Origin of the sequence: Serratia sp. 3ACOL1 (genome assembly GCF_003668775.1) — a bacterium.
In the GTDB taxonomy this organism is placed as follows: domain Bacteria; phylum Pseudomonadota; class Gammaproteobacteria; order Enterobacterales; family Enterobacteriaceae; genus Chania; species Chania fonticola.
The window spans coordinates 4,609,553-4,667,223 of record NZ_CP033055.1 but is presented as its reverse complement, the minus strand read 5'-3'; the positions used below and the strand labels follow the sequence as shown (position 1 = coordinate 4,667,223).

Genomic DNA, 57,671 nt, shown 5'->3' with positions numbered 1-57,671 from the left:
ACGCGCTCTAACATCTCAGGGCGGAAGCGGGCCTGGATCGAGAGTTGATGCTGCATCATGATACTTTCTCCAACATGGTTTCGTTGCCTGCGCCCGGCGGCACCAGCGGCCAGACGTTCTCGAGTTCATCAATGGAAACCTGCAGCAGATAAGGCCCTTCGCTGTTCAGCAAGGTATCGAGCGCGTCTGCGACCTGGTCTTTGCGGGTAATACGTTGGCCGGGGATACCGAAGGCGCTGGCCAATATCAGGAAATCGGGGTTATCGGAGAGGTTGGTTTCGCTGTAACGGCCATCAAAGAACAGTTGCTGCCACTGGCGAACCATCCCTAAACGCTGGTTATCCAGTAACACGATCTTCAGCGGTAACTGTTTGCGTTTGATGGTGCCCAGCTCCTGCACGTTCATCATGAAGGAGCCATCCCCGGACACGCAGATCACCATGTCCTCCGGGCGTGCCATCTGCGCACCTACCGCTGCGGGGATACCGAAGCCCATCGTCCCCAACCCGCTAGAGGTGATGAAGTTCTCTGGGCGTTCAAAGCTCATGTGCTGCGCGGTCCACATCTGGTGCTGGCCCACGTCGGTGGTCACCACGGTATTGGCCGGTTTGCGTTCAGACAGTTGCTTGAGCAGCAACGGAGCATAGATCGGTTGGCCCGGATGGTCGTAACGCCAAGGGTGGGTTTCTTTCAGTTCGGCCACTCGTTGCAGCCAGGGGGCGATCTGCATTGGCTGTTGCAGAGCTGGCAGCAGCGTCTTCAGATCCCCTTGCAGGGCCACATGCGCCTGACGCAGCTTGCTCATTTCCGCCGGGTCGATATCCATGTGGATCACCTTGGCGTGCGGCGCAAAGGCGTTCAGCTTGCCGGTCACCCGATCGTCAAAACGCGCGCCCACGGCTATCAATAAATCACACTCCTGCACGGCGAAGTTGGCAGCTTTGGTGCCATGCATTCCCAACATGCCGAGATAATACGGATGGTTGGCATCCGGCGCGCCCAGGCCTTTCAAGGTCGCCACGGTTGGGATCTGCGTCAGCTCGACAAATTTCCGTAATGCCGGGACTGCCTGCGCCATCCCCACGCCACCGCCCACATACAGCATCGGCTTCTGCGCCTGTGCCAGCAGCTGCGTGGCCATAGCCAGCTCCGCCGTAGGATGTTCAAACTGGTCTTCTACCGGCATCAGATGAGGAGGCAAATCGCCCTGCGCCAGTTGGATGTCTTTCGGGATGTCGATCAGTACCGGGCCTGGGCGGCCGCTGGTGGCGATGGCAAAAGCCTCTGCCATGATCCCTGGCAGCGCTTCCAGCGACTCCACCAGGAAACTGTGTTTGGTACAGGCCAGAGACAGGCCCAGAACATCGATCTCCTGAAAAGCATCGGTACCGATAAGCGCAGAGCCTACCTGACCGGTGATCGCAACCACTGGCACCGAGTCCAGCAGCGCATCCGCCAACCCGGTGATCAGGTTGGTCGCGCCAGGGCCAGAGGTGGCGATACAGACGCCAACTTTGCCGCTGGAACGGGCATAACCAATAGCCGCAATCGCCGCACCCTGCTCATGACGACACAGCAGATGTTCAACCCTGCCGTCATACAACGCATCGTAGACCGGCATGATCGCACCACCGGGATAGCCGAATACCTTGTCTACCCCCTGTGCACGCAACGCTTGAACTACCCACTGAGCACCATTCATGGTTATTTCCCCGCCTTGTTGCGGGAAGCGCAGGATTTTATTCTGTTGGTCATTCTCTGCTCCTTGTTCACATTTTCTTGGCATAAAAAAACCCCCGGACCTTTTGGGTGCGGGGGTTATCTTGCGATTCCGGCTTGTTTTCTAAGCCTTTCTTCGTCCAAGTGCAGCCCCGCACGGTGGGATAATAATCACCACCACGCTAATCACGACTAGGCTAATCACTTGGGCTAGGGCTTTCATAATCGGTTTGTTCACTGTGCTCGTTTCGAACTAATGCCTACAGAGTTACCATAGCAGCCGGTAACCTGACAACACTTTTTTTGCGTTATTATTCGGCTCTGTCGGGTCAAAGCGGCAACAAAGCGCATGAAATTCAAACGCTAACACCCGCACCGGGCGCTTTACTTTCTACCGCAATCGCTTTGCCGCGCGTATCCTTGCCAAAATACACCAGCACCGCGATCACGATCGCCACCGTCCCGGCGATCATCGCCATCGCCAGGCCGTAGTTTTGCCCATGATGTTCCGCAATCGTGGCCTGCAAGGTCGCATTCACCGAAGCAATCAGGTTACCCAACTGGTAAACAAACCCCGGCAACACCGCGCGGGTATTCGCTGGTACCAGTTCGTTGAGGTAGGTTGGGATCACCCCCCACGCGCCCTGCACCATGAATTGCATCATGAACGCCCCCAGCCCCAGCATGAACGAACCGCTGGCGAAGGCCCACAGCGGGATCACCGGTAACGCCAATAGGGCAGCAATAATAATGGCTTTCTTACGGCCAATTCTTTCCGACAGGGCACCAAAGAAAATACCGCCGATAATGGACGCGATATTGTAGCTAATGGCGATGATACTGACGGTTTTAGGATCGAAACCGTGCTGAATTTTCAGGAAGGCCGGATACATATCCTGCGTGCCGTGAGAGAAGAAATTGAACGCCGCCATCAGCAGCACCAGATAGACACACAGCTTCCAATGGCTCTTCAGAACGGGCAGCAGAGCGGTGCTTTCTTTACGTACCCGTGCCGCCAGCCACACCGGCGACTCTTCAACGCAGAAGTAGATAAACGGCAGCAACAGGATTGGCGCGGCCCCGATCACGAACATGCCACGCCAACCGACCACTTCAAACAGCAGGCCGTAGGCCACCGCTGCCAACAGATAGCCAAACGGATACCCCGCCTGGAAGATACCGGACATCAGGCCGCGCGAACGGTCTGGGATGCTTTCCATCGCCAGCGAAGAGGCCACACCCCAGATACCGCCCATCGCCACGCCGTAAAGCACACGCAGCAACAGGAAGACGGTCAAAGAAGGCGCGGCCGCCGACAGCAACTCAAATACCGAGAAAAACACGATATTCAACATCAGGATCGGTTTACGGCCATACTTTTCCGCCGCACGGCCAAAAATAAGCGCACCAATCGGGCGCACCGCCAACGTCAGCAGGATCGCCAGGGTGACTTCTTCCATCCCCACCTGAAAAGCCTGAGCAATATCGCTGAGCAAAAAGACCAGCACAAAGAAATCGAAAGCGTCGAGCGTCCAGCTTGAAAAGCTGGCAATTGCCGCATTGCGCTGCAGCGGAGTCCAACCAAACATAGTGTTATCCCTACCGTAGAGTACGAGGTCATCAGGTTTAGCGGCGGCCGCAGCGGGTGCGGTAGCGGTCGGGGCTTTGTTAAGGAAGTGATTTTTATATTAACCAATTGTTAAATACACCCATTAGCCCTGCTGTTGCAACTTGGTTAGCTTGCTAATTTGTTGCAACCTTGTGGTAATTGTTAAGGGGTATTACAACGAAATGCGTACCGACTCGAAAAACATCACTAACATGATGAAATAAATTACTTTTAATTTTGTAGCACTACGCAAGTTGACGATGAGCAGCGCGCGGCTATCGGGCTGTTCACGCATCATGTTGCCTTCAGCGAGGAGAGCAATATGTCACTGGCGGTAATCTATACCCGTGCCACGATCGGCGTGCAGGCGCCTTCGGTCATGGTTGAAGTCCATATCAGCAACGGATTACCCGGCCTTACACTGGTCGGCCTGCCGGAAACCACGGTGAAAGAAGCCCGTGACCGGGTGCGCAGCGCACTGATCAACAACGGCTTCACCTTTCCGGCCAAACGCATCACCGTCAATCTGGCACCCGCCGATCTGCCTAAGGAAGGGGGGCGTTATGATTTACCCATTGCGCTGGCCATTCTGGCAGCCTCAGAGCAGTTGCCAGCAGATAAGTTGGCGCACTATGAGTTCCTGGGTGAATTGGCGCTTTCTGGCGCATTGAGGGCGGTACACGGTGCAATTCCGGCGGCAATAGCGGCAGCCGAGGCCAAGCGTGAGCTGATCCTCGCAACGGCCAACGGCAAAGAGGCGGGGTTGCTTCCCAACAGCACGACCCGAGTTGCGGAACATTTGCTGGAGGTTTGCGCTTTTTTGCAGGGAAAGGGGGATCTGCCAATCGCCGTAGCGCCTCCTGCGGCTGCCACGTCAACGGAAACTGCCGACCTGCAGGAAGTCATTGGCCAAGAGCAGGCAAAGCGAGCGTTGGAAATTGCCGCGGCCGGGGGCCACAACCTATTGCTGCTTGGCCCCCCGGGCACCGGAAAAACCATGCTGGCCAGCCGCCTCAACGGTTTGCTGCCACCGTTAAGCGATCGGGAGGCGCTGGAAAGCGTCGCCGTTGCCAGCTTATTACATCACCCTGATGAAACCCTGCCATGGCGACAGCGGCCGTTTCGTGCCCCGCATCACAGCGCTTCAATGGCTGCCCTGGTTGGGGGCGGTTCCTTGCCGCGTCCAGGGGAAATCTCCATGGCGCACAACGGCGTGCTTTTTCTGGATGAGTTACCCGAATTTGAACGGAGAGTGTTAGATGCGTTGCGTGAGCCACTGGAATCCGGTGAAATCGTCATCTCACGCGCCAGCGCCAAGGTACGCTTCCCTGCCAGGGTGCAGCTGATTGCGGCGATGAACCCCAGCCCAACCGGGCACTATCAGGGCATACACAACCGTACGCCACCGCAGCAGATTTTGCGCTACCTCGGCAGACTTTCCGGCCCCTTCCTCGATCGATTTGATTTATCGATTGAGGTGCCACTGCTGCCACCGGGCGTACTGGCCAAGCAGCACCATGCGGGGGAAAGCAGCCAACAGGTTCGTCAGCGGGTGCTGGTGGCACGCGAGCGGCAGCTGGCACGGGCTGGTAAGGTGAATGCGCTGTTGAGTAACCGCGAGGTGGATCGGGATTGCCATTTGCCTACGGCGGAAGCGGAGTTTTTGGAGAAAACGCTGAGCCAACTGGGATTATCAGTTCGAGCCTGGCATCGCATCCTGAAAGTGGCACGCACGCTGGCCGATTTGACGGGGGAACAACAGATTGATAAACGCCATCTCAGCGAAGCGCTCAGCTATCGCAGTATGGATCGCCTGCTGCTGCAGCTACACCGCAGCCTGGAATAAAAAATGGGGCCGAATGGCCCCATGATGATCAATCGTCGCTTTCAGTGTAGTCTTCTACCGCATCAGCCTGCGGCTTGCCACCTGATAGCGTATGGAATTTTTTCGGGCGGCGGGTGCGCGCCAGATATTTAGACCATACTTTTTCTTGCTCGGTTACCGGTTCACGCTCACCGCGACACACTGCAACGAACAACTGCTCTTCTTCAGTGGCTGGCTGGCGTTTGCCGGCATCCAACTCGTTGAACGCATACCCGAAACGCTCTAGCAATTGCGCTTCTTTAATGGTGAAATCGCCGTGACGGGAGAACCCGCGAGGATAGTTTTTATTATCAAAAAAACGACTGTTGGTGGTGAAGCTATCCGCCATCTGACACGCTCCTAATTCTCTCATGGCCGTGCTGTTTATGGCGCGGAGTATTAGATAGGCTTGACATCGTGTAAAACAAAACATTTAAATCTTAACGATAAAAAACTTTGGAGATTGGTGTGGACACCGAATTACTGAAAACCTTTTTGGAGGTCAGTAGAACGCGACACTTTGGCCGCGCAGCGGAATCCCTGTACTTAACGCAGTCTGCGGTGAGTTTCCGTATCCGTCAGCTTGAAACACAATTAGGGGCGAATTTATTCACCCGCCACCGTAACAATATCCGCCTGACACCAGCAGGAGAGCGGCTGTTGCCCTATGCTGAGAGCCTGATGAACACTTGGCAGTTAGCAAAGAAAGAGGTGGTGCGATCGCTACAGCACAGCGAACTTTCAATCGGTGCCACCGCGTCGCTATGGGAAGCTTATCTCACGCCCTGGCTGCAATCGCTCTACCAGCAGCGGGAGGCCTTGCAGCTCGAGGCCAGGGTGGCTCTGCGCCATTCTTTGGTGAAGCAGCTACATGAAAGACAGCTCGATTTGCTAATCACCACCGAACCGCCAAAGATGGATGAGCTGGCCAGCCAACTGTTGGGTAACTTCTCGCTACGCCTGTTTTCCTCGTCGCTACGCGATAAATCTGCCCCCATGCCTTACATCAAACTGGAATGGGGTGCCGATTTTCACCAACAGGAAGCCCGCATGCTTGAGGGCGACAGCATGCCTGTGTTGACCACCACTTCCGCACATCTGACGCGTCAATTGCTGGAAACGACCGGCGGCTGTGCATTTCTCCCCAGCCAGTGGGAAAAAGACTACCCTCAGTTGATCGCCGTTGCTGACGCCCAGCCGATCATCCGCCCGCTTTATGCCGTCTGGCTGCAAAACAGCGACCAGCAGCCGTTAATCCGCCAACTGCTGAAAATACCTTTAAATACCGCAACCTGAGCCGCTATGACGGCTTCAGGCGTGGATGGCGTGGTTTTGCCCGTCTGGTCTGCCAAAAGGCGCTCATCGCCTTCTGGAGGCCGATAAAGCAGAACAGCAGGATGCCGATGACGATTTTGGTCCACCAGGAGCTGAGCGAGCCATCAAAAGTGATGTAACTCTGGATTAAGCCCTGGATCAGCACGCCAAACAGGGTACCCAAGATGGTGCCGACACCACCGGTCAGCAACGTTCCCCCAATGACGACCGCCGCAATGGCATCCAGTTCGACACCGCTGGCAGCCAGAGCGTAACCAGCGGAAGTGTATAGCGAGAAAATAATGCCGGAGAGGGCCGCCAGCGTGCTGGAAAGCATGTAAATCTGGATGGTGGTACGCCGTACCGGCACCCCCATCAGCCCAGCGGAGACCGGATTCCCCCCGATGGCATAGACGTTATGGCCAAAACGGGTACGATGCGCCAGGATCATGCCAATCGCCACGACCAGCAGCATCACCAGCGCCAATAAGGTAAATCGGCCACCACCGGGGACTTTCCAGGCGTAGTTTGCCAGCGTGGCATACAGCGGGTGATCAATCGGCAAAGACTCTTCTGACACGATAAAACTCATGCCGCGCACGAAGAACATCCCCGCGAGCGTGATGATAAATGCAGGTAATTTCAGTACGTCGATGATCCACCCCATCAGCGCACCAAACGAGGCCCCCATCAGCAAGGCAATGACAAATGCATAACCTGGAGCAATACCATAAGTGCCAATCAGCTTGGCCAACAGTACGCCAGTAAAGGCGATCACCGAACCCACCGAAAGATCGATACCCCCTGAAAGGATCACAAATGTCATACCCACGGCCACAATGCCGAGAAAAGCGTTGTCGGTCAGCAGATCGCACCAGACGCGGGTAGAAGCGAAACTGGGGAATTGGCTAAGGCAAAAGGCGTAGCCCAGCAGGAAAACCGCGATAGTGATCAATAGGGGAAGGTTACGTTTCATCATGATTTACGTCTCCGCCACAGCCGCTGTAATGACACACTGGGCGATTGCACCAGCAACACGGCTAATACCACCACCGCTTTCAACACCAGGTTAAACTCCGGTTTATAGCCCGAAAGCAGAATTCCCGTATTCATACCCTGAATGATTAGCGCCCCCACCACCGAGAGCAGCAGATTAAAACGCCCGCCCAGCAGTGACCCACCGCCAATCACCACGGCCAGGATCGCATCCAGTTCGAGCCACAAGCCCGCATTGTTGGCATCCGCACCGCGGATATCCGCCGTGACGATAACCCCTGCCACCGCCGCGCACAGGCCGCAAATGATATACACCGCAATGATCACCCAGCGAGTACTGACGCCAGCATTACGTGCCGAGCGTAAATTGATACCGACCGCCTCAATAAACAGCCCTAACGCGGTTTTGCGTGTCAGTAACCAAATCAGTAGCAGCATGATGGCCGCAATGATCACCGGCATCGGCAGATACATCAGCGAACCACTGCCGAGCTTGGCTAATCCTTCACTCTCAAAGGTGACGATTTGCCCTTCGGTAATCAACTGCGCGATACCGCGCCCAGCCACCATCAGCATCAAGGTGGCGACGATCGGCTGGATTTGCAGCACCGCAACCAAGAAGCCGTTCCACAGGCCACACAGTGCCCCAACCGCTAATGCGGCCCCCAGGATGTAAGCTAATGGGTAGCCAGCGCTGGTCATGGTGGCAGCGGTCGCCCCGGCAATCGCCATCACCGCACCGACGGAGAGATCGATCCCACCGGTGGCGATCACTAGCGTCATACCCAAGGCAAGCAGTGCAACAGGGGCACCGCGATTAAAAATATCAATCACGCTGCCGAACAGGCGACCATCCTGAATATGGATTGAAAAGAAATGGGGGGCGACCAGGCTATCGATAAGCAAAATCACCGCCAGCGCCCCCAGCTGCGTCGCTCCGGCGGGCATTACCCACCTTACTTTGCGCGGTCCACCGGTCATGGGAAAACTCCTGTGGTTCATGCTGCCCCCTGTTGCACGGCAATGGCCTGCATAATGGCGGGAACCGTAATGGCATCATGTTCAAGCTGCGCCACATGTTTTCTATCGCGTAATACCACAATGCGATCGGCATAACCTGCCAGCTCCTCCAGTTCGGAGGAGATCACCAGCAGCGCCAACCCTTCATCACAAAGCCGTTCAATCAGGCGGATAATTTCCGCATGAGCCCCTACGTCAATGCCACGCGTTGGCTCATCCAGGATCAGGAAACGGGGTTTAGTCGCCAGCCAGCGGGAAAGCAGCACCTTCTGCTGGTTACCGCCGGAAAGGTACTGGATTTGCTGCTCCGGCCCCGGTGTGCGGATCCCCAGCAGTTTGATGAAATCCTCCGCAATTCGGGTTTGCTCACGCAACGGGATAGGCCGTAACCAGCCACGTTGCGCCTGCAATGCCAGAATAATGTTTTCCCTCACAGTGGCTGCGCCGACAATGCCGTCGGTCTTACGATCTTCTGGGCAATAACCAAATCCCAGGCTGGCCGCCTTACGGGGCGTAGGGATCGCCACCGTTTTGCCTTCAACCTTCGCTGTACCTTTATCCCGAGCCTTAATGCCGAAGATCAGTTGTGCCGTCTCGGTACGTCCCGATCCCAATAAACCAGCCAGGCCGACTATTTCCCCAGGCCGGATCGCCAGATCAAAGGGTTCAACCATGCCGCGTCGGCCATAGCCGCTAAACTCTACTAACGGCGGGGCCTGCACGGCCTGATGTTCACTGCGTTTGAGCAGCGTCTCATCAAAACTGTGGCCAAGCATCATCTGCACCAATTCGAGCCGTGGTAGCTCGGCGGTGACACGGGTCCCGACCAGCTTGCCGTTACGCAACACCGTAATACGATCGCTGATGCGGTAAACCTGCTCGAGAAAATGGGTGACAAAGATCATCCCCATTCCCTGAGATCGCAGTTGGCTGAGAATATCCAGCAGCATGGTGACTTCCTTGGCATCCAGGCTGGCGGTGGGTTCATCCAGGATCAGCACCTTGGCGGAGAGATCGACGGCGCGAGCAATCGCGACAATTTGCTGAATAGCGATAGAGTAGTTGCCCAGCGGCTGGCTGACATCCAGCGGTAAGCCATAGCCTTCCAGCAGCTTACGGGCATTACGCAACATGGTTTTTTGATCGATCAGGCCAAAGCGGGTAGGTTCGCGGCCGATAAACAGATTGGCGGCCACCGAGATATTAGGCAGCAGGTTAACTTCCTGATAGACGGTGCCAATCCCCAACGATTGCGCCTGGGCCGTATTCTGTGGCGCAATCGCGGTGCCTTCTAGCCAGATCTCACCAGCGGAGCGTTGGTAAACACCGGTCAATGCCTTAATCAGCGTGGACTTGCCCGCGCCGTTTTCCCCAAGAAGCGCCACCACCTCACCGCGTTGTAGTGTGAAATCAACCTGCTCCAGCGCTTTTACACCTGGAAACTCCACGGATAACCCGTTTATCGCCAATAATGCTGCCTGAGGTGTGGCCATTATCTGCTCCGCCTGTTAACGATCAATATCCCATGCTTTTCTTCATATCGTATTCCTGTCTGGCAGTTTCAGGCTGCAGCAGTTTCGACTCGGTCTGGATAAATTTCTGTGGCTGTGTACCGTCTTTCTTCAATGCAATCAAGGCATCAAACGCAGGTCCTGCCATATTTGGCGTCAGTTCAACCGTGGCGTTGGCTTCCCCTTCCATCATCGCTTTAAAGATATCCGGCACGCCGTCGATGGAAACAACCTTGATCTGTGAGCCCGGTTTGAGGCCGGCTTCTTTAATCGCCTGGATAGCACCAATGGCCATATCGTCGTTATGTGCATAGACGGCGCAGATGTTCTTGCCGTTCTGTTCAGCCTTGATAAAGCTTTCCATCACCTCTTTACCCTTGCTGCGAGTAAAGTCGCCAGACTGCGAGCGGATGATTTTGACGTTGTCGGCAGAGGCAATACCGTCCGCAAAGCCTTTCTTACGGTTAATGGCTACGCTGGACCCGACGGTACCTTGCAGTTCCACCACGTTACAGGGCTTGCCCGCAACGGCTTTCACTAGCCATTCGCCTGCGACTTTCCCTTCATGGACGCTGTCAGAGGCGACTGCAGCGGTATACAGCGAGGGATCGTTCACTTCGATCATGCGATCCAGCAGGAAGACCGGAATTTTGGCCTCTTTCGCTTCCTGCAATACCGGAGTCCAACCGGTGGCCACCACCGGCGCAATAAAGATGGCGTCAACACCCTGAGCAATAAAGGATCTCACCGCCTTGATCTGGTTTTCCTGCTTTTGCTGTGCATCGGCGATTTTCAGCGTAATACCCCGTTTTTCCGCCTCCTGTTTCGCCACTTTGGTTTCTGCCGAACGCCATCCTGATTCAGAACCAATCTGAGAAAAGCCGACAACCAAGGGGGCAGCCTGCGCCGCTCCCATCAACACACCGCTTACGGCGGCCGCTAACAGTAAACGCTTAACCATGTTTTTCTCCTCGCTCTGCCTGAATCGGTCAGACAGAGATGGCTGTGGGTGTATTCGCTTTCATCGAGTGTGCCCAAAAAACTCGTGGGGCTTATAAGGTGTAGTTGAAATACAGGGAGGAATGATGAGCGATATCACAGCGCGGGATTACAACCATTTTGTGCATAGATACAGCTAGAAATGTCTAAATTAGGAACGATTTCGGCAGGAATTTTGTACGTGTTAGCGGGAGGACTGGCAATTCTAGGCGAGTAGAAAGCAAAAAAACCCTTCGCTTTCGCAAAGGGTTTCTAATATGGCAGGGGCGGAGAGACTCGAACTCGCGACACCCGGTTTTGGAGACCGGTGCTCTACCAACTGAGCTACGCCCCTAAATTACGCTTAACATTATGCCTGCTAACAGTAGCAGGCATAATTTAAATAAGTGGCGGAACGGACGGGGCTCGAACCCGCGACCCCCTGCGTGACAGGCAGGTATTCTAACCAACTGAACTACCGCTCCACCGATTCTTCTACGTCGCATCTTTCGATGCTGGCAAAACCACCTGGGTGATTTCGCGCATTACCAGGTGTCATACTGATAACGTTTATTTGATGCCTGGCAGTGTCCTACTCTCGCATGGGGAGACCCCACACTACCATCGGCGCTACGGCGTTTCACTTCTGAGTTCGGCATGGGGTCAGGTGGGACCACCGCGCTATTGCCGCCAGGCAAATTCTGTTTCATTCTTGGCCGTTACTTTCGTAACCACCAGAACCAATCTCGGAACTTCGCTGAAAATTGTCGTCTACTCTAAAACACCTTCGGTGTTGTAAGGTTAAGCCTCACGGATCATTAGTACTGGTTAGCTCAATGCATCGCTGCACTTACACACCCAGCCTATCAACGTCTTAGTCTTAAACGTTCCTTCAGGGACCTTAAAGGCCCAGGGAAGACTCATCTCGAGGCAAGTTTCGCGCTTAGATGCTTTCAGCGCTTATCTTTTCCGCACTTAGCTACCGGGCAGTGCCATTGGCATGACAACCCGAACACCAGTGGTGCGTTCACTCCGGTCCTCTCGTACTAGGAGCAACCCCTCTCAATCTTCCAACGCCCACGGCAGATAGGGACCGAACTGTCTCACGACGTTCTAAACCCAGCTCGCGTACCACTTTAAATGGCGAACAGCCATACCCTTGGGACCTACTTCAGCCCCAGGATGTGATGAGCCGACATCGAGGTGCCAAACACCGCCGTCGATATGAACTCTTGGGCGGTATCAGCCTGTTATCCCCGGAGTACCTTTTATCCGTTGAGCGATGGCCCTTCCATTCAGAACCACCGGATCACTAAGACCTACTTTCGTACCTGCTCGAGCCGTCACTCTCGCAGTCAAGCTAGCTTATGCCTTTGCACTAACCTCACGATGTCCGACCGTGATTAGCTAACCTTCGTGCTCCTCCGTTACTCTTTGGGAGGAGACCGCCCCAGTCAAACTACCCACCAGACACTGTCCTCACCCCAGATTATGGGGCCGAGTTAGAACATCAAACATTAAAGGGTGGTATTTCAAGGTTGGCTCCATGCAGACTGGCGTCCACACTTCAAAGCCTCCCACCTATCCTACACATCAAGGCTCAATGTTCAGTGTCAAGCTATAGTAAAGGTTCACGGGGTCTTTCCGTCTTGCCGCGGGTACACTGCATCTTCACAGCGAGTTCAATTTCACTGAGTCTCGGGTGGAGACAGCCTGGCCATCATTACGCCATTCGTGCAGGTCGGAACTTACCCGACAAGGAATTTCGCTACCTTAGGACCGTTATAGTTACGGCCGCCGTTTACTGGGGCTTCGATCAAGAGCTTCGCCTTGCGGCTGACCCCATCAATTAACCTTCCAGCACCGGGCAGGCGTCACACCGTATACGTCCACTTTCGTGTTTGCACAGTGCTGTGTTTTTATTAAACAGTTGCAGCCAGCTGGTATCTGCGACTGGCTTCAGCTCCGAGAGCAAGTCTCTTCACCTACGCGCCAGCGTGCCTTCTCCCGAAGTTACGGCACCATTTTGCCTAGTTCCTTCACCCGAGTTCTCTCAAGCGCCTTGGTATTCTCTACCTGACCACCTGTGTCGGTTTGGGGTACGATTTGATGTTACCTGATGCTTAGAGGCTTTTCCTGGAAGCAGGGCATCAACTACTTCTGCACCGTAGTGCATCGTCATCACGCCTCAGGGTTGATAAGTAACCGGATTTACCAGGTCACTCCCCCTACACGCTTAAACCGGGACAACCGTCGCCCGGCTAGCCTAGCCTTCTCCGTCCCCCCTTCGCAGTAACACCGAGTACAGGAATATTAACCTGTTTCCCATCGACTACGCCTTTCGGCCTCGCCTTAGGGGTCGACTCACCCTGCCCCGATTAACGTTGGACAGGAACCCTTGGTCTTCCGGCGAGCGGGTTTTTCACCCGCTTTATCGTTACTTATGTCAGCATTCGCACTTCTGATACCTCCAGCAAACCTCACAGTTCACCTTCAACGGCTTACAGAACGCTCCCCTACCCAACAACGCCTAAGCGTCGCTGCCGCAGCTTCGGTGCATGGTTTAGCCCCGTTACATCTTCCGCGCAGGCCGACTCGACCAGTGAGCTATTACGCTTTCTTTAAATGATGGCTGCTTCTAAGCCAACATCCTGGCTGTCTATGCCTTCCCACATCGTTTCCCACTTAACCATGACTTTGGGACCTTAGCTGGCGGTCTGGGTTGTTTCCCTCTTCACGACGGACGTTAGCACCCGCCGTGTGTCTCCCGTGATAACATTCTTCGGTATTCGGAGTTTGCATCGGTTTGGTAAGCCGGGATGGCCCCCTAGCCGAAACAGTGCTCTACCCCCGAAGATGAGTTCACGAGGCGCTACCTAAATAGCTTTCGGGGAGAACCAGCTATCTCCCGGTTTGATTGGCCTTTCACCCCCAGCCACAAGTCATCCGCTAATTTTTCAACATTAGTCGGTTCGGTCCTCCAGTTAGTGTTACCCAACCTTCAACCTGCCCATGGCTAGATCACCGGGTTTCGGGTCTATACCTTGCAACTATTCGCCCAGTTAAGACTCGGTTTCCCTACGGCTCCCCTATACGGTTAACCTTGCTACAAAATATAAGTCGCTGACCCATTATACAAAAGGTACGCAGTCACACCACGAAGGTGCTCCCACTGCTTGTACGTACACGGTTTCAGGTTCTATTTCACTCCCCTCGCCGGGGTTCTTTTCGCCTTTCCCTCACGGTACTGGTTCACTATCGGTCAGTCAGGAGTATTTAGCCTTGGAGGATGGTCCCCCCATATTCAGACAGGATGTCACGTGTCCCGCCCTACTCATCGAACTCACAGTTAATGCATTTTAGTGTACGGGGCTATCACCCTTTGCTGCGCGACTTTCCAGACGCTTCCACTAACACAAGAACTGATTCAGGTTCTGGGCTGTTCCCCGTTCGCTCGCCGCTACTAGGGGAATCTCGGTTGATTTCTTTTCCTCGGGGTACTTAGATGTTTCAGTTCCCCCGGTTCGCCTCGTATGGCTATGTATTCACCATACGATAGTGTGTCGAAACACACTGGGTTTCCCCATTCGGGTATTGCCGGTTATAACGGTTCATATCACCTTACCGACACTTTTCGCAGATTAGCACGCCCTTCATCGCCTCTGACTGCCTAGGCATCCACCGTGTACGCTTAGTCACTTAACCTCACAACCCGAAGGTGTTTCTGTAAACAGAGACACTGTCGTGCTGTTTATTTGAGAGACTCTATGACAGGTTAATTCTTACCCCAATACTTCTACGGAGGGATAAGTTTCAGCTGTCATGTTTCAATTTTCAGCTTGTTCCAGATTGTTAAAGAGCAAAATACTTCGCAGCATACTGTTGCCAGTACACTCTGAAGTATTATCAAGGACTATATGGATATGGTGGAGCTAAGCGGGATCGAACCGCTGACCTCCTGCGTGCAAGGCAGGCGCTCTCCCAGCTGAGCTATAGCCCCATACAGTCACTTGCAGAAACCTTCATTTACCACTCGCGTGAATAACAGTCTTTCCTGTTGAAAATCCTGTTAATTCGTGCTTAGGCAAGGCATGCGGAAGGGAAGTTTACTTTTGGGTAAACGACCGCGCGCATAACGCAGCATAAGTGCGAATCTGGTAGGCCTGAGTGGACTTGAACCACCGACCTCACCCTTATCAGGGGTGCGCTCTAACCACCTGAGCTACAAGCCTATAAAGGTATTTCTGCTCGTTACTTTTTCATCAGACAATCTGTGTGGACACTGCACTCAACTGCATATCTTTAGGTAAGGAGGTGATCCAACCGCAGGTTCCCCTACGGTTACCTTGTTACGACTTCACCCCAGTCATGAATCACAAAGTGGTAAGCGCCCTCCCGAAGGTTAAGCTACCTACTTCTTTTGCAACCCACTCCCATGGTGTGACGGGCGGTGTGTACAAGGCCCGGGAACGTATTCACCGTAGCATTCTGATCTACGATTACTAGCGATTCCGACTTCACGGAGTCGAGTTGCAGACTCCGATCCGGACTACGACATACTTTATGAGGTCCGCTTGCTCTCGCGAGTTCGCTTCTCTTTGTATATGCCATTGTAGCACGTGTGTAGCCCTACTCGTAAGGGCCATGATGACTTGACGTCATCCCCACCTTCCTCCGGTTTATCACCGGCAGTCTCCTTTGAGTTCCCACCATGACGTGCTGGCAACAAAGGATAAGGGTTGCGCTCGTTGCGGGACTTAACCCAACATTTCACAACACGAGCTGACGACAGCCATGCAGCACCTGTCTCACAGTTCCCGAAGGCACCAATCCATCTCTGGAAAGTTCTGTGGATGTCAAGAGTAGGTAAGGTTCTTCGCGTTGCATCGAATTAAACCACATGCTCCACCGCTTGTGCGGGCCCCCGTCAATTCATTTGAGTTTTAACCTTGCGGCCGTACTCCCCAGGCGGTCGACTTAACGCGTTAGCTCCGGAAGCCACGCCTCAAGGGCACAACCTCCAAGTCGACATCGTTTACAGCGTGGACTACCAGGGTATCTAATCCTGTTTGCTCCCCACGCTTTCGCACCTGAGCGTCAGTCTTTGTCCAGGGGGCCGCCTTCGCCACCGGTATTCCTCCAGATCTCTACGCATTTCACCGCTACACCTGGAATTCTACCCCCCTCTACAAGACTCTAGCTTGCCAGTTTCAAATGCAGTTCCCAAGTTAAGCTCGGGGATTTCACATCTGACTTAACAAACCGCCTGCGTGCGCTTTACGCCCAGTAATTCCGATTAACGCTTGCACCCTCCGTATTACCGCGGCTGCTGGCACGGAGTTAGCCGGTGCTTCTTCTGCGAGTAACGTCAATGAACAATGCTATTAACACTGAACCCTTCCTCCTCGCTGAAAGTGCTTTACAACCCGAAGGCCTTCTTCACACACGCGGCATGGCTGCATCAGGCTTGCGCCCATTGTGCAATATTCCCCACTGCTGCCTCCCGTAGGAGTCTGGACCGTGTCTCAGTTCCAGTGTGGCTGGTCATCCTCTCAGACCAGCTAGGGATCGTCGCCTAGGTGAGCCATTACCTCACCTACTAGCTAATCCCATCTGGGCACATCCGATGGTGTGAGGCCCGAAGGTCCCCCACTTTGGTCCGAAGACGTTATGCGGTATTAGCTACCGTTTCCAGTAGTTATCCCCCTCCATCGGGCAGTTTCCCAGACATTACTCACCCGTCCGCCGCTCGTCACCCAGGAGCAAGCTCCTTGTGCTACCGCTCGACTTGCATGTGTTAGGCCTGCCGCCAGCGTTCAATCTGAGCCATGATCAAACTCTTCAATTAAAAGCTTGATTTGCTGCAACTCGTGCAGCGATGCTCGAAAATTAACTTTCGTAATAATTCATTCGCATGAATTACTGCTTGGTCACTCTTCAAGACTTGATATTTTTTTGCTACCGAAGTAGCTGGATATCGTCTTGTGAGTGCCCACACAGATTGTCTGATAAATTGTTAAAGAGCGTTCGTTACCGGGAAGTTTCTCGGTAACGCGGGAGGTGCATATTACGCTTTCCCGCTGAAGAGTCAACCTTTTTCTCTTACGAGACGCGGTGTTTTCACCGGGTTGCTTCTTCCTGACTGGGCGACTTGTTCGTCGTTGTTCCCGGTCAGTGGAGGCGCATTATAGGGAGTTCTCAGAACGCCGCAACCCCTAAATTCACTTTTTTTACTGACCGTCGAATGTTTAAGCAAAAACCCATTAAAGCGGCAGTTTTTTCAACGATTTAAAGCCATAACCCTGCAAAACGGGCAATAAAGCATCGGTGTCTTCATTCAGCGCCATGCAATACGCCAGATTCTCTTCCTGAGTTGACACCAGATTCTCCTGATTAGAGATAAGCCAGGCGGCTCTGCGGGCAATTGCCGCACCAGAATCCACCAGACGCGTTCCTTCAGGCAGGACTTGCATCAACTCTTCAGATAATAGAGGGAAGTGAGTACAACCCAACACTACCGTGTCCGGAGGCTCGCGCATGCTCAACCACGGCTGCAATATTTTCTTCAGCGTTGCCAGCGGCACAGGTTCACCATGCAGCTTGGCCTCTGCCAGTTCCACCAGCTCAGAAGAGCCTAACAGCTCAATTTTGCAATCTGTCGCGAAACGCTCGATCAGTTCATGAGTATAAGTACGCTGAACCGTACCACGCGTGGCCAGCAAACCGACGATACCGTTGGCGGTCAGTTTGGCAGCAGGCTTGATCGCAGGCACCACCCCCACTACCGGGAAAGCAAAACGTTCACGCAGTGCGGGTAAGGAAACGGTACTGGCGGTATTACAGGCGATGATGACGATCGCCAGAGGATGGCGCTGCTGAACCGCACTGACAATTTCCAGCACGCGCTCAACGATAAACTCTTCGGATTTCTCGCCGTAGGGGAATGCTACGTTATCGAAGGCATAGATATAGTGGAGATCCGGCAGCAGTTGCCGAACATCCTGAAACACTGACAACCCGCCGACGCCGGAATCAAAAACCAGCGCCGTCGGGCGAGGAGCCGCAGTGGCGTTAGAAGGTATAGCTGCCAGTGAGGTAGTACTCTCTTCCTGGGGTAGCATAGCCATAAGCCGTCTCATAATCTTTATCAAACAGGTTGGCAATTCTACCACGAACTGTCAGCTGAGAGGTTATTGGATATGAGGCGCTCACGTCGACCGTGCTGTAACTCGGCAATACGCGCTGCTCAGGGTTATAAGTAGAAGAGATATTGTCGTAACGCTTGCCGTAGTATTGATACGAGATATCCATGTCCAGGTTGAACATCGTCCAATCCAACTGATATTTGGCCTGACGTTTCGAACGGCGCGCCAACACCTCATCGGTCTGGTCATTACGCGGATCGATATATTGCAGCGTCAACCGGTGGGTGAACATCCAGGTATCAAAGCTACCCGTCCATTCCACACCTTTAATCGTTGCCTTATCCACATTGTAATACTGCCCCTGATAGGTCACTGGGTCAGAATCATAGTTGATTAGGTTCTGGATTTTGTAATGGTAAGCAGACAGACGCCAATCCAACGGCCCGGTCAAACCTTCCAGACCCATTTCCCACTGTTTGGACTCTTCCGGCTTGAGGTTGCTGTTGGAATCAATGCCAAAGCGTTTTGAGCCATATTGCTGACCCAATGACGGCGTCAGGAAACCCGTACCATAAGACAAGGTGGCTCGATAGCCATCAACAAACTCCCAACCTGCCGCGGTCTGCCAAGTGCCGTGCCAACCAAAGTCACCTGCCTTGTCTTCACGCCCAGAGGCTTCCAACGTCACGCTGCCAAACTGCTGCTGGCCACTCAGGTACAGGCCCGTGTTGTCTCTTTTATAGGTATCGGCAAAGGAATTGTCGGAAGAAGTCAGGCGCTGTTGCTGGAAATCGGCACCGGCGGTAACGCTGCCGTGCTCGAAAGCATAGGTGTTACCCCATTGCAGGTTACGCTGATCCATATCATCCAGCGTAGTGCTGATGCCATAACGGCCATTCTGGCTGCTGTAGTTGTAATCCTTCTGTTTCTGATAGCTGCCCGTCAGTTGAGAGGAGAAAGCCCCAGACAGGAAACGCAGCCCCATATCATAGGTGTGGCTATACAGGCGGTCTTCATCATTACTGTACTTCGGGCTGTAAGGTACATTGCCGACATCGTAGTCCGAGTTATTGGTATAACCATAACCCCGCACGAAACCTGAGAAATTCTGATTGAACTGTTGCTCCAACCCGCCCCAGAAGCTTTTATTACGGAAACCATCACGATCGCTGTCGACCGAATAAGGCGAGCCCGGCTGCACATTGAAGCCATTGGTCATCTGGTAGCTGCCCGCAACGGTAGCAACAGTGTTATCAAAACGCTGGCGCAAGGCACCATCGTACTGCTGGTATCCTTTAGAACCGATACCCGCCTGGACTTTACCGCCCTCTTTATCCGTCTGGGTAATGATGTTGATGACCCCGCCGATGGCACCAGAACCGTAAATGGCAGAGCGCGGCCCACGGATAAACTCCACACGCTGAACCAGCGCCAACGGAACCTGGTTAAAATCGACGCCGTTGCTGATCCCCAGCCGGGCCATTGGCACGCCGTCGATCAGAACCAATACATGACGAGCTTCGGTGCCGCGTACCGAGAGAGATGACCCCTGCCCCATACCGCCGTACTGTGAAATATCGACACCGGGCAAACGGCGCATCACATCATTGAGGCTTTTGGCCTGCCAGCGATCGATATCTTCGCGGGTCACCACATCGGCAGGCGCCAATACGGAAGAGACCGGTTGAGGGAAGCGGTTGGCGGTAACCACCAGGTCATCGCTACTTTTAGCCGTGGTGTTATCTTGCGCCCATCCAGAAAATGCCGTCACGGAGGAGACCACCGCCAGCAGTGTATTTTTTATCATTGTCATTATAAAAAGCATCCAAACTTCATTGGGGATGCCGCAGGGCCACGGCCGGTAGTTCGCGACGGCTATGGATATTGCGACGTACACCGGTAGGTTTTCGGGCTTGGGATTTGCCGGTTGCCTGTGGCAACCCGCACCGGGCGATGACTTCCCATCCTGCAGTGGACAGTGTCTGCGTCATTTAACGCTATCGCCGTGACTTCCCCATACCGCTGCGCGTCAGCTCCAGATTTGCACTGGATTCCCTTTTCACTCGCTGCTTGAGACCGGACGGCAATGCTACAATCAATGAAAATGGATGTCTAGATTGCCAACAGTGTTGCAAAATAGCACCACAACAAAACTGGACTTCACGGGCTGATTCCCTACAATCCCCGCTGATCCAATTTGCCTGACGAGAGAAACCATGACGCCCGAGAATTTGCCCATTGAACGCTATGACGACCAACTGGCGGAGAAAACAGCCCGCCTGAAGACCATGATGTCACCGTTCACGGCGCCCGAGCCGGAAGTGTTTCGCTCGCCAGTCAGCCACTACCGAATGCGTGCGGAATTCCGCATCTGGCATGATGAGGACGATATGTACCACATCATGTTCGATCAGCAGACCAAGCAGCGTATCCGTGTCGATAGCTTCCCGGCGGCCAGCGAGCTGATTAACCGCCTGATGAGCGCCCTGATGGCGGCCCTCAAGCCCAATCCAGTGCTGCGCCACAAGCTGTTCCAGATCGATTATCTTTCTACGCAGAGCGGTAAAATCATTGCCTCGCTGCTGTATCACCGCAAGCTGGACGAACAATGGCAGCAAGATGCCACTGCGCTGCGTGACACATTACGCGCAGACGGCTTCGATGTGCAGCTGATTGGCCGCGCCTCGAAGATGAAAATCATGCTGGATCAGGACTACGTCGACGAAGTGCTGCCGGTCGCTGGCCGCGAAATGATTTATCGCCAGGTCGAAAACAGCTTCACCCAGCCCAACGCAGCCATGAACGTGCAAATGCTGGAATGGGCGCTGAATGTGACCCAAGGTGCAAAAGGGGACCTGCTGGAGCTGTATTGCGGTAACGGCAACTTCTCGCTGGCCCTGGCCCGCAACTTCGAGCGAGTGTTAGCCACTGAAATAGCCAAGCCTTCGGTGGCGGCGGCGCAGTACAACATCGCGGCCAATAATATCGACAACGTGCAGATTATCCGCATGGCGGCGGAAGATTTCACTCAGGCAATGAACGGCGCTCGCGAGTTCAACCGGTTAAAAGGGATCGATCTGAGCAGCTATAACTGTGAGACCATTTTCGTCGATCCGCCGCGCAGCGGGCTGGATGAGGAAACGGTGAAAATGGTGCAGACCTATCCACGCATCCTTTACATCTCCTGCAACCCGGAGACTCTGTGCGCCAATCTGGATACGCTGCAGGCCACGCACAAAATCACTCGCCTGGCTCTATTCGATCAGTTCCCATATACCCATCATATGGAATGTGGCGTATTACTCGAACGCCGCTGATCTAGACAGACGCAAAAACCAAAAAAGGCACTCCGCAGAGTGCCTTGAGACTGCTGACAAACCCTCACCGGGCTTACAATGTAGGGGCGCTGCATGCTGCGCCCGTCTTGATAATCAATGGGTTAGAAAATACTGGTATAGGTAGATCCCGACCAATTCAGCAATATTGCCACTTTGTCAGCAATCTGAAGGCACTCCGCAGAGTGCCTTTTCTCGATATAACCATTTTTAATGCTGAACAGTGACGGTATTGCGTTTCTTTAAATGGAAACCAATCCAGAGCACCAGCACCACGCAAACAATCGAGGGCAGGAAGTTCGAGCCGATCTGCGGATATTCCGCACGCACGATCGCGCTATATCCCAGGACGCCCAACAGGAAACAGCCGGCCGCCAGTTTTGGCATACCATCCGGCATTGGCTGGTTCAGGTAACGCTGATGCAGGCAATATACCGCCAACACCAAAGCAATCAACGGGAAGGCAGAAAACGACACCACCGAGCTGAACAGCGCGGCAAAGGAACCGTTTACGGACAGGCCAGCAATCAACGCCAGCAGTAAAGTACCATTCTCACGGCTTAGTTTTTCCATGACTTTCACCTTGTTATACGTGGGATACAGATGCTTTTTCTTGTTCGCGGCGATACCAGTAATAGGCTCCTTTGGAGATCATCCGCAGTTGCAACACTAACCTTTCTTCGAGCTGCCGCCGTTGTTCAATATCAATATCCAGCGCTTCCGCCCCGGCACTGAACACGATCGTCACCATAGCTTCCGCCTGCGCCTCGGTAAAGCTGCGCGGCATATGGTTTTCCAGCTCAAGGTAATCTGCCAGTTCGGCGATAAAATGTTGGATTTCCCGTGCTACCGCCGCACGAAACGCGGCCGAGGTGCCGGAACGTTCTCGCAGCAACAGCCGAAAGGCGTTGGGATTATTGCCGATAAACTCCATAAAGGTCGATACCGACGTGCGGATCACGCTGCCGCCTTTGGCAATACGCTGGCGTGCCTGGCGCATCAATTGGCGCAGCATCAGGCCGCTTTCGTCAACCATGGTGAGCCCAAGCTCATCCACATCGCGGAAATGGCGATAGAAAGACGTGGGCGCGATGCCCGCCTCTCGTGAGACTTCACGCAGGCTCAGGCTGGCAAAACTGCGCTCGGCACTCAGCTGGCTGAAAGCCGCCTCAATGAGGGAACGACGCGTGCGTTCTTTTTGTTGTGCTCTGACGCCCATTTGCATATCCGGATGACTTCCCTTCTTCAGTCTAACGCCGCAGAACTGGCAATATAGCAAATTTATCCTAGCGCGCGTAAAACTTCGCCCTTCGCGCACGGGGGATAAAAACACGTTAACTGCGTAATTTCATTTGACCTTACTTCATCAAGGTGCATAAAATTTAAGCAATATGAAACGTGCTTATAAATACCGATTCTATCCAACAACCGAACAGGTTGAGCTACTGTCTCAAACCTTCGGCTGTGTGCGTTTCGTCTACAACTTCATTCTACGCTGGCGTACCGACGCCTACTTTCAGCGAAAAGAAAAAATCGGCTATACGCAGGCAAGTGCCAGATTGACTGCACTCAAAAAAGACCCGGACCTTGTCTGGCTAAATGACGTTTCAAGTGTTCCCTTGCAGCAAGCACTGCGCCACCAACAAGTGGCCTTCAAAAACTTCTTTGAAGGCCGTGCTGCATACCCAGTGTTTAAAGGCAAACGCCACAGGCAGAAAATTACGCTCACCAATGCGGCGTTTAAATACCTTGATGGTAAATTGTCGATGGCAAAAAGCAAGACTCCATTAGACGTGCAGTGGTCACGCCCTTTGCCGTCCACTCCATCAACCGTTACTATCTCCAAAGATACCGCTGGGCGGTACTTCGTCTCCTGTCTGTGTGAATGTGAACCAGCATCACTGCCGGTCAGTCCCAAAATAGTCGGGATTGATGTGGGCTTAAAAGATTTATTCGTCACCGATACCGGGTTCAAAACCGGTAATCCCGGCTATACCGCTAAATATGCGACACGTCTGGCACTGCTCCAGCGCCGGTTAAGCAAAAAGACCAGAGGCTCGAAAAACCGTGCTAAAGCCCGATTAAAAGTCGCTCGTTTACACGGGAAAATAGCGGATTGCCGTCTGGACAATCTCCACAAATTGTCCCGCAAACTGATTAACGAGAACCAAGTAGTTTGCGTCGAATCTCTGAAAGTGAAGAACATGATCCGCAATCCGACACTATCAAAAGCGATAGCTGATGCTGGCTGGTCCGAATTAGTCCGCCAGCTTCAGTACAAAGGCGGATGGGCGGGACGTAACGTGGTTGCTATTGACCAATATTTCCCATCCTCAAAACGCTGCAGTTGTTGTGGTTTCACCGTACAAAAAATGCCTCTTGGTATTCGGCAATGGGTCTGCCCAGAATGCGGTGCAGCCCATGATCGAGATATTAACGCGGCACGCAATATAAAAGCTGCCGGGCTGGCAGTGTTAGCCCACGGAGAGCCGGTAAAACCTGAACTGCTAAATGCAGCTTAGGTTCAACTCTGTGAAGTGGGAATCCCCGTCCTTCAAGGCGAAGGCGAGGAGCAGTCAAACAAACGCGCTTTGTCACAGTTCTGGGCCACACCGATTGTGCTTTGCCACAAAAAGGCTAATGGTAATTGGGCACGCAGCGCTATGATGTTAAGATACCGTTGTAAATTTGTATAAGAACAGGTCTCTCCTACATGCAACAACACTATCAATTTGATGCCATTATCATCGGCTCCGGCCCTGGTGGTGAAGGCGCAGCCATGGGTCTGGTGAAACAAGGTGCCCGCGTGGCCGTGATCGAACGGTACAATAACGTGGGCGGCGGTTGTACTCACTGGGGAACCATCCCCTCAAAAGCCCTCCGCCACGCCGTCAGCCGCATTATCGAATTCAACCAGAACCCGCTTTACAATAACTCCCGCACCCTTAGCGCCACCTTCCCTGACATTTTACGCCACGCCGACAGCGTGATTAACCAGCAAACGCGCATGCGCCAAGGGTTCTACGAACGTAACCAGTGCAAGTTGTTCGCCGGTAACGCCAAGTTTATCGACGCCAACACCGTCAGCGTAAGCTATATGGATGGCACGCAGGATACCATCCGCGCCGACCATATTGTGATCGCCTGTGGTTCACGCCCTTATCATCCGAACGGCGTTGATTTTAACCACTCGCGCATTTATGACAGCGACTCCATCCTGGAGCTGAACCACGAGCCACGCCACGTGATTATCTACGGTGCCGGGGTAATTGGCTGCGAATATGCTTCTATCTTCCGTGGTTTGAACGTGAAGGTGGACTTGATCAACACCCGCGATCGGTTGCTGGCGTTCCTCGATCAGGAGATGTCAGATTCCCTGTCTTATCACTTCTGGAATAACGGCGTGGTGATCCGCCACAATGAAGAGTTCGAGAAGATCGAGGGTACCGATGACGGCGTGATTGTGCACCTGAAATCCGGCAAGAAAGTGAAGGCCGATTGCCTGCTGTATGCCAATGGCCGTACCGGTAACACTGATGCGCTTGGCCTGGAGAACGTGGGTCTGGAATCAGACAGCCGTGGCCTGCTGAAGGTCAACAGCATGTATCAGACCGCCGTATCCCACATTTATGCAGTGGGTGACGTGATCGGCTATCCGAGTCTGGCATCTGCCGCTTATGACCAGGGCCGCATCGCCGCTCAGGCCATCTCCTCTGGGGAAGCCAGCGGGCATCTGATCGAAGACATTCCAACGGGCATTTATACCATTCCGGAAATCAGCTCCGTCGGTAAAACCGAGCAGGAACTGACGGCGATGAAGGTGCCCTATGAAGTGGGCCGTGCCCAGTTCAAACACCTGGCCCGGGCGCAGATTGCCGGTATGAACGTGGGTAGCCTGAAGATCCTGTTCCACCGCGATACCTTGCAGATCCTGGGGATCCACTGCTTTGGTGAGCGTGCGGCAGAGATCATTCACATCGGTCAGGCGATCATGGAACAAAAAGGTGAAGGTAATACCATCGAGTATTTCGTCAATACCACCTTCAACTATCCGACCATGGCCGAAGCCTACCGCGTGGCCGCGCTAAACGGTTTAAACCGCCTTTTTTAGGCCCGCGTCCAGGTAGTTCTGCATGTGTTCGCGAATAGCCTCGGCCAGCTGCTCATAGCGGCTACGCAGCGGGGAGCCGGGGCGATACACCAGAGCAATGGTGCGCTTCGGTTCCGGTTTGTAGCACTCCAGATAGCAGACGCCGTCACGCTCGCGCTCACGCGGTACTGCCAAGGCGGGTAACAGCGTTATCCCACTGCCTGCGGCAACCATATTACGCAGCGTTTCCAGACTGGTCGCGCGGAAGTGGGTATCCTCATCCGCACCGGCCTGGAAGCAAAAGCCCAGCGCCTGATCGCGTAAACAGTGGCCATCTTCCAGCATCAGCAGTTTTTCACCCGCCAAATCGGCCATCGCCACGCGTTCGCGCTGCGCCCACGGATGGTCGGAATAGACTGCTAATTGCATCGGCTCATCGAACAAAGGCACTTCGATAAAGGCTTCGGTCTCTTTCACCAAGGCAAGAATAGCGCAGTCCAACTTGCCGCTGTCCAGCTGTGCCAGCAGTTGATGGGTTTGTGCTTCGTGCAGGTACATTTCCAACTTGGGAAAGGATTTATGCAGCGTAGGGATAATCTGCGGCAGCAGATAAGGCCCCACGGTAGGGATCAGGCCGATATGCAACGGCCCGGACATCGCTTCCCCTTGCTGGCTGGCCATTTCCTTCAAGACTTTGACTTCGCGTAGCACGGTGCGCGCCTGTTCCACCAGCAGTAAGCCTGCCTGTGTGAAAAGCACCTTACGGCTGGTCCGCTCAAGCAGCATCACGCCCAACTCGTCTTCCAGCTTGCGGATCTGGCCACTCAATGTTGGTTGGCTGACATGGCATGAGTCGGCAGCGCGCCGGAAGTGGCGGTGCTCGGCCAAGGCGACCAGATACTCTAAATCACGAATATTCATTGTTGTTTCCCTCCTGGCCATGATAGCTCATGGCGATAGATAAGATAGCAACGAGTGATTAGAACTATCAAGCCCCGCAGTGAATAATGTCCCCCAACGAAGCGCAACGGCGCCAACATAAAAAATTCATTTTTCTAATTAAGGGGTTAATTCATGTTTACCAGTCAAGAAGGCAAAAAAGTCCCTCAGGTTACCTTCCATACTCGCCAGGGCGACCAATGGATCGATGTCACCACGGATGACCTGTTCAAAGACAAAACCGTGATCGTGTTCTCCTTGCCGGGCGCGTTCACCCCAACCTGCTCATCCAGCCATTTGCCGCGCTATAACGAACTGTCCAGCGTGTTCAAGCAACATGGCGTTGACAGCATTCTGTGCGTCTCGGTGAACGATACTTTTGTGATGAACGCCTGGAAAGCCGATCAACACGCCGAAAATATTACCTTCGTGCCGGACGGCAACGGTGAATTCACCAAGGGTATGAACATGCTGGTTGAGAAAGCCGATCTGGGCTTTGGCCCACGTTCATGGCGCTACTCCATGCTGGTGCGTAACGGTGTGGTAGAAAAAATGTTCGTCGAACCCAACAAGCCGGGCGACCCGTTTGAAGTTTCTGACGCCGACACCATGTTGAAATACCTGGCACCTGAATTCCAAGTGCAGGAATCGGTTTCCCTGTTCACCAAACCGGGCTGCCCGTTCTGCGCCAAAGCCAAACAAATGCTGCAAGAGCGCGGGATCCAATATGAAGAAATCGTGTTGGGCCAAGACGCGACCACGGTCAGCCTGCGCGCTGTCAGCGGCCGCGCTACCGTGCCACAGGTGTTTATCGGTGGTCGTCACATCGGTGGTAGCGACGATCTGGAAAACTTCCTGTCAGCCTGAATGATAAAAATAAACCCGATGGGCCTCAGGCACGGTTCAACAATCTGTCGCCTGTAAACCAACGGAATAGAAGTAATGTGACTTTTGGCGGGTGCTAACCCGCCCTTTTTTTATACCCTTCAGGAGCGGATATGAAACTGTTGAATGTCGACGTCGCCGTTATTGGCGGCGGCACAGCTGGACTAGGCGCTTACCGCGCAGCAAAACTTTCTACCCCCAGCGTGGTGATGATTGAGGGCGGACCTTTTGGCACCACCTGTGCCCGCGTTGGCTGTATGCCTTCCAAATTACTGATCGCTGCGGCAGAAGCGGTGCATCAGATCGAACGGGCTCCAGGATTTGGCGTCCATCCGGCGGGAAAAACCACCATCAATGGCCGTGAAGTGATGGATCGCGTCAAACGCGAGCGCGATCGCTTCGTCGGTTTTGTACTGGAAGGAGTCGATAGCATCCCGGCCGCAGATAAAATTCAGGGCTATGCCCGCTTCATTGACGACAACACTTTGCAGGTTGACGAACATACGCGCATCGTCGCGCAGCGTATCGTGATTGCCACCGGTTCCCGCCCTAGCTGGCCTGCGCCGTGGAACGATCTTGGCGACCGCCTGATCGTCAATGACGATGTGTTTAACTGGGATGATTTGCCGCAGTCCGTCGCGGTATTTGGCCCAGGGGTGATCGGATTGGAACTGGGACAGGCGCTGCATCGCCTTGGCGTTGCCACCAAAGTGTTCGGCGTTGGCGGCGCGGTTGGCCCGCTGACCGACAGCGTAGTGCGGGAATATGCCGCTAAAACGCTGGGTGAAGAGTTCTATCTCGACCCGGATGTCAAAGTAGACATCATGCAGCGCGAAGGCGACAAAGTATTTATCCGCTACCAGGATCTGCACGGCCAAACGCAGGAAATGATGGTGGATTACGTGCTGGCCGCCACCGGCCGCCGGCCGAACGTCGACAAACTGGGATTGGAAAATACCACTCTGGTGCTGGATGCCAAAGGCGTGCCACAGGCCGATCGCTTAACCATGCAAACCAGCGTGCCGCATATTTTCATCGCCGGTGATGCCAGCAACCAATTGCCACTGCTGCACGAAGCCAGCGATCAGGCTCGTATTGCCGGGCACAACGCGGGCAGCTTCCCAGAAGTAACGCCAGGCCTGCGCCGTAGCTCGATTTCCGTGGTGTTCTCAGACCCGCAAATTGCCATGGTCGGCTCGACCTTCCGTGAACTGAACCAGAAATTCAGCGCCTGCGGCTGTTTTGAAGTGGGTGCCGTATCGTTCGAAAACCAGGGCCGTTCCCGGGTGATGCTACGCAATAAAGGCATCTTGCACGTTTATGGCGAGCAAGGGACAGGTCGCTTCCTGGGTGCTGAGATGATGGGGCCGGATGTGGAGCATATCGCCCATTTGTTGGCTTGGGCACATCAGCAGCAGATGACCATCGACCAAATGCTGGATATGCCGTTCTACCACCCGGTGATCGAAGAAGGGCTGCGTACCGCGCTACGCGATCTGCAAGCCAAGCTGAAGCTGGGTGAGTCTGAGGCGGAACGCTGCCAGCGTTGCCCTGGCGAATAAACCTTTATCTCTGCTATGAGTCACCATCCACCGGGCCTTCGCGCCCGGTTTTTTGCGTATGGCATTCCAGCCTTGAATCTCCTTGCTTGCCGAGTTTTGGTTTTAGCGTCATTTTTATGCTCCCCCACCTTGAAATGATACTAATATTGATACTAATATAGGACGGCTAAATGAAAGGACTCAGAGAAACCATTGACGATCTGCAACAGCGGCAAGCCAATATCAAATTCAACACATTAGTAAAGATCTGCACCGACTGGTTTGGCCCACCCCGCTTGAACGGTGGCAGTCACAAGGTTTACAAAATGCCTTGGCCGGGGGATCCACGCGTGAATATCCAACGTACAGATAGCGGCATGGCAAAGGTATATCAGGTCAAACAGGTGATCAGCGCGCTGATCAAACTGGAGGAAGAAAATGGAAAAACATGAGCACTACACTTACCGCATCACCTGGTCAGCGGAGGATAGCGAGTATGTCGGCCTCTGTACGGAGTTTCCTTCTCTGTCATGGTTGGCACCTACCCGCACCGCAGCGCTGGACGGCATTGAAAAACTGGTCCGCGATGTGATTGCCGATATGCTCGCCCAGGGCGAAACGCCGCCAGAGGCACTGGCAGAGAAAAATTTCAGTGGGAAACTGGTACTGCGGATGACCCCGGAACAGCATCGCCGTCTGGCGATTAATGCTATGGATGAAGGCGTTAGCCTGAACCGCTATTTGTGCGCCCGGTTGGCAGGATAAGGGCAGCATTGCGCTGCCCTCAAGCGTAGCTTAGAACAGACGTTTTTTCGCCTCGGCGATCGCATAGGCAACCTGCTGAGGAGAAACACCACCCTTGGCCGCGCGCTTATCCAGGCAAGATTGCAGCGACAGGATCGGATAAACGTCGTCACCAATCACGCTGTTGAATTTCTGCAAATCGCTCAGCGGCAGGTCTTCCAACGGCTTGCCCTGGCAGATCGCTTCCACTACCGCTTCACCCACAATGTGGTGCGCTTCGCGGAACGGCACGCCTTTGGCAACCAGATAGTCGGCCAGTTCGGTGGCGTTAGCATAGCCTTGCTGTGCCGCTTCCTGGCAGCGCGGGCGCTTCACCTGAATGCCGTCCAGCACCAATGCCGCCATCTGCAGGCAATCCATCCAGGTGTCGAGCGCGTCGAACAGCCCTTCTTTGTCTTCCTGCATGTCTTTGTTGTAGGCCAACGGCAGGCCTTTCAACGTCATCATCATGCCGGTCAAAGCCCCTTGCACACGCCCAGACTTGCCACGGATCAGCTCTAACGCGTCGGGGTTTTTCTTTTGTGGCATCAGCGATGACCCTGAGGTCACGCGATCCGAAAGCTCGACAAACGCCGCTTCGCCGCTGTTGAAGAAGATCAGGTCTTCGGCAAAGCGCGACAGGTGCACCATGCTGATGGCAGCATTGGACAGCAGCTCCAGCACGTGGTCACGATCGGAGACGCTATCCAGGCTGTTGCGCGTGGCAGAGGCAAAGCCCAACCAGCCAGCCAGTTGTTCACGGTCGATCGGATAAGCGGTTCCGGCCAAGGCACCGCTACCCAGCGGGCTGACGTCCAGGCGTTTCAACGTATCCTGCAGGCGGCTTTCATCACGCGCCAGCATCTCAACGTAAGCGAGGCACCAGTGGGCAAAAGTTACCGGCTGGGCGCGCTGTAGGTGGGTGTAACCCGGCATCACCGCATCCTGATTGGCTTCGGCGGTTTCTACCAGCGCCTGTTGCAGCTGTACCAACGCCTGATGCAGTTCACTAACCTGATGTTTGCACCACAGTTTCAGATCGGTGGCCACCTGATCGTTACGGCTGCGGCCGGTATGCAGCTTTTTGCCCAGATCGCCGACTTTATCGATCAGCTTCTGCTCAACCCAGCTGTGAATATCTTCTGCGTCGCTGTTAACGATCGCCAGAGGATCGGCCTGCACTTCTTCCAGCAGCACGTTCAGTGCCTGCTCAAGCTGCTGTTGCTCTGCTGACGTCAGTACGTTGACGGTCACCAGCGCTTTTGACCAGGCGACGGAGCCCACAATATCCTGTTCCGCCAGGCGATAGTCGAAGCGCAGGGAATCATTTAACTGTTTGAACCGCTGATCCGCTGCCTGACTAAACCGTCCGCCCCAAAGTGCCATAATCTTGCTCCTGAATAAGTATGCGAAAGGGCGCAGCATGCTGCGCCCCTCAAATTGACGCTAAACCAACGACGTTACTTTTTCTTCTCGTTCAACGCGCGGATACGGGAAGAGAGCGAGAACAGACGGATAAAGCCACCCGCATGGCTGTGATCGTAAACTTCGTCTTCGCCAAAGGTCGCAAATTCTTCTGAGTACAGGCTGTTGGCCGATTTCTTCTGGATCGCCGTCACCTGGCCTTTATACAATTGCAGCACCACTTCGCCGTTAACTTCTTCCGCCAGCGCTTGTGCGGAAGCCTGAATGGAACGACGCAGCGGAGCAAACCAGCGGCCATCGTAGACCACGTAGGACATTTCCAGGCCCAACTGCTCACGCCACTTAAAGCTATCACGATCCAGTACCAACTGCTCGACCCCACGCAGCGCGGCAACCATAATCGTGCCCCCCGGGGTTTCATAGCAACCACGGGATTTGATCCCTACCAAGCGGTTTTCTACGATATCGATACGACCCACGCCGTGTTTGGCACCCAGCACGTTCAGGGTTTCCAGACACTTATACGGGCTCATCGCTTCACCATTAACGGCAACAACGCAGCCTTTCTCTACGGTGACGGTTACTTGTTCTGGCTTGTCCGGTGCTTCCAACGGATCGACAGTCCAGACCCAGCAATCTTTGTTTGGCGCATTCCACGGGCTTTCCAGCACGCCGCCTTCGGTAGAGATGTGCCAGGCGTTTTCGTCACGGCTGTAGATCTTCTCCAGCGAAGCGGTGGTTGGGATATTACGCTCTTTCAGGTAATCCAGCAGGGCCTCACGGGAACGCAGGTTCCACTCACGCCAAGGCGCGACGACCTTCAGGTGTGGAGCCAATGCGGTATAGGTGGTTTCGAAACGCACCTGATCGTTACCTTTACCGGTTGCCCCGTGGCACAGCGCATCGGCACCCACTTTCAGCGCCAGCTCAACCTGAGCCTTGGCAATGATCGGACGCGCCATTGAAGTCCCCAGCAGGTAGCTGCCTTCGTACAGTGCGCCGGTCTGCAGCACCGGATAAACGTAGTCACGGATAAACTCTTCACGCAGATCGACAACATGACACTCAGAGGCACCGGATTGCAGAGCTTTCTGCTCAACGCCTTCCAGATCGCCGCGCTCCTGGCCGATGTCCGCCACGAAGGCTACCACTTCACAGCCACCGTAGTTCTCTTTCAGCCATGGAATGATGGCCGAAGTATCCAGACCGCCGGAGTACGCCAGAACGATTTTCTTGATGCCTTTGTTTTGCATTGTGTTATTCCTTTTTAATTCTAAATTTAAGCGAGGATCCGGGTGCCAATCGACACACCATTAAACAGAGCAGGGAGCTTTTCGGCATTACGCCAGCTGGCGATATCTACCGGGCGGCCAAGGGTACGTGCAGCATCAAGCGCCGCATTGACCTTCACCACCATACCATCGGTAATGATGCCTTGAGCAATCAGTTGCTCGGCTTTTTGTGCGGTCATTTCCGCGATGCGCTGCCCTTTGCCGTCGAGAATACCGCTGACATCCGACAGCAAGATTAAATCCGCCCCCAGAGTGGCGGCCAGGGCCGTCGCAGCCTGATCGGCGTTCACGTTCATCAGTTGCCCTTCGGCAGTAATGCCGATGGAGCTGACCACTGGCAGGTAGCCAGCGCCCAACAAGGTATTGAGCAGCGCAGGTGTTCCTGGTACTGCATGGCCCACATGGCCCAACGCTGGGTCCAACTGAGTTACCGCAACACTGCCACCGTCTGCCAGGCTCAGGCCAACGGCATTAATTTTGTGCTTCACCGCCCAGGCCAGCAGGGTTTTATTAGCCGTTCCTGCCAGTGCGCCGGTGATGATGTCGATTTGATCGGCTGGAGTGACACGCAGGCCGTTCTTCTTCACTACCGGCAGGGAGAGCTGTTTCATCAATTCATCCACCACGCAACCGCCGCCGTGAACGATCACCAGCGGGCGCTGATGTTCCTGGCGATAGACATCCAGCGCGGTAAACAAACGCTCCAGCGCTTCTTCACTGTCCAGTAGCACGCCACCTAGTTTGATAATCAATGGATTCATTGCTGTTTACTCACGCTGATTTAAAGTAAGGATTGGGTTTCCGGGAAGCCGAAACGGATATTCAGACACTGCACCGCCTGGGCCGCCGCGCCTTTCAACAGGTTGTCTTCTGCGGCTACGGCGATCAGATGCTCGCCCTGCACGGCAAAGCCGATATCACAGAACGGCAGGCCCACCACGGATTTCAGTGCTGGCACCCCTTGGTCGTACAGCCGTACCAGCGGTTTGTCGTCATAAGCCGCATGGTAAGCCGCTGCCACGTCTTGCGCGGTGACGCCCTTGTTCAGGCGGCAGGTAATAGTTTCCAGAATACCCCGCGGGAAGTTACCCAAGTGTGGCGTAAAGATGACCGGCACCCCGAGATGAGCAGAAATTTCTGGCTGATGACGGTGATTGAACAGGCCGTAAGGTTGCAGGCTGACTTCACAGAAACTGGTCGTGACGCTGGCTTTACGCCCTGCCCCGCTCACGCCGCTGACGGCGTTGATGACCGGCCATTGATCCAGGTTCAGCAATTGCTTGTCGAGCAGCGGTTTGAGCGCCAGCTGCGCCGCCGTTGGGTAGCAGCCCGGCACGGCAATCAGCTGCGCCTGCTTGAGTTTTTCGCTCTGCCACTCCGCCAGGCCGTAAACTGCCTGCGCCAGCCAGTCGGCATGCTGGTGTGTAAAACCATAATACTGTTGATAAAAATCAGCATCCTGCACGCGGAAGGCACCGGAGAGATCAAACACCACACAGCCGGCAGCCAGGAATGCTGGCGCGATGTCGTGGCTCACCTCATGGGCGGTCGCGAGGAAAACAACGTCGATGCCTTTGGCCGCGGCGGCAACGTCAACCAGCGGCTGTAATGGCAGATCGACGATGCCTTTTAATTGAGGGTGCAGCTCGGAAAGCAATTTTCCTGCATCTGCACTTTGCGCTGAAACCGCTAAAGCGGTTATGTTCATGTGTGGGTGGCGATTCAGGTAAGCCGTGAGCTCTGCTCCGGCATAACCGCTGGCACCAACAATCAGCGTATTCAACATGTGGCCTTTCACCTTCTTGGCTAGCAATCTAAGAGTCACGGCGACCCTGGTAGCAGGGCTTGGTCGCGTTGTTGCGCGGTTCACCCACGTGGTTGAGCGTGATGTTTTTATCAACATCCGGGTTACAGGTTCCCTTCTGCTCTAGCTTACTGTATTTTTATTCAAAATAAATGCATGAATATTGATACTATCCTAACCAAAGGCTGTCAACAGTGAAGATGAAATTACCTCCATTTATTGAGCTGTACCGGGCGTTGATCGCCACTCCGTCGATCAGCGCCACCGATGGTGCCCTCGATCAGAGTAATGAAGCATTAATCAACTTGCTGGCCGGCTGGTTCAACGATTTGGGCTTCCGCGTCGACGTGCAGCCCGTGCCGGATACCCGCAACAAATTCAACCTGCTGGCTAGCCTCGGTGAAGGCAGCGGCGGCCTGCTGCTGGCTGGCCACACCGACACGGTGCCCTACGATCAGGGGCGCTGGACGCGAGATCCTTTTACCCTGACCGAGCACGACAACAAGCTGTACGGGCTGGGTACTGCCGACATGAAAGGCTTCTTCGCCTTTATCCTCGATGCGGTACGCGATATCGATGCCAGCAAGCTAACCAAGCCGCTGTACATTTTGGCCACCGCTGATGAAGAAACGACGATGGCTGGTGCACGTTACTTTGCTGCTTCCAGTAAAATCCGCCCGGACTTTGCCATCATCGGCGAGCCAACCTCGCTGCAACCGGTGCGCGCGCATAAAGGCCATATCTCCAGTGCGATCCGCATCGTTGGCCAGTCGGGCCATTCAAGCGATCCGGCGCGCGGCGTCAATGCCATTGATCTGATGCATGAGTCCATCGGGCATCTGATGGAATTGCGCAAAACGCTACAGGAGCGCTACAACAACCCGGCGTTTGCGGTGCCTTACCCAACCATGAACTTTGGCCATATCAGCGGTGGCGATGCGGCTAACCGTATCTGTGCCTGCTGTGAACTGCATATGGATATCCGCCCGCTGCCGGGGATGACGCTGGATAACATCAACGAACTCCTGCAAGAAGCGTTGGCGCCGGTAAGCCAACGTTGGCCGGGCCGTTTGACGATCGATGAGCTGCATCCGCCGATCCCAGGCTACGAATGCCCAACCGACCATCACATGGTGGCGGTGATTGAAAAACTGCTGGGTGCACGCACCGAAGTGGTCAACTACTGCACCGAAGCGCCGTTCGTCCAGGAAGTGTGCCCAACGCTGGTGCTCGGCCCTGGTTCGATCAACCAGGCACACCAGCCGGACGAATATCTGGATACCGCGTTTATTGAGCCAACGCGTAAGCTGCTGGGTCAGTTGGTCGACCATTTCTGCCGGCAATAAACCTTAATAACAACAGGGGAATGGGTTACCATCCCCTACCTATTAAGAAGTAGCAATTTAAGCCGATAAGCCAGACTGATAACCGGCAGCGCGTAATTAAATTTCAGAAAATGCGCCGAATTTGATGTTTTTTTGCTAAAAATAGTGTCAATTGATGATTGGACAGGCACGTGACCAGATAAAACCGGCGGTCTGCGTCGGCACGTGAAATTTACTTACAAGATGAAAAATCACGTACTCATCGTGTTCAGGTCGTGGCGAAAAACACCGCGAACTGAGGATGATAAGTATACAAAGAACTGGGTCAGGGATTATATGAACGAACAATATTCGGCAATGCGAAGTAATGTCAGTATGCTCGGCAAACTGCTAGGCGATACCATTAAAGAAGCGCTGGGCGAGCATATTCTCGATCGCGTTGAAACTATCCGTAAGCTTTCCAAATCTTCACGTGCCGGTAACGAGGCGCATCGTCAGGAGCTGCTCTCCACGCTGCAGAACCTGTCCAACGATGAGCTGCTGCCCGTTGCCCGCGCCTTCAGCCAATTCCTCAACCTGACCAACGTTGCCGAGCAATACCACAGCATCTCGCCGCACGGCGAAGCGGCCAGCAATCCGGAAGCCTTGGCGCAGTTGTTTACCAAGCTGAAAGACAACAAGCTGGATAACAAACAGCTGCAAAAGGCGGTGGACGATCTTTCCATCGAGCTGGTCCTGACCGCTCACCCAACGGAAATTACCCGCCGCACCCTGATCCACAAGCTGGTTGAGGTGAACACCTGTCTGAGCCAGTTGGATCATAACGACCTGGCCGACTACGAGCGTAATAAAATCATGCGCCGTCTGCGCCAGCTGGTTGCGCAATCCTGGCATACCGACGAGATCCGCAAAAATCGTCCATCCCCGGTCGATGAAGCCAAATGGGGCTTTGCCGTGGTGGAAAACAGCCTGTGGGAAGGCGTACCGGCCTTCCTGCGCGAGTTCAACGAACAGTTGGAAAACTCCATCGATTACCGCCTGCCGGTAGAAGCCGTACCTATCCGCTTCACCTCCTGGATGGGTGGCGACCGCGACGGTAACCCGAACGTGACCGCCGAAATCACCCGTCACGTGCTGCTGCTGAGCCGCTGGAAGGCCTGCGATCTGTTCACCCGTGATATTCAGGTGCTGGTCTCCGAGCTGTCGATGACCGAATGTACTCCTGAGCTGCGCGAACTTGCCGGCGGTGACGAAGTACAAGAACCTTATCGCGAATTGATGAAGCAACTGCGCAGCCAGTTGATGAGCTCCCAGGCCTATCTTGAAGGCCGCCTGAAAGGCGAACGCGTCCTGCGTCCACACGACCTGCTGGAAAATAACGAGCAGTTGTGGGAACCGCTGTACGCCTGCTACCAATCTTTGGTGGCCTGTGGCATGAGCATTATTGCCAACGGCCAACTGCTGGACACGCTGCGCCGCGTACGCTGCTTTGGCGTACCGCTGGTGCGTATCGACGTGCGCCAGGAAAGCACCCGCCATACCGAAGCCATTGCCGAACTGACACGCTATCTGGGCCTGGGGGATTATGAGAGCTGGTCAGAAGCCGACAAACAGGCATTCCTGATCCGTGAGCTGAACTCCAAGCGTCCGCTGGTGCCACTGAAGTGGGAGCCGAGTGCAGACACTCAGGAAGTGCTGGAAACCTGCAAGGTGGTCGCCGAAGCGCCACAAGGTTCGATCGCCGCCTACGTCATTTCCATGGCTCGTACCCCGTCCGACGTCTTGGCCGTGCACCTGTTGTTGAAGGAGACTGGTTGCCCATTCGCGCTACCTGTGGCCCCACTGTTCGAAACCCTCGACGATCTGAACAACGCCGAAGACGTGATGACCCAGTTGCTGAACATCGACTGGTATCGCGGCTTTATTCAGGGCAAACAGATGGTCATGATCGGCTATTCCGACTCGGCAAAAGATGCTGGCGTGATGGCTGCCTCCTGGGCGCAATACCGTGCACAGGACGCACTGATCAAAACCTGTGAGAAGGCCGGAGTAGCACTGACGCTGTTCCATGGCCGTGGTGGCTCAATTGGCCGTGGTGGCGCACCTGCGCACGCCGCTCTGCTCTCACAACCACCAGGCAGCCTGAAAGGTGGCCTGCGCGTGACCGAACAGGGCGAGATGATCCGCTTTAAATTCGGCCTGCCAGAAGTCACCATCAGCAGCCTGGCGCTGTACGCCGGTGCGGTGTTGGAAGCCAACCTGCTGCCACCGCCGGAGCCTAAGCCAGAATGGCGCACGCTGATGGACGAACTGTCCGAAACCTCGTGCAACATGTATCGCGGTTACGTGCGTGAAAATCCAGACTTTGTGCCTTACTTCCGCGCCGCTACGCCAGAGCAGGAACTGGGGAAACTGCCATTGGGTTCACGCCCGGCCAAACGCCGCCCGAACGGCGGTGTTGAAAGCCTGCGTGCCATTCCGTGGATCTTCGCTTGGACGCAGAACCGCCTGATGCTGCCAGCCTGGCTGGGTGCCGGTGCTGGCCTGCAGGAAGCGGTGAAGGCTGGCAAGCAGGACCAGTTGGAAGCCATGTGCCACAACTGGCCGTTCTTCTCTACCCGTATCGCGATGCTGGAAATGGTATACGCCAAAGCCGACCTGTGGCTGGCGGAATACTACGATCAGCGTCTGGTAGACAAGTCCCTGTGGCCGCTCGGCCAACAGTTGCGTGATCAATTGGCCAGCGATATCAAGGCGGTGCTGACCATTGCCAACGACGACCATCTGATGGAAGACCTGCCGTGGATCGCCGAATCTATCGCGTTGCGCAACGTCTACACCGACCCGCTAAACGTGTTGCAGGCCGAGCTGCTGCACCGTTCGCGCCAGCAGGAGCATCCGGATGCCCGCGTTGAGCAGGCTCTAATGGTCACTATTGCTGGCGTGGCGGCCGGGATGCGCAACACCGGCTAATATTGCTTCATCATTTGCTGCAAGCACCGATGCGATCGGCGTCGGTGCTTATTCTCTCCCTCGATTATCCCCGTTCCTAATCTGCAGATTTTGTCACAGCTGTCACTCACTGCGGGTTATCAAGACTGTTATTGCTGACTCTCATTCTGAGTCCAGGCTCAGTTTGACCACACCTTTTGCGTTGATTATGCTGAACTTCTTGCCCAATAATGCAGTTAACATCACAATTACCGGTACTATTCGTTACTGGTAATAGACAAAGACCTTACCTTCTTGAAAATACCTTCACATAAAGATATTTATCATGAAGATTGATAATGACAGGGAAAGTAAATGGATGTAGCACTAATAATCAGCTTGGTAGTACTCGTCGTGGCCGGTTACGCCATTGCCAAGAATTACGACACCAAGCTGGTGTTGTTTAGCTCAGGGATCGTACTCATGTTGGCGGCAGCCACTTTGGGCTTGCCGATTTTGAGCGCCGGAACGGGGACGGGAAACGTCTGGTTGGATCCGTTAAAACAAATCGAGCTGGATTTCATCAAGCAGTTTAGCCGGGCGGGCATCATCATCATGGTGCTGTTCGGCTTTTCCGCTTATATGTCGCACATTGGCGCAAACGATGTCGCGGTTAAAATCATGTCAAAACCCATCGCGAAGATCCGCTCCCCCTATATTCTGGTGCCGATAGTATTCTGGATAGGGTCACTGTTGTCGTTGATTATTCCCAGTGCCGCCTCACTCGCCGTGATTTTAATGGCCACGCTTTACCCCATTCTGCGCGTGGCAAACATGTCCTCACTCAGCGCCGCCGGGGTCATTGCCACCACTGCCACCATCGTACCCACACCGCTGGGTGGCGATAATGTGGTAGCAGCCAAAATCCTGGGTTTCGAACACGTGGTGGACTACGTTACTATGCACCATGCCGTTATCTCACTGCCGGTGCTGGTCATTATCGGCATCGCGCACTATTTCTGGCAAAAGTACATGGATAAGCGCCAGGGTGCAGCCGCGTTTACCGACGTCGATGAGAGTAAATTGGCCACCAACAGCCAACTCCCTCCGGCTTACTACGCCCTTTTTCCGCTGATCCCGTTATTCCTGATCGTGGTATTTGGCCTGTTCTTCCGCCAGATCAAAATCGGCCTGGTGGAAATCACCCTGTTCTCGTTTGCGCTGGCCTTTATTGTGGAACTGATCCGCAAAGGCGACCTGCGCGAGCAAATGAAAAACTCGTCGCTGTTCTTCACCGGCATGGGGCAAGGCTTCTCACAGGTGGTGGTGTTGATCGTGGCTGCCAGTACCCTGGTGGCCGGTTTGACCGCCATCGGAGCCATCAGCACCGTGGCTTCACTGGTTAAAGAGGTCAATAACGCCGGGATCGGCCTGATGTTTATCTTCTCCGGCCTGACTGCGCTGATCACGCTGATCAGCGGTAGCGGTAATGCGGTGTTCTACTCCTTTATTGAGCTTATTCCGTCCATTGCCAATCAGGCTCACGTCGATCCGGTAATGATTGCCCTGCCTATGCAGCTGACCTCAAACCTGATCCGTGCGATATCGCCAGTTTCTGCGGTGGTGATCATCGTGGCATCAGTAGTCAAAGTCAGCCCGATTGAGGTGGTCAAAAGAACCTCGGTGCCATTGCTGGTCGGGTTTGTCGCCACCCTGATTTTCACGCTGATCCGCTATTCATTCTGAGGAGATGCAAATGAGCACTATCAGCTATTTTGACCATCAGCACTAACTCTGTATGGGAGATATTATGTCCTCTAGCTCTGCACCTATTGCCATGATCCTGGATACCGATCCCGGTATCGATGATGCCGTCGCGCTGGTTGCCGCACTGTTTCATCCAAAAATCGACCTGCGCCTGGTGAGCACGGTGGCGGGCAACGTCAGCGTGGATAAAACCACCCACAATGCGCTGCGCCTACTGCATTTCCTGGGCGCGTCCACGCCCGTAGCTCGCGGGGCAGCGGCTCCACTGGTACGTAAACTGGAGGATGCCAGCCATATTCACGGCAACTCTGGCCTGGATGGGTACGCGTTTGAGGAGCCAACACGGCAGATCGTTGACGGCCATGCCGTTGAAGTGATGCGTGACCTGCTGCTGGCCAGCAAGGAGCCGATAGTCTTGGTGCCGATTGGTCCGTTAACCAACATTGCCCTGTTGCTCACGCTCTACCCGGAATGTAAACCATCCATCGCGCGGATCGTCATGATGGGAGGCTCCGCTGGCCGAGGCAACCATACGCCAAACGCGGAGTTTAATATCTACGTGGATCCCGAGGCCGCCAGCATGGTGTTTGCCAGCGGTATCCCGATTGTGATGTGCGGGCTGGACGTCACCAACCGGGCTACGCTTACCGCCGAGATGATCGCCAGCTTACCGACGCTGAACCGCACCGGGGCCATGCTGCATAGCCTGTTCCAACACTATCGGGGTGGGAGTATGAGCCGTGGGCTGAAAATGCATGACCTGTGCGCTCTGGCCTATCTGGCAAAACCCGAGTTGTTTACCACTCAGGCCTGCCATGTGGCGGTAGAGACGCAAGGTGAACTGACCAGAGGAACGACCTGCGTCGATCTGGCCAATCGTTTGAAACTGCCAGCCAATGCCGAGGTCTGTCTGGAAATCGATGTCGAAGGATTCCGGCAGTGGTTCCTGGAGATGCTCACGCACCCGGCCGTTCCTTGATGTTGGCGCGGTTGCCGCAACGGCAACCGCTATCTATCAACCAACTACTGCAGCAGGGCGCACGCCCAGGGTATGGCAGATGGCGTAGCTCATTTCCGCACGGTTGAGCGTATAGAAGTGGAAATCTTTGACCCCTTCGCGGCTCAGGATCTTCACCATATCCATGGCGATATTGGCGCCGACCATCTTGCGGGTTTCCGCATCGTCATCCAGCCCGGCAAACATGCTGGTCATCCAGCTTGGCACCCGCACGTTGGTCATGGTGGCAAAGCGCTGGAGCTGCTTGAAGTTGGACACTGGCAGAATGCCCGGCACGATTTCTACGTCGATGCCAGCAGTCACACAGCGGTCACGAAAACGCAGATAGCTTTCTACGTCGAAGAAGAATTGGGTGATGGCACGGTTGGCACCGGCATCGATTTTACGTTTCAGGTTGATCAGGTCTGACTGGGCGCTTTTCGCTTCCGGATGCACTTCCGGGTAGGCCGCGACAGAAATATCAAAGTCGCCGACGTCTTTGAGCAGCGTGACCAGATCGGTCGCATACATTTCCGGCTTGCCACCGCCTGGCGGTAAATCACCGCGCAGCGCGACAATATGGCGGATACCGCTGTTCCAGTAATCGGTAGCGATCTCACGCAGTTGCGCCGGGCTGGCATCAATACAGGTCAGGTGAGGAGCAGCTTCCAGACCAGTACGCTCTTTGATCCCCTTGATGATACTGTGGGTACGGTCGCGCTCACCCGAGTTGGCACCGTAGGTCACAGAAACAAACTTGGGTTTGAGGCTGCTCAGGCGATCGATCGACTGCCACAAGGTATCTTCCATCTCGCTGGTGCGCGGCGGGAAGAACTCGAACGACACGTTAATCTGGCCATTTAACTCTGCCAGACTCTGATTCAGCGCTTCCCGCTGGTTTGCGTGATAAAAACTCATACCCTGTCCGCCTCTTATCGATCACTGTTTTGCTTCGTTATAATAAGCGTCTATACGTTTAGACGTCTAGATAGAAAATGCCGGATGTTGCCTGAAGAGTCAACAGGAAAGTGAGGGAGATACGATGATTAATCCTCACGCAAGATGAGAGAATTTCATGTTCAAGGATTGAACGGGGGCAGCGCAGCGCCACCCCCGAGGTTAAAGCGAGGATTTAAAGCAGTTGTGCCAAGCGATTAAGGTCGGACTGGATGGCTCCAGCCGTCACGTCGCGACCGGCCCCTGGCCCACGGATCACCAGCGGGTTGTCGCGGTACCAGCGGCTCTCGATGGCAAACACGTTGTCACAAGGCAGCAGCGAAGCCAGCGGATGTTCTGGCCGCACGGCCTCAACGCCAACGCGCGCTTTGCCATTGGCATCGAAACGCGCCACATGGCGCAGTACCAGGCCCATTTCGTTGGCTGCTTCGAAACGCTGTAGCATTTGCTGATTCAGCGCATCGCCGTTCTCGAAGAACTGATCGATGGAGCCTTGCTCCGCGCCTGCAGGCACCAGCGACTCCACACGCACCTGGTTAGGTTCAATGTCATAACCCGCCTCACGCGCCAGGATCACCAGCTTACGCATCACGTCTTGTCCAGACAGGTCAACACGCGGATCCGGTTCCGTCAGCCCCTGCTGCCAAGCCTGATCCACCAGCTCGGTGAACGGCACCGTGCCGTCAAACTGCAGGAACAGCCAGGAAAGCGTGCCAGAGAAGATACCGCTGATCGCCAGGATGCTGTCCCCGCTGTCGCGCAGATCGCGCACGGTATGGTTCACCGGTAACCCGGCCCCCACGGTGGCGTTATACAGCCAGTGGCGGCCCGTTTTGGCAAACGCATCGCGGATCTGGCGGTAATTGGCGCTGCATGAGGCCCCCGCCAGCTTGTTGGCGCTGATCACATGGAAACCATAGCTGGCAAAGTCCAGATATTGCTCCGCCAACTCCCCGCTGGCGGTGACATCTAGCACCACCAGATCGTCGAACGGGTGTGCCCGCATCCACAGGAACAGCGATTCTTCGTCCAGCTCCTGGGCTTCATCTTCAAAGAACGCCAGCGCACGGCTGGCATCCAGCCCTTCGTAATTGAGCAGGCTGCGACGGCTATCCACCACCCCTGCCAGGCTAAACTCAAATCCGCTACGCGCAGAGATGTTCTTCTGTTCGCGAGCAAACAGCTCCAACCAACGTGAACCAATATTGCCTTTGCCAAACAGCACCAGGCCAATACGCTTTTCCGCACGGAACAGCGTTTGGTGCAGGCCCTGGATCAGCAGACCGGTCGGCCCCTGACGCAGCACGGCCACCAGGCTGATGCCATCCTCGGCCTGCCAGATGAACTCCACCGGCTGGTCCTTCAACTGCTGATAGAAACGATGGCTATGCAACGGGTTCTTGCACACGCCCGCGCCCACCAACGCTACCAGCGCCAACCCTTCACGCAGTTGCAGTTCACCCGGTAATCCGGCCTCCTGCAAAATGCGCAGCACGCTGCCCACCACTTCAGAGGTGTAGCAAAGCTGGATCAGGTTACGGTCAGGATGGACCCCTACGGCCAAAGGTTTGATCTGCGCGCGCTTGAGCACCAGATCCAACTCTTTCTGCGCCAGCTTGAAGTCATGCTGCGGCGCAACGCTGAGTTCGATCAAGCAGACATCATCGTGGCTGGTGACAATTTTGGCACCGGTACCGGAAGCCAGTACGCGCTCGATACGGGTTGAGCCCTGTTCTGGCTGATAGCTGCAACGCAGTTGCAGATCGATATCGCTGCCAGACACCGGCTGCAAAGTACGAGTATGCAGCACCGGAGCCGCCAGGCGGGCTAGCTCGCTGGCCTCATCCAGGCGCAGCAGCGGCAGCAGGCAGGCATCTTTCACTTTGCGCGGATCGGCGCTGTAAACCCCGGCCACGTCGCTCCAGATGGTGACTCGCTCCACACCGGCCAATGCGCCAACCTGCGTGGCGGAATAGTCACTGCCGTTGCGCCCCAACAGCACGGTTTCACCGCTGTCATTACGCGAAATAAAGCCGGTCACTACCAGACGTTTGCCCGGATGTTGTGCCAGCAGTTGCTGCAATAACGGATAGGAGCGGCCTTCGTCGACCTGCGGTTGCGCCGCACGTTCGGCACGCAGGAAATCACGCGCGTCCAGCCATGCCGCCTGCATGTCCTGCTTGTTCAGCACCGCAGCCATCAGGCGGGCTGACCAGATCTCACCGTGCCCCACCACTTCGGCATACACCGCATCATCAACCTTGCCGTCCAGCAGGATGGCCAGGCGTTCAAGATCGTGGATAAATTCGGCAATCAGCGGTTCCGCCGTTTCTACAGGCAACAACCCGCCGATCAGCTCACTGTGATAACGGCGCAGCGTTTGCTGCACCTGATGCGCGGAAAGACGATCGCTCTGGCTGAGCTTCAACCAGCTGATCAGTTGGTTGGTGGTGCTACCCGCCGCCGACACCACCATCATGTCACCCGGCTGGCTGTATTCGGCCATGATCCCGGCCACCCGCAGATAACACTTCACATCTGCCAGGCTGCTGCCGCCAAATTTGTGCAGTTGACGCCCGCTAACCGGCCCTGCTACCGCAATTGCATTCATGACTTACCTCGTAGCCGCCGCCTGGAAGGCTTGTTCCAGATCGGCAATCAAATCTTCGCTGTCTTCAATCCCCACGGAAACACGCAGCAGGCTTTCGGAAATCCCCGCTGCGGCACGCGCTTCTGGCGCCATACCGGCGTGAGTCATGGTTGCCGCATGTGAGATCAGGCTTTCTACGCCACCCAGGGATTCCGCCAGCGTAAACAGCTCCAGAGCAGACAGGAAACGGCGCAGCAGCGCTTCATCCCCATCCAGTTCAAAGCTGAGCATGGCACCGAACCCACGTTGCTGACGGCACGCAATCTCATGGCCAGGGTTTTCTGGCAAGGAAGGATGATACAGCTTTTTGACCAAGGGTTGCTGCTGTAAATAGCCGACAATCGCCTCGGCATTATGTTGTGCAGCCTTGATACGTGGCGACAGGGTTCGCATCCCCCGCAATAACAAATAGCTATCGAATGCCGCGCCGGTGACGCCAATATTGTTGGCCCACCAGGCCAGCTCGACCGCCAGATCTTTATCTTTAGCAATCACCGCGCCCGCGACCACGTCGGAGTGGCCGTTGAGGTATTTGGTACAAGAGTGGACGACCAGATCGGCACCCAGTTCGATCGGCTGTTGCAGCGCCGGGCTGAGGAAGGTGTTGTCCACCACGGTCAGCGCACCGGCTTCGTGGGCCGCTTTACAGATGGCGGCAATATCCACCACGCGTAATAACGGATTGCTTGGGCTTTCGATCAGCACCAACTTCGGCTTTTGTGCCAACGCATCGCGCAGTGCGGCTTCATTCCCTTGATCGACAAACAGCACCCGATACGCCCCGCGTTTGCTCAGGCTATCGAACAGGCGGTAGCTACCACCGTAGCAATCATGAGGGGCCACCAGCAGATCGCCCGGTTTGAGAAATACCGTGGTCACCAGATGGATCGCCGACATCCCGCTCCCGGTCATCACCGCACCCGCACCTCCTTCCAACTCTGCCAGCGCACGCTGCACGACATCACGCGTAGGGTTACCACGGCGTGAGTAATCATGAGCTCGGGGCTGGTTGAAATCGGTGAAGTTATAGGTGCTGGAAAGATGGATCGGCGGGACGACACAGCCGTACTGTTCGTCATCATTCAGACCGCTACGTACGGCAATCGTGGCTGGTTTACGCGTCATAGGGTGGCTCGGCTCTCGGAAAGTGGGGGAATGAGGCCTAAAGATTAACCGCAGTGGATATAGACGTCAATACATCTGGACATCTAAACTTCTTTGCGTATAGATTGAGCAAAGGGACAATACCCGCTAAAATTATGGCGGTTTGTAATATTGATAAGATGTCAGCCCAACAATGCATAGGCATAGCCTATTAAATCATCAGATTCAGTGACCCTTATCGCGTAAAGTAGACATTTATTTAGTGAGCACAGTGAAGATCGGGCATAATTGGCCGGTTTTTAGAATTTTGTATTTTTCAGACAATTTTAAGGTGTCCCATGGCTGAGTGGAACGGCGAGTATGTCAGCCCTTACGCTGAACACGGTAAAAAGAGCGAGCAAGTCAAAAAAATCACGGTATCCATTCCGCTGAAGGTGCTGAAAATCCTGACGGATGAACGGACTCGTCGCCAGGTAAACAACCTGCGCCACGCCACCAACAGCGAACTGCTGTGTGAAGCATTCCTGCACGCCTTTACCGGCCAGCCGCTGCCGAACGATGAAGACCTGCGCAAAGAACGCAGCGATGAAATCCCGGAAGCCGCGAAAGTACTGATGCGAGAATTGGGTGTCGACCCTGATACCTGGGAATATTGATCCTGCCTGCACCGAAGGCAAAAACGAAAAAAGGCGCCCGAAGGCGCCTTTTTCATCTGACGATAAGAAAACTTATTTCTTAACGCCTGGTACGCTGAAACGCTTGTTGAAGCGGTCAACGCGGCCACCGGTAGCAACATCACGCTGCTTGCCAGTGTAGAACGGGTGGCATTCGCCACAAACGTCCAGGTTCAGATCGTGACCCACGGTAGAGCGGATTTTGATCACATTACCGCAAGAGCAGTTTGCAGTAACTTCGTCGTATTTAGGGTGAATACCTTTTTTCATGGGAGAACCTCAGTTAAGGCCGTGTCGCTATCCAGCCCTGTTCCGCCAGACACCACACGTGGTTGATAATAGGTTTTGATATGGGATTATACCAAAGGCGGCAAATTATACAGAATAAAATGTAGCGCGCAATCGGATCCGTACATTTGCCAGCCTACCGTGTAAACTAGCCAACACTTTTTTCTACCTGGACAGCCACATGCCTGTTGTACACGTTGCTCTACCGGTTCCCCTTGCCCGCACCTTCGATTATCTGCTGCCCGCAGGCCTGCAGCCGGTCATCGGCGCGCGCGTCAGTGTGCCTTGGGGAAAGCAACGGGCGATAGGCATCATCACCGGCAACAGCGAGAGCAGTGAACTGCCGCTGGAAAGGCTCAAGCCCATCGATAGCCTGCTGGATAACGACTCGCTGTTCACTACCAGCCTGTGGCGCATCCTGCTGTGGGCCAGCGAATACTACCATTACCCGATCGGTGAAGTGTTGTTCCATGCGCTGCCCATTCTATTGCGTCAGGGTAAGCCCGCAGAGGCCGCCCCGCTGTGGCAATGGTTTGCTACCGAACAGGGGCGCGCAACCCCGCCGGAAAGCCTGAAGCGTGCGCCAAAGCAGCAACAGGCACTGGCGGCGCTGCTACAACGCCCGGTGTATCGCCATCAGGTGAGCGAACTGGAACTGACGGAAAGCGCGCTCCAGGCGCTGCGTACAAAAGGCTTGATCGACCTGCGTTCGCAAACGGTAGCAACGCAGGATTGGCGGCCAGGCTTTGCCGTGCTCGGTGAACGGCTGCGGCTCAATACCGAACAGGCCACCGCCGTGGGCGCAATCCGCAGTGAAGACGAACAGTTTGCCGCCTGGCTGCTGGCCGGGGTCACCGGATCCGGCAAAACCGAGGTTTACCTCAGCGTGCTGGAAAATATCCTGGCGAAAGGTAAGCAGGCGCTGGTGTTGGTGCCGGAGATCGGCCTGACCCCGCAGACCATCGCTCGCTTTCGCGAACGCTTCAACGCGCCGGTAGAAGTCCTGCACTCCGGCCTGAACGACAGCGAACGGCTGGCCGTTTGGCTGCGCGCGCGCAGCGGTGAAGCCGCCATTGTGATCGGCACCCGTTCGGCATTGTTCACCCCCTTCTCGCGCCTTGGGGTGATCATCATCGACGAAGAACACGACAGCTCCTATAAACAGCAGGAAGGCTGGCGCTATCACGCTCGCGATCTGGCGGTGTTCCGCGCTCACGCCGAAAACATCCCGCTGGTGATGGGCTCGGCAACACCAGCGCTGGAAACACTGCACAACGTGCAGTTAGGTAAGTACCGTCAGCTCAAACTGACCCAGCGGGCGGGCAACGCCAAACCGGCCAACCAACATCTGATCGATTTGAAAGGCCTGCCGCTGAAGGTCGGGCTCTCTCAGCCCCTGCTGAAAAGCATGCAGCACCACCTGAAGAACGGCAATCAGGTGATCCTGTTTCTTAACCGCCGTGGCTATGCCCCCGCGCTGCTGTGCCATGAGTGTGGTTGGATCGCCGAATGCCAGCGCTGCGACCATTACTATACGTTCCACCAGCATCAACGCCAGCTACGCTGCCACCACTGCGACAGCCAGCGCCCGGTGCCACATCAGTGCCCGCAGTGCGGTACCACCAACCTGGTTTCCGTCGGCGTCGGTACCGAACAGTTGGAGAATGAACTGGCTCCCTTGTTCCCGGAAACCGCCATTACCCGTATCGATCGCGATACCACCAGCCGCAAGGGGTCACTGGAACAGCATCTGGCCGATATTCACCGTGGCGGCCCGCGTATCCTGATCGGCACGCAAATGCTGGCCAAAGGCCACCACTTCCCGGATGTCACCCTGGTGGCATTGCTCGACGTGGACGGCGCGCTATTCTCCGCCGATTTCCGTTCTGCCGAGCGTTTTGCCCAGCTTTATACTCAGGTTTCAGGCCGTGCCGGCAGGGCAGGTAAACAGGGTGAAGTGCTGCTGCAAACTCATCACCCGGAACATCCGTTACTGCAAATCCTGCTGCAACAGGGCTACGACGCCTTTGCCAAGCAAACCCTGGCCGAGCGTAACAGCGTCTTCCTGCCGCCCTACACCAGCCACATCATCGTGCGTTCGGAAGATCACGATAACCAGCAGGCACCGCTGTTCTTACAGCAGCTACGCAATCTGTTGGAAGCCAGCCCGCTGAGGGATGATTCGCTGTGGGTCATGGGCCCGGTTCCGGCCCTGCAACCCAAACGCGGGGGTCGCTTCCGCTGGCAACTGTTGTTGCAGCACCCGTCCAGAAAACTGTTACAGCACCTGATAAAAAGCACGTTGCCATTGATTGGCACCCTGCCTCAGGCGCGTAAAGTTAAATGGACGTTAGACGTTGATCCCATTGATAGTTGATTGAGAAAATTCTTAATTCCACGGTAAAAAGCAAACGTTTACACCACAATTTGCGAGCGAACACGAAAAAACCTTCCTGCGTCACACTTTTCATGCAAATTAGGTAACAAAAGCGGCCCGTAATCTGTTTAGAATGTCGGTGAAGGCATTTTTTCAGCCAGGCAATGGAATGCTTGAATGTGGATGACGCTAAAAATAACACCACCACCACTGCATGCCAGAATTTGTGAGCAAACTGAAGTAACCGCGTTAGCCGGGTGCTGACGCAAGGAGAAAGGCGTTGGAACACAAGCAAGAATTACCCATGGCGACCATGAAAGACGTTGCCGAAATGGCCGGCGTTTCCACGGCAACCGTGTCGCGTGCGCTGATGAATCCGGAAAAGGTGTCAACGCCAACGCGCCAGAAAGTAGAACAGGCCGTGCTGGCCGTGGGTTACTCCCCTCATGCCCTGACACGCAATATCAAACGCAATGAATCCCGCACTATCCTGGTGATCGTCCCGGACATCTGCGATCCGTTTTTCGCCGACGTGATCCAGGGGATCGAGCAAACGGCAGCGCAGCAGGGTTATCTGGTCCTGATCGGCGACTGTGCGCAGCAGAACCAGCAGGAACGCACCTTCGTTAACCTGATCATCACCAAACAAATTGATGGCATGCTGCTGCTCGGCTCTAACCTGCCTTTCGACGCCAGCAAGGAAGAGCAGCGCAACCTGCCCCCAATGGTGATGGCCAACGAGTTTGCACCGGAGCTGGAACTGCCAACGGTGCATATCGACAACCTGACCGCCGCGTTTGAAGCCGTACATTATCTGCACCAGCTTGGCCATAAACAGATCGCCTGTATCGCCGGACCAGAGCAGATGCCGCTGAGCCATTATCGGTTGCAAGGCTACATTCAGGCGCTACGCCGTAATGGCATTACCGTCGAAAGCAGCTATATTACCCGGGGTGACTTCACCTACGAAGCCGGTGCGCAGGCGTTAGCCTCACTGATGGCGCTACCGAAACCGCCAACGGCGGTCTTTTGTCACAGCGACGTCATGGCAATCGGCGTATTGTCCCAGGCGAAAAAGCTGGGCTTGCGGGTACCGCAGGATCTGTCGATTGTCGGCTTTGACGATATCAAGCTGGCACAGTATTGCGATCCACCGCTGACCACCGTGGCACAGCCCCGCTTCCAGATTGGCCAGCAGGCAATGTTGCTGCTGCTGGAACAGTTGCATGGGCAAACCGTGAACAGCGGTTCCCGGCTACTGGACAGTGAACTGATCATCAGAGGCAGCACCGCGGCCCCTAAACGCTAGTCAAATATTTTCGGGTTAAGTAACATGGCAGACCCAGCGCCGGCCAAACCGGCGTAATGATTATTGTTGTGGTCATTTTGCCAGAACCGCTCCCCGGAGCCTGCCTACACCTACAGGGCAGTAAGCTGATGCAAAATGGCCGATAAAATAGCTAGAGGATAGGTTTTAACCTCATCACGACACAGCGGAATTATAGTGGCACAGAGAGACTATGTAGGCCGCGGGCGCTCAGGAGCAGCGCGGCGCAAGACCCCCAGCCGTAAAAAACGCAGTTCTCCAAAGGTATCCAAAACCGTGGTGGCGCTTGCCGTCGCCATTCTGGTTGTCTTTATCGGTGGTCTTTATTTCATTACCCACAACAAACCGGATGAAACACCGATGTTGCCTACGCATGGCACACGCCCGGGCAACGGTCTGCCACCGAAGCCGGAAGAGCGTTGGCGTTACATCAAAGAGCTGGAGAACCGCCAGATCGGCGTCAAGACACCTACCGAGCCAACGGCCGGGGGAGAGGTCAATTCCAAAACTCAGTTGACCGACGAACAGCGCCAATTGCTGGAGCAGATGCAGGCTGATATGCAGCAGCGCCCAACGCAGCTGTCTGAAGTGCCTTACAACGATCCTTCACAGCTGCGTAACGGTGGGCGGCAACAACAGGTACAGCAGCAGATAGCACCACCGGTGCAGCAACAGCAGGTCACTCAGCCTCGCAACCCGTTCAACAACGGCGCAGCACCCGTGCAGCAGCAACCGGTACAGCAGCCGAAGCCGCAGGTACAGCAACCAAAACCACAGGCCGTGACTCCGCCAGTGCAGACCCGTCAGCCTGAAGTGAAACAAGAAGTAAAAACGGAAGCGGCCAAGCCGGAAACCAAACCTGAGTCGAAGCAGAAGTGGATGGTGCAATGTGGTTCGTTCCGCGCAGCCGATCAGGCCGAGTCGGTACGGGCACAACTGGCGTTTGAAGGGGTTGAAAGCCGGGTCACCGCAGGCGGTGGCTGGAATCGAGTGATGCTCGGCCCATACAGCAGCCGCGCCGCAGCAGACAAAACCTTGTCGCGCCTGAAGGGCATTGGCATGTCAAGTTGCATTCCCCTCTCCGTCGGGGGTTGAAAAGCGTCAATCTCCCCCCATCTATAGTCTCAATATGCCTCGTAGTCTCTGCCAACGCAGAGGCTGCGGGGACTTCTTTCCGTCCGCAACGAGGGTCTGCTCGTGACAACAATTGTAAGCGTACGCCGCAACGGCCAGGTAGTGATCGGTGGCGATGGCCAGGCCACACTGGGCAACACGGTAATGAAGGGCAACGTCAAAAAAGTCCGTCGCCTGTATAACGACAAAGTGATTGCCGGTTTCGCCGGGGGTACGGCTGACGCTTTTACCCTGTTCGAACTGTTCGAGCGCAAGCTGGAGATGCACCAGGGCCATCTGGTGAAAGCGGCCGTTGAGCTGGCGAAAGACTGGCGTACCGACCGCATGCTACGCAAGCTGGAAGCCCTGCTGGCGGTAGCCGATGAGAATGCCTCGCTGATCATCACCGGTAACGGTGACGTGATTCAGCCAGAAAATGATTTGATTGCGATCGGCTCCGGTGGCCCTTATGCCCAGTCGGCCGCCCGCGCGCTGTTGGAAAATACCGAAATGAGCGCCCGCGAAATCGTGGAGAAATCCCTGACCATCGCCGGCGACATCTGTATTTACACCAACCATTGTCACACCATTGAAGAATTGCCTTCCAAAGCGTAAGGATCGAATACCATGTCTGAAATGACCCCGCGCGAGATCGTCAGCGAACTGGACAGCTACATCATCGGCCAAAACAAAGCCAAACGTGCTGTCGCCATTGCCCTGCGCAACCGCTGGCGCCGGATGCAGCTCAACGAGATGCTGCGTCACGAAGTGACCCCAAAAAATATTCTGATGATCGGCCCAACCGGCGTCGGTAAAACCGAGATCGCCCGTCGTCTGGCTAAACTGGCCAACGCTCCCTTCATCAAGGTAGAAGCCACCAAGTTCACCGAAGTAGGCTATGTAGGTAAAGAAGTGGACTCTATCATCCGCGATCTGACCGATGCCGCCGTGAAAATGGTGCGTCTGCAATCGATCGAGAAAAACCGCACCCGTGCGGAAGAGATGGCAGAAGAACGCATTCTCGACGTGCTGATCCCACCGGCCAAGAACAACTGGGGCCAGGCAGAAGAGCAGAATGAACCTTCTGCCGCTCGCCAGGCATTCCGTAAGAAACTGCGTGAAGGTCAGCTGGACGATAAAGAAATCGAAATCGATCTGGCTTCGGCCCCGATGGGCGTGGAAATCATGGCTCCTCCGGGCATGGAAGAGATGACCAACCAGTTGCAATCGATGTTCCAAAACCTCGGTGGGCAGAAGCAGAAACCGCGTAAAGTGAAGATCAAGGAAGCCTTCAAGCTGCTGATCGAAGAAGAAGCGGCCAAGCTGGTAAACCCGGAAGAGCTGAAAGAGCAGGCGGTGGAAGCCGTTGAGCAGCACGGTATCGTGTTTATCGATGAGATCGACAAAATCTGTAAGCGCAGCGGCCAGAGCTCCGGCCCGGACGTGTCCCGCGAGGGCGTCCAACGCGACCTGCTGCCGTTGGTGGAAGGCTGTACGGTATCAACCAAGCACGGCATGGTGAAAACCGATCACATTCTGTTTATCGCCTCTGGCGCGTTCCAGACGGCCAGCCCTTCCGACCTGATCCCGGAACTGCAAGGCCGTCTGCCAATCCGCGTTGAGCTGCAAGCGCTGACCACGGAAGATTTTGAACGTATCCTGACCGAGCCAAGCGCATCGCTTACCGAGCAGTACAAAGCGTTGATGGCTACCGAAGGCGTCACTATCGATTTCACCGCTGACGGTATCCGCCGCATCGCTGAAGCCGCCTGGCAGGTTAACGAAAGCACCGAAAACATCGGCGCACGTCGTTTGCACACCGTACTGGAGCGTCTGATGGAAGATATTTCGTACGATGCGAGTGAAATTGGCGGCCAATCCATTACAATTGACGCGGAATACGTGCGCAATCATCTGGATGAACTGGTAGCGGATGAAGATCTGAGTCGTTTTATCCTATAATCGCTCTATCACTGTCCTGTCAGTTATCTTTGTGGGAGGCATTGCCTCCCACATTTATTTTTAACGGACACCGTCTTTTGACTTACTGAAGCGAAATATGAGCTCATCAACCACCACCACCCCGGCCAGAGCCTGGCTGGAAAGTTTACGACCACGAACCCTGCCATTGGCCTTTGCCTCCATCGTTGTCGGTTCCGCGATCGCGGCCTGGCAGGGCAGCCTGAAGCCCGGCGTGGCGCTGTTGGCTCTGCTGACCGCAGGTCTGCTGCAGATCCTCTCCAACCTGGCCAATGATTACGGCGATGCGGTAAAAGGCAGCGATAAAGAAGACCGTATCGGTCCGTTGCGCGGCATGCAAAAGGGCATGATCACTCAAAGCCAGATGAAACGGGCCTTGATGCTGACGGTGGTGCTGATCGCCATTTCCGGTTGCTGGCTAATCGCCGTCGCCTGTGAAAAACCTAGCGATGTAGTGGGCTTCCTGGTGCTGGGCGGGCTAGCGATTATCGCGGCCATTACCTATACAGTGGGCACCAAACCTTACGGTTATCTGGGGCTGGGCGATATTTCGGTATTGGTGTTTTTCGGCTGGCTCAGCGTGGCAGGCACCTACTATCTACAGACTCACACTTTCGATAGCGTCGTGATGTTGCCAGCCACCGCCTGTGGCCTGCTCGCGGCGGCGGTGTTGAACATCAATAATCTGCGCGATATCGAAAGTGACCGCGCTAACGGCAAAAATACCCTGGCCGTCCGCCTTGGCCCACAGAATGCGCGCTATTACCACGCAACGCTGCTGATCGCCGCCGTGGTCTGCTTTGCCCTGTTCACCCTGCTTAACCTGCACAGCCTGTGGGGCTGGCTGTTTGTGCTGGCCATCCCGTTTCTGTATCGCCACGGTATGCGTGTCTTACGTGACCCTACGGCCGTCGGTATGCGTCCGATGCTGGAACATATGGTCAAGGCCGCCTTGCTCGCCAACGTGCTGTTTGCTATTGGCGTAGTGCTCAGTTAGTTGAGACTTGCGTACCAGAACGCATCCTGGCACTGATGATTTTGCCAACGGGGCGAATAAAGGGATATACTGGTTATTCCAGCGGCAAACAGACGTAAAATCCTATGAAATACGATACTTCCGAACTTTGCGATATCTATCAGGAAGAGGTCAACGTAGTTGAGCCTCTGTTCTCCAACTTTGGCGGGCGTACTTCATTTGGCGGGCAAATCACTACGGTGAAATGCTTCGAGGATAACGGCCTGCTGTTTGAACTGCTCGAAGAAAACGGCCGTGGCCGCGTGTTAGTGATCGACGGCGGCGGCTCGGTACGCCGTGCCCTGATCGACGCGGAGCTGGCCCGTCTGGCGACTCAGAACGAATGGGAAGGCATCGTGGTTTACGGTGCGGTGCGCCAGGTGGACGATCTGGAAGAACTGGACATCGGCATTCAGGCGATGGCAGCGATCCCGGTAGGAGCCACCAGCGAAGCGATAGGCGAAAGTGATATCCGCGTGAATTTTGGCGGTGTGACCTTCTTCTCTGGCGATCATCTGTATGCCGACAACACCGGCATCATCCTTTCTGAAGACCCGCTCGATATCGAGTAACCGCAGAAAATGACAAAGGGCGCCTGAGGCGCCCTTTTCGTTGGTGCTAATGGATCAGACTTCTTCCATTTTACCCAGCAATGCGCGCAGGCGATCTTGCCACACGTGCTGCTCTTCTTTCAGCTGCTGGTTTTCACGGACCAGTGACTCGTGGTTACCCGCAGCGCTCTGAACTTCCTGAGACAGGGAATTGTTTTTCTCTTTCAGCTCTTCAATTTCCATCTGCAACAGCGTGATGGTATCGATCGCCTGCTGAACTTTTGCTTCCAGTTTTTCAAATACTTCAAATGACATTCTTCAGTCCCCTCATGATAGCAAGGCGTACATCCATAAGTAGCGCCGCAACCTTAGCTGCAGCGACTGCGAATATGCTCGCGTAACCAACAGGCCCAGCGCCTGTTTCGATAAAACCTTTCCCGCAATAAAAACGATTGTAAGTAGCCAGCCCCCCAGTGTCTAGCAACATACCGACCCAACGCGCACTCTGTTGCAATTTTCCTACCCTGGCTATCGGTCAAAGCTGAAAGTCACCGCTGCCAAACGGCAGGGTTGTTAACAAATAGAGACAAAATAACTGGTCAGATCACCGTTTTATGGCGCAGAAAGAACACCGAACAACGCGAATTCGCTCAATTTTATGACGAAGTACACACATTTTGATTTCGCTATTTCTCGTTTATGCTCGTTAACGATAAATTTACATCACATCCTCAACCGATAAGAGGACGTGAAGAAAAACTCTGTAGCTCAAGGCCAAAACGCCAACGCGCCAAGCCTAGATAACCTATAACCGTCGTCTGCAGGACAATAATATTATGAGCCAAACCATCAGTCCGACCTTAAAAGGCCAGTGCATCGCTGAATTCCTCGGCACCGGTCTGTTGATTTTCTTTGGCGTAGGCTGTGTGGCAGCGCTGAAACTGGCAGGTGCCAGCTTCGGCCAGTGGGAAATCAGCATCATTTGGGGCCTGGGGGTGGCGATGGCCATCTATCTGACCGCCGCCATTTCCGGTGCTCACCTGAACCCGGCCGTCACGCTCGCGCTGTGGCTGTTCGCCTGCTTTGATGGACGCAAAGTACTCCCTTACATCGTTGCGCAGATTGCGGGTGCCTTTTGCGCGGCAGCACTGGTCTACGGGCTGTATTACAGTCTGTTCTTCGATTTTGAAGCCGCCCACCAGATGGTGCGTGGCAGCAACGAAAGCCTCGAATTGGCCGGCATTTTCTCGACTTATCCCAACGCACATATCTCCGTCGGCCAGGCCTTCTTGGTAGAAACCGTGATCACCGCCATCCTGATGTGCCTGATCCTGGCGCTGACAGACGACGGCAACGGCATTCCACGCGGCCCGCTGGCACCGCTGTTGATCGGTATTCTGATTGCCGTCATCGGTGCCTCTATGGGACCATTAACCGGCTTTGCACTGAACCCAGCGCGTGACTTTGGCCCGAAACTGTTCGCCTACCTGGCGGGCTGGGGCAACGTGGCCTTCACCGGCGCTCGCGACATCCCTTACTTCCTGGTGCCTATCTTCGGCCCTATCGTCGGTGCAGGTTTGGGCGCCTTTGGTTATCGCGCGCTGATCGGTCGCCATCTGCCTTGTGACGTTTGCTTCGAGGAAGAGCAACCCGCCACTAAACCAGAACAACGTAAAGCGTGATTGGCACGGCTTTAAACGGTTAACCACAGTAGGACTCAAAATTATGACAACCGAAAAAAAATACATTGTCGCCCTCGACCAGGGAACCACCAGTTCACGTGCCGTAGTGCTCGATCACGATGCCAATATTGTTGCGGTTTCACAGCGTGAATTTACGCAGATCTACCCGAAGGCCGGCTGGGTAGAGCACGACCCGATGGAAATCTGGTCCTCACAAAGTTCCACCTTGGTCGAAGTGCTGGCCAAGGCCGATATCAGTTCTGACCAAATCGCCGGGATCGGCATTACCAACCAGCGTGAAACCACCATCGTCTGGGAAAAAGAGACCGGTAAACCGATTTATAACGCGATCGTCTGGCAGTGCCGTCGTACTGCCGACATCTGCGAAAAACTCAAGCGTGATGGCCTGGAAGAGTATATCCGCCACAATACCGGCCTGGTGGTTGACCCTTACTTCTCGGGTACCAAGGTCAAATGGATCCTTGACCACGTCGAAGGCGCGCGCGAACGTGCCAAGCGCGGTGAACTGCTGTTTGGTACCGTCGACACCTGGCTGGTGTGGAAGATGACCCAAGGGCGGGTTCACGTGACCGACTACACCAACGCCTCGCGTACCATGATGTTCAACATCCATGAGCTGGACTGGGACGATCGGATGCTGGAAGCGCTGGACATCCCACGCG

46 protein-coding genes, 4 tRNA genes, 3 rRNA genes and 1 riboswitch (2 of these 54 running past the window's edge) are annotated in these 57,671 nt (G+C 54.9%); of the genes, 23 read left to right on the top strand and 30 right to left on the bottom strand.

Annotated features, from left to right (window positions below):
* The 4 genes from ilvM to D9980_RS21040 all read right to left on the bottom strand — a co-directional run.
* Nucleotides 1-59: the start of an acetolactate synthase 2 small subunit gene (gene ilvM, locus D9980_RS21055; RefSeq protein WP_121608345.1), read on the bottom strand. 199 nt of this gene lie to the left of the window's left edge; the window shows 59 of its 258 coding nt (coding positions 1-59); the start codon lies at nt 57-59; the stop codon falls past the left edge of the window.
* On the bottom strand, nt 56-1,702 hold the full coding sequence (gene ilvG / locus D9980_RS21050) for an acetolactate synthase 2 catalytic subunit (RefSeq protein ID WP_121608344.1): 1,647 nt from the start codon (nt 1,700-1,702) through the stop codon (nt 56-58). Before ilvG ends, ilvM begins: the two co-directional genes overlap by 4 nt.
* A gap of 141 nt (nt 1,703-1,843) precedes the next feature.
* Complete coding sequence (gene ilvL / locus D9980_RS21045) at nt 1,844-1,942, bottom strand: ilv operon leader peptide (protein ID WP_071681478.1); 99 nt, start codon at nt 1,940-1,942, stop codon at nt 1,844-1,846.
* Between the two features lie 133 nt (nt 1,943-2,075).
* Nucleotides 2,076-3,308, bottom strand: coding sequence for an MFS transporter (locus tag D9980_RS21040; RefSeq protein WP_121608343.1), 1,233 nt, complete (start codon nt 3,306-3,308; stop codon nt 2,076-2,078).
* 342 nt (nt 3,309-3,650) lie between these two features.
* On the opposite strand from D9980_RS21040, the gene D9980_RS21035 reads away from it, so the two are divergent.
* Nucleotides 3,651-5,174: a YifB family Mg chelatase-like AAA ATPase gene (locus tag D9980_RS21035; protein ID WP_121608342.1), complete on the top strand. Its 1,524-nt coding sequence runs from the start codon at nt 3,651-3,653 to the stop codon at nt 5,172-5,174.
* Nucleotides 5,175-5,202: 28 nt separating this feature from the next.
* On the opposite strand, the gene D9980_RS21030 is transcribed toward D9980_RS21035, so the two are convergent.
* The gene (locus tag D9980_RS21030) at nt 5,203-5,541 is read right to left on the bottom strand and encodes a DUF413 domain-containing protein (protein WP_021181829.1); all 339 of its coding nucleotides are present in this window, start codon (nt 5,539-5,541) and stop codon (nt 5,203-5,205) included.
* A 119-nt stretch (nt 5,542-5,660) separates the two neighbouring features.
* Here D9980_RS21030 and hdfR point away from each other — a divergent pair, with 119 nt between their 5' ends.
* The gene (hdfR, locus tag D9980_RS21025) at nt 5,661-6,488 is read left to right on the top strand and encodes an HTH-type transcriptional regulator HdfR (RefSeq protein WP_121608341.1); all 828 of its coding nucleotides are present in this window, start codon (nt 5,661-5,663) and stop codon (nt 6,486-6,488) included.
* Nucleotides 6,489-6,492: 4 nt separating this feature from the next.
* On the opposite strand, the gene yjfF is transcribed toward hdfR, so the two are convergent.
* From yjfF to btuB, 13 genes are all read right to left on the bottom strand, one after another.
* Nucleotides 6,493-7,485 (bottom strand): galactofuranose ABC transporter, permease protein YjfF, encoded by a 993-nt coding sequence (yjfF, locus tag D9980_RS21020; protein ID WP_059199402.1) that lies wholly within the window; start codon nt 7,483-7,485, stop codon nt 6,493-6,495.
* The gene (ytfT, locus tag D9980_RS21015) at nt 7,482-8,483 is read right to left on the bottom strand and encodes a galactofuranose ABC transporter, ATP-binding protein YtfT (RefSeq protein ID WP_037376499.1); all 1,002 of its coding nucleotides are present in this window, start codon (nt 8,481-8,483) and stop codon (nt 7,482-7,484) included. Before ytfT ends, yjfF begins: the two co-directional genes overlap by 4 nt.
* A gap of 17 nt (nt 8,484-8,500) precedes the next feature.
* Nucleotides 8,501-10,015: a galactofuranose ABC transporter, ATP-binding protein YtfR gene (ytfR, locus tag D9980_RS21010; RefSeq protein ID WP_121608340.1), complete on the bottom strand. Its 1,515-nt coding sequence runs from the start codon at nt 10,013-10,015 to the stop codon at nt 8,501-8,503.
* A gap of 22 nt (nt 10,016-10,037) precedes the next feature.
* Nucleotides 10,038-10,994: a galactofuranose ABC transporter, galactofuranose-binding protein YtfQ gene (ytfQ, locus tag D9980_RS21005; RefSeq protein ID WP_121608339.1), complete on the bottom strand. Its 957-nt coding sequence runs from the start codon at nt 10,992-10,994 to the stop codon at nt 10,038-10,040.
* Nucleotides 10,995-11,290: 296 nt separating this feature from the next.
* Nucleotides 11,291-11,366 (bottom strand) — tRNA-Trp (locus D9980_RS21000).
* A gap of 53 nt (nt 11,367-11,419) precedes the next feature.
* A tRNA-Asp gene (locus D9980_RS20995) sits at nt 11,420-11,496 on the bottom strand.
* A 94-nt stretch (nt 11,497-11,590) separates the two neighbouring features.
* A 5S ribosomal RNA gene (rrf, locus tag D9980_RS20990) occupies nt 11,591-11,706 on the bottom strand.
* Nucleotides 11,707-11,808: 102 nt separating this feature from the next.
* Nucleotides 11,809-14,716, bottom strand: a 23S ribosomal RNA gene (locus D9980_RS20985).
* A gap of 219 nt (nt 14,717-14,935) precedes the next feature.
* Nucleotides 14,936-15,011, bottom strand: a tRNA-Ala gene (locus D9980_RS20980).
* A gap of 155 nt (nt 15,012-15,166) precedes the next feature.
* A tRNA-Ile gene (locus D9980_RS20975) sits at nt 15,167-15,243 on the bottom strand.
* Nucleotides 15,244-15,318: 75 nt separating this feature from the next.
* A 16S ribosomal RNA gene (locus D9980_RS20970) occupies nt 15,319-16,859 on the bottom strand.
* Together the 16S, 23S and 5S rRNA genes with 4 tRNA genes alongside form the textbook arrangement of a ribosomal RNA operon.
* Nucleotides 16,860-17,274: 415 nt before the next feature.
* Nucleotides 17,275-18,138, bottom strand: a complete 864-nt coding sequence (gene murI / locus D9980_RS20965) for a glutamate racemase (RefSeq protein WP_121608338.1) — start codon at nt 18,136-18,138, stop codon at nt 17,275-17,277.
* Nucleotides 18,083-19,963 carry a TonB-dependent vitamin B12 receptor BtuB gene (gene btuB, locus D9980_RS20960; protein WP_370454358.1) on the bottom strand — a complete coding sequence of 627 codons (1,881 nt, stop codon included), beginning with the start codon at nt 19,961-19,963 and terminating at the stop codon, nt 18,083-18,085. The genes murI and btuB overlap by 56 nt, the downstream gene beginning before the upstream one ends.
* A 73-nt stretch (nt 19,964-20,036) precedes the next feature.
* Nucleotides 20,037-20,252, bottom strand: a riboswitch (cobalamin riboswitch).
* Nucleotides 20,253-20,372: 120 nt separating this feature from the next.
* Here btuB and trmA point away from each other — a divergent pair.
* Nucleotides 20,373-21,473: a tRNA (uridine(54)-C5)-methyltransferase TrmA gene (gene trmA, locus D9980_RS20955; protein WP_121608337.1), complete on the top strand. Its 1,101-nt coding sequence runs from the start codon at nt 20,373-20,375 to the stop codon at nt 21,471-21,473.
* Nucleotides 21,474-21,701: 228 nt separating this feature from the next.
* On the opposite strand, the gene D9980_RS20950 is transcribed toward trmA, so the two are convergent.
* A complete protein-coding gene (locus tag D9980_RS20950) occupies nt 21,702-22,064 on the bottom strand; it encodes a YijD family membrane protein (RefSeq protein WP_121608336.1) in 363 nt (120 codons plus the stop codon).
* A 13-nt stretch (nt 22,065-22,077) separates the two neighbouring features.
* Nucleotides 22,078-22,710, bottom strand: coding sequence for an HTH-type transcriptional repressor FabR (gene fabR / locus D9980_RS20945; RefSeq protein WP_024482854.1), 633 nt, complete (start codon nt 22,708-22,710; stop codon nt 22,078-22,080).
* 172 nt (nt 22,711-22,882) lie between these two features.
* On the opposite strand from fabR, the gene D9980_RS20940 reads away from it, so the two are divergent.
* Nucleotides 22,883-24,013, top strand: a complete 1,131-nt coding sequence (locus tag D9980_RS20940) for an RNA-guided endonuclease TnpB family protein (protein ID WP_121608335.1) — start codon at nt 22,883-22,885, stop codon at nt 24,011-24,013.
* Between the two features lie 191 nt (nt 24,014-24,204).
* A complete protein-coding gene (gene sthA, locus D9980_RS20935) occupies nt 24,205-25,602 on the top strand; it encodes a Si-specific NAD(P)(+) transhydrogenase (RefSeq protein ID WP_021807209.1) in 1,398 nt (465 codons plus the stop codon).
* Here sthA and oxyR read toward each other — a convergent pair.
* A complete protein-coding gene (gene oxyR, locus D9980_RS20930; protein WP_024482855.1) occupies nt 25,585-26,502 on the bottom strand; it encodes a DNA-binding transcriptional regulator OxyR in 918 nt (305 codons plus the stop codon). The genes sthA and oxyR overlap by 18 nt on opposite strands.
* A 153-nt stretch (nt 26,503-26,655) precedes the next feature.
* Here oxyR and D9980_RS20925 point away from each other — a divergent pair, with 153 nt between their 5' ends.
* The 4 genes from D9980_RS20925 to D9980_RS20910 all read left to right on the top strand — a co-directional run bounded on the left by D9980_RS20925 (nt 26,656) and on the right by D9980_RS20910 (nt 29,711).
* Nucleotides 26,656-27,387, top strand: a complete 732-nt coding sequence (locus tag D9980_RS20925) for a glutathione peroxidase (RefSeq protein ID WP_021181914.1) — start codon at nt 26,656-26,658, stop codon at nt 27,385-27,387.
* Between the two features lie 131 nt (nt 27,388-27,518).
* Nucleotides 27,519-28,967 carry a dihydrolipoyl dehydrogenase gene (locus D9980_RS20920; protein WP_121608334.1) on the top strand — a complete coding sequence of 483 codons (1,449 nt, stop codon included), beginning with the start codon at nt 27,519-27,521 and terminating at the stop codon, nt 28,965-28,967.
* A gap of 170 nt (nt 28,968-29,137) precedes the next feature.
* Nucleotides 29,138-29,398, top strand: a complete 261-nt coding sequence (locus D9980_RS20915; protein ID WP_121608333.1) for a toxin HicA — start codon at nt 29,138-29,140, stop codon at nt 29,396-29,398.
* Nucleotides 29,385-29,711, top strand: coding sequence for a type II toxin-antitoxin system HicB family antitoxin (locus D9980_RS20910; protein ID WP_024482858.1), 327 nt, complete (start codon nt 29,385-29,387; stop codon nt 29,709-29,711). The genes D9980_RS20915 and D9980_RS20910 overlap by 14 nt, the downstream gene beginning before the upstream one ends.
* A 30-nt stretch (nt 29,712-29,741) precedes the next feature.
* On the opposite strand, the gene argH is transcribed toward D9980_RS20910, so the two are convergent.
* The 4 genes from argH to argC all read right to left on the bottom strand — a co-directional run bounded on the left by argH (nt 29,742) and on the right by argC (nt 34,232).
* Nucleotides 29,742-31,115 carry an argininosuccinate lyase gene (gene argH, locus D9980_RS20905; RefSeq protein ID WP_121608332.1) on the bottom strand — a complete coding sequence of 458 codons (1,374 nt, stop codon included), beginning with the start codon at nt 31,113-31,115 and terminating at the stop codon, nt 29,742-29,744.
* Between the two features lie 74 nt (nt 31,116-31,189).
* Entirely contained in the window at nt 31,190-32,407 is a 1,218-nt protein-coding gene (locus D9980_RS20900; RefSeq protein ID WP_024482860.1) for an argininosuccinate synthase, read from the bottom strand.
* Between the two features lie 26 nt (nt 32,408-32,433).
* On the bottom strand, nt 32,434-33,207 hold the full coding sequence (gene argB / locus D9980_RS20895) for an acetylglutamate kinase (RefSeq protein WP_021181908.1): 774 nt from the start codon (nt 33,205-33,207) through the stop codon (nt 32,434-32,436).
* Nucleotides 33,208-33,227: 20 nt separating this feature from the next.
* Nucleotides 33,228-34,232, bottom strand: a complete 1,005-nt coding sequence (gene argC / locus D9980_RS20890) for an N-acetyl-gamma-glutamyl-phosphate reductase (protein ID WP_024482861.1) — start codon at nt 34,230-34,232, stop codon at nt 33,228-33,230.
* 218 nt (nt 34,233-34,450) lie between these two features.
* Here argC and argE point away from each other — a divergent pair, with 218 nt between their 5' ends.
* The 4 genes from argE to rihC all read left to right on the top strand — a co-directional run bounded on the left by argE (nt 34,451) and on the right by rihC (nt 41,252).
* The gene (argE, locus tag D9980_RS20885) at nt 34,451-35,596 is read left to right on the top strand and encodes an acetylornithine deacetylase (protein WP_037411277.1); all 1,146 of its coding nucleotides are present in this window, start codon (nt 34,451-34,453) and stop codon (nt 35,594-35,596) included.
* Between the two features lie 315 nt (nt 35,597-35,911).
* The gene (gene ppc / locus D9980_RS20880) at nt 35,912-38,548 is read left to right on the top strand and encodes a phosphoenolpyruvate carboxylase (protein WP_121608331.1); all 2,637 of its coding nucleotides are present in this window, start codon (nt 35,912-35,914) and stop codon (nt 38,546-38,548) included.
* A 333-nt stretch (nt 38,549-38,881) separates the two neighbouring features.
* On the top strand, nt 38,882-40,252 hold the full coding sequence (gene dcuC / locus D9980_RS20875; RefSeq protein ID WP_121608330.1) for a C4-dicarboxylate transporter DcuC: 1,371 nt from the start codon (nt 38,882-38,884) through the stop codon (nt 40,250-40,252).
* A gap of 64 nt (nt 40,253-40,316) precedes the next feature.
* On the top strand, nt 40,317-41,252 hold the full coding sequence (gene rihC, locus D9980_RS20870) for a ribonucleoside hydrolase RihC (RefSeq protein WP_162304306.1): 936 nt from the start codon (nt 40,317-40,319) through the stop codon (nt 41,250-41,252).
* Between the two features lie 36 nt (nt 41,253-41,288).
* Here the strand turns inward: rihC and metF are convergent, their stop codons facing one another.
* The 3 genes from metF to metB all read right to left on the bottom strand — a co-directional run bounded on the left by metF (nt 41,289) and on the right by metB (nt 46,002).
* The gene (gene metF, locus D9980_RS20865) at nt 41,289-42,188 is read right to left on the bottom strand and encodes a methylenetetrahydrofolate reductase (RefSeq protein ID WP_021807217.1); all 900 of its coding nucleotides are present in this window, start codon (nt 42,186-42,188) and stop codon (nt 41,289-41,291) included.
* A gap of 214 nt (nt 42,189-42,402) precedes the next feature.
* The gene (locus D9980_RS20860) at nt 42,403-44,838 is read right to left on the bottom strand and encodes a bifunctional aspartate kinase/homoserine dehydrogenase II (RefSeq protein WP_024482870.1); all 2,436 of its coding nucleotides are present in this window, start codon (nt 44,836-44,838) and stop codon (nt 42,403-42,405) included.
* Nucleotides 44,839-44,841: 3 nt separating this feature from the next.
* Nucleotides 44,842-46,002, bottom strand: coding sequence for a cystathionine gamma-synthase (gene metB, locus D9980_RS20855; protein WP_021181896.1), 1,161 nt, complete (start codon nt 46,000-46,002; stop codon nt 44,842-44,844).
* A gap of 317 nt (nt 46,003-46,319) precedes the next feature.
* Between metB and metJ the strand changes: the two genes are divergently transcribed.
* Nucleotides 46,320-46,637, top strand: a complete 318-nt coding sequence (gene metJ / locus D9980_RS20850) for a met regulon transcriptional regulator MetJ (protein WP_006317756.1) — start codon at nt 46,320-46,322, stop codon at nt 46,635-46,637.
* A gap of 72 nt (nt 46,638-46,709) precedes the next feature.
* Here the strand turns inward: metJ and rpmE are convergent, their stop codons facing one another.
* A complete protein-coding gene (rpmE, locus tag D9980_RS20845; RefSeq protein ID WP_024482871.1) occupies nt 46,710-46,925 on the bottom strand; it encodes a 50S ribosomal protein L31 in 216 nt (71 codons plus the stop codon).
* A gap of 199 nt (nt 46,926-47,124) precedes the next feature.
* On the opposite strand from rpmE, the gene priA reads away from it, so the two are divergent.
* The 7 genes from priA (at nt 47,125) to rraA (ending at nt 55,327) form a co-directional block, all read left to right on the top strand.
* Nucleotides 47,125-49,320, top strand: coding sequence for a primosomal protein N' (gene priA, locus D9980_RS20840; RefSeq protein ID WP_121608329.1), 2,196 nt, complete (start codon nt 47,125-47,127; stop codon nt 49,318-49,320).
* 280 nt (nt 49,321-49,600) lie between these two features.
* Nucleotides 49,601-50,629: a DNA-binding transcriptional regulator CytR gene (cytR, locus tag D9980_RS20835; RefSeq protein ID WP_024482873.1), complete on the top strand. Its 1,029-nt coding sequence runs from the start codon at nt 49,601-49,603 to the stop codon at nt 50,627-50,629.
* Nucleotides 50,630-50,824: 195 nt separating this feature from the next.
* Nucleotides 50,825-51,742, top strand: a complete 918-nt coding sequence (gene ftsN / locus D9980_RS20830) for a cell division protein FtsN (protein ID WP_121608328.1) — start codon at nt 50,825-50,827, stop codon at nt 51,740-51,742.
* A 102-nt stretch (nt 51,743-51,844) separates the two neighbouring features.
* Entirely contained in the window at nt 51,845-52,375 is a 531-nt protein-coding gene (gene hslV, locus D9980_RS20825) for an ATP-dependent protease subunit HslV (RefSeq protein ID WP_024482875.1), read from the top strand.
* Between the two features lie 12 nt (nt 52,376-52,387).
* The gene (hslU, locus tag D9980_RS20820) at nt 52,388-53,722 is read left to right on the top strand and encodes an HslU--HslV peptidase ATPase subunit (RefSeq protein ID WP_024482876.1); all 1,335 of its coding nucleotides are present in this window, start codon (nt 52,388-52,390) and stop codon (nt 53,720-53,722) included.
* Between the two features lie 97 nt (nt 53,723-53,819).
* Entirely contained in the window at nt 53,820-54,737 is a 918-nt protein-coding gene (locus D9980_RS20815; RefSeq protein ID WP_024482877.1) for a 1,4-dihydroxy-2-naphthoate polyprenyltransferase, read from the top strand.
* Nucleotides 54,738-54,841: 104 nt separating this feature from the next.
* Nucleotides 54,842-55,327, top strand: a complete 486-nt coding sequence (gene rraA, locus D9980_RS20810) for a ribonuclease E activity regulator RraA (RefSeq protein ID WP_021181888.1) — start codon at nt 54,842-54,844, stop codon at nt 55,325-55,327.
* A 54-nt stretch (nt 55,328-55,381) separates the two neighbouring features.
* Here the strand turns inward: rraA and zapB are convergent, their stop codons facing one another.
* Nucleotides 55,382-55,621 carry a septal ring assembly protein ZapB gene (gene zapB / locus D9980_RS20805; RefSeq protein ID WP_021181887.1) on the bottom strand — a complete coding sequence of 80 codons (240 nt, stop codon included), beginning with the start codon at nt 55,619-55,621 and terminating at the stop codon, nt 55,382-55,384.
* Nucleotides 55,622-56,142: 521 nt separating this feature from the next.
* On the opposite strand from zapB, the gene D9980_RS20795 reads away from it, so the two are divergent.
* Both D9980_RS20795 and glpK read left to right on the top strand, forming a co-directional pair.
* Nucleotides 56,143-56,988: an MIP/aquaporin family protein gene (locus D9980_RS20795; protein ID WP_024482879.1), complete on the top strand. Its 846-nt coding sequence runs from the start codon at nt 56,143-56,145 to the stop codon at nt 56,986-56,988.
* A 43-nt stretch (nt 56,989-57,031) separates the two neighbouring features.
* On the top strand, nt 57,032-57,671 hold the beginning of the coding sequence (gene glpK / locus D9980_RS20790) for a glycerol kinase GlpK (protein ID WP_021181885.1). The gene runs 869 nt beyond the window's last position; 640 of the gene's 1,509 nt are visible here — the first part of the coding sequence; it begins with the start codon at nt 57,032-57,034; its stop codon lies off the right edge, out of view.

What these genes read in the sequence shown, in the direction of transcription:
- D9980_RS20950 (WP_121608336.1), bottom strand. Translation starts at nt 22,064, where the DNA reads ATGGAAAAACTAAGCCGTGAGAATGGTACTTTACTGCTGGCGTTGATT.
- fabR (WP_024482854.1), bottom strand. Translation starts at nt 22,710, where the DNA reads ATGGGCGTCAGAGCACAACAAAAAGAACGCACGCGTCGTTCCCTCATT.
- D9980_RS21035 (WP_121608342.1), top strand. Translation starts at nt 3,651, where the DNA reads ATGTCACTGGCGGTAATCTATACCCGTGCCACGATCGGCGTGCAGGCG.
- D9980_RS20860 (WP_024482870.1), bottom strand. Translation starts at nt 44,838, where the DNA reads ATGAATGCAATTGCGGTAGCAGGGCCGGTTAGCGGGCGTCAACTGCAC.
- D9980_RS21040 (WP_121608343.1), bottom strand. Translation starts at nt 3,308, where the DNA reads ATGTTTGGTTGGACTCCGCTGCAGCGCAATGCGGCAATTGCCAGCTTT.
- D9980_RS20900 (WP_024482860.1), bottom strand. Translation starts at nt 32,407, where the DNA reads ATGCAAAACAAAGGCATCAAGAAAATCGTTCTGGCGTACTCCGGCGGT.
- ytfR (WP_121608340.1), bottom strand. Translation starts at nt 10,015, where the DNA reads ATGGCCACACCTCAGGCAGCATTATTGGCGATAAACGGGTTATCCGTG.
- argH (WP_121608332.1), bottom strand. Translation starts at nt 31,115, where the DNA reads ATGGCACTTTGGGGCGGACGGTTTAGTCAGGCAGCGGATCAGCGGTTC.
- D9980_RS20940 (WP_121608335.1), top strand. Translation starts at nt 22,883, where the DNA reads ATGAAACGTGCTTATAAATACCGATTCTATCCAACAACCGAACAGGTT.
- hslU (WP_024482876.1), top strand. Translation starts at nt 52,388, where the DNA reads ATGTCTGAAATGACCCCGCGCGAGATCGTCAGCGAACTGGACAGCTAC.
- btuB (WP_370454358.1), bottom strand. Translation starts at nt 19,963, where the DNA reads ATGATAAAAAATACACTGCTGGCGGTGGTCTCCTCCGTGACGGCATTT.
- D9980_RS20920 (WP_121608334.1), top strand. Translation starts at nt 27,519, where the DNA reads ATGAAACTGTTGAATGTCGACGTCGCCGTTATTGGCGGCGGCACAGCT.
- yjfF (WP_059199402.1), bottom strand. Translation starts at nt 7,485, where the DNA reads ATGATGAAACGTAACCTTCCCCTATTGATCACTATCGCGGTTTTCCTG.
- ytfT (WP_037376499.1), bottom strand. Translation starts at nt 8,483, where the DNA reads ATGACCGGTGGACCGCGCAAAGTAAGGTGGGTAATGCCCGCCGGAGCG.
- ppc (WP_121608331.1), top strand. Translation starts at nt 35,912, where the DNA reads ATGAACGAACAATATTCGGCAATGCGAAGTAATGTCAGTATGCTCGGC.
- rihC (WP_162304306.1), top strand. Translation starts at nt 40,317, where the DNA reads ATGTCCTCTAGCTCTGCACCTATTGCCATGATCCTGGATACCGATCCC.
- metJ (WP_006317756.1), top strand. Translation starts at nt 46,320, where the DNA reads ATGGCTGAGTGGAACGGCGAGTATGTCAGCCCTTACGCTGAACACGGT.
- D9980_RS20925 (WP_021181914.1), top strand. Translation starts at nt 26,656, where the DNA reads ATGTTTACCAGTCAAGAAGGCAAAAAAGTCCCTCAGGTTACCTTCCAT.
- D9980_RS20915 (WP_121608333.1), top strand. Translation starts at nt 29,138, where the DNA reads ATGAAAGGACTCAGAGAAACCATTGACGATCTGCAACAGCGGCAAGCC.
- argB (WP_021181908.1), bottom strand. Translation starts at nt 33,207, where the DNA reads ATGAATCCATTGATTATCAAACTAGGTGGCGTGCTACTGGACAGTGAA.
- D9980_RS21030 (WP_021181829.1), bottom strand. Translation starts at nt 5,541, where the DNA reads ATGGCGGATAGCTTCACCACCAACAGTCGTTTTTTTGATAATAAAAAC.
- trmA (WP_121608337.1), top strand. Translation starts at nt 20,373, where the DNA reads ATGACGCCCGAGAATTTGCCCATTGAACGCTATGACGACCAACTGGCG.
- argC (WP_024482861.1), bottom strand. Translation starts at nt 34,232, where the DNA reads ATGTTGAATACGCTGATTGTTGGTGCCAGCGGTTATGCCGGAGCAGAG.
- metF (WP_021807217.1), bottom strand. Translation starts at nt 42,188, where the DNA reads ATGAGTTTTTATCACGCAAACCAGCGGGAAGCGCTGAATCAGAGTCTG.
- ilvL (WP_071681478.1), bottom strand. Translation starts at nt 1,942, where the DNA reads ATGAAAGCCCTAGCCCAAGTGATTAGCCTAGTCGTGATTAGCGTGGTG.
- argE (WP_037411277.1), top strand. Translation starts at nt 34,451, where the DNA reads ATGAAATTACCTCCATTTATTGAGCTGTACCGGGCGTTGATCGCCACT.
- ytfQ (WP_121608339.1), bottom strand. Translation starts at nt 10,994, where the DNA reads ATGGTTAAGCGTTTACTGTTAGCGGCCGCCGTAAGCGGTGTGTTGATG.
- priA (WP_121608329.1), top strand. Translation starts at nt 47,125, where the DNA reads ATGCCTGTTGTACACGTTGCTCTACCGGTTCCCCTTGCCCGCACCTTC.
- oxyR (WP_024482855.1), bottom strand. Translation starts at nt 26,502, where the DNA reads ATGAATATTCGTGATTTAGAGTATCTGGTCGCCTTGGCCGAGCACCGC.
- metB (WP_021181896.1), bottom strand. Translation starts at nt 46,002, where the DNA reads ATGACGCGTAAACCAGCCACGATTGCCGTACGTAGCGGTCTGAATGAT.
- D9980_RS20815 (WP_024482877.1), top strand. Translation starts at nt 53,820, where the DNA reads ATGAGCTCATCAACCACCACCACCCCGGCCAGAGCCTGGCTGGAAAGT.
- D9980_RS20910 (WP_024482858.1), top strand. Translation starts at nt 29,385, where the DNA reads ATGGAAAAACATGAGCACTACACTTACCGCATCACCTGGTCAGCGGAG.
- rpmE (WP_024482871.1), bottom strand. Translation starts at nt 46,925, where the DNA reads ATGAAAAAAGGTATTCACCCTAAATACGACGAAGTTACTGCAAACTGC.
- ilvG (WP_121608344.1), bottom strand. Translation starts at nt 1,702, where the DNA reads ATGAATGGTGCTCAGTGGGTAGTTCAAGCGTTGCGTGCACAGGGGGTA.
- dcuC (WP_121608330.1), top strand. Translation starts at nt 38,882, where the DNA reads ATGGATGTAGCACTAATAATCAGCTTGGTAGTACTCGTCGTGGCCGGT.
- zapB (WP_021181887.1), bottom strand. Translation starts at nt 55,621, where the DNA reads ATGTCATTTGAAGTATTTGAAAAACTGGAAGCAAAAGTTCAGCAGGCG.
- D9980_RS20795 (WP_024482879.1), top strand. Translation starts at nt 56,143, where the DNA reads ATGAGCCAAACCATCAGTCCGACCTTAAAAGGCCAGTGCATCGCTGAA.
- sthA (WP_021807209.1), top strand. Translation starts at nt 24,205, where the DNA reads ATGCAACAACACTATCAATTTGATGCCATTATCATCGGCTCCGGCCCT.
- murI (WP_121608338.1), bottom strand. Translation starts at nt 18,138, where the DNA reads ATGGCTATGCTACCCCAGGAAGAGAGTACTACCTCACTGGCAGCTATA.
- rraA (WP_021181888.1), top strand. Translation starts at nt 54,842, where the DNA reads ATGAAATACGATACTTCCGAACTTTGCGATATCTATCAGGAAGAGGTC.